Annotated in this window: 49 protein-coding genes and 2 pseudogenes (1 of these 51 only partly in view); 22 read left to right on the top strand and 29 right to left on the bottom strand. The window is 66.5% G+C overall.

The genetic code is table 11. The annotated features are described in order from the left end of the window. A protein-coding gene (locus tag ACH82I_RS09045) for a glutamate racemase (protein ID WP_413336728.1) crosses the window boundary here: on the bottom strand, window positions 1-586 show its 5' portion. It extends 212 nt beyond the left edge of the window; only the first 586 of its 798 coding nucleotides appear in the window; it begins with the start codon at window positions 584-586; its stop codon lies beyond the left edge, outside the window. Continuing rightward, window positions 583-1,155 carry an HAD domain-containing protein gene (locus tag ACH82I_RS09040; RefSeq protein WP_230748466.1) on the bottom strand — a complete coding sequence of 191 codons (573 nt, stop codon included), beginning with the start codon at window positions 1,153-1,155 and terminating at the stop codon, window positions 583-585. The genes ACH82I_RS09045 and ACH82I_RS09040 overlap by 4 nt, the downstream gene beginning before the upstream one ends. 146 nt (window positions 1,156-1,301) lie before the next feature. Here ACH82I_RS09040 and ACH82I_RS09035 point away from each other — a divergent pair. Together ACH82I_RS09035 and ACH82I_RS09030 are read left to right on the top strand one after the other, a co-directional pair. After that, window positions 1,302-1,640 (top strand): annotated as a pseudogene (locus tag ACH82I_RS09035) (DUF6597 domain-containing transcriptional factor); the annotation flags it as partial. Between the two features lie 216 nt (window positions 1,641-1,856). Next, window positions 1,857-2,216, top strand: coding sequence for a helix-turn-helix domain-containing protein (locus ACH82I_RS09030; protein WP_413336752.1), 360 nt, complete (start codon window positions 1,857-1,859; stop codon window positions 2,214-2,216). 52 nt (window positions 2,217-2,268) lie between these two features. On the opposite strand, the gene ACH82I_RS09025 is transcribed toward ACH82I_RS09030, so the two are convergent. Then, the gene (locus tag ACH82I_RS09025) at window positions 2,269-2,673 is read right to left on the bottom strand and encodes a VOC family protein (protein ID WP_413336727.1); all 405 of its coding nucleotides are present in this window, start codon (window positions 2,671-2,673) and stop codon (window positions 2,269-2,271) included. A gap of 297 nt (window positions 2,674-2,970) precedes the next feature. Further along, window positions 2,971-3,366: an acyl-CoA thioesterase gene (locus ACH82I_RS09020; RefSeq protein WP_230748463.1), complete on the bottom strand. Its 396-nt coding sequence runs from the start codon at window positions 3,364-3,366 to the stop codon at window positions 2,971-2,973. 277 nt (window positions 3,367-3,643) lie between these two features. On the opposite strand from ACH82I_RS09020, the gene ACH82I_RS09015 reads away from it, so the two are divergent. Further along, window positions 3,644-4,021 (top strand): response regulator transcription factor, encoded by a 378-nt coding sequence (locus ACH82I_RS09015; RefSeq protein WP_413336726.1) that lies wholly within the window; start codon window positions 3,644-3,646, stop codon window positions 4,019-4,021. Window positions 4,022-4,059: 38 nt separating this feature from the next. Here ACH82I_RS09015 and ACH82I_RS09010 read toward each other — a convergent pair whose 3' ends face one another. The 6 genes from ACH82I_RS09010 to ACH82I_RS08985 form a co-directional block, all read right to left on the bottom strand. Then, window positions 4,060-5,946, bottom strand: coding sequence for a glycosyltransferase (locus tag ACH82I_RS09010; RefSeq protein WP_413336725.1), 1,887 nt, complete (start codon window positions 5,944-5,946; stop codon window positions 4,060-4,062). Next, window positions 5,943-7,661 (bottom strand): sensor histidine kinase, encoded by a 1,719-nt coding sequence (locus ACH82I_RS09005; protein WP_413336724.1) that lies wholly within the window; start codon window positions 7,659-7,661, stop codon window positions 5,943-5,945. The genes ACH82I_RS09010 and ACH82I_RS09005 overlap by 4 nt, the downstream gene beginning before the upstream one ends. A 203-nt stretch (window positions 7,662-7,864) precedes the next feature. Then, window positions 7,865-8,917 carry an electron transfer flavoprotein subunit alpha/FixB family protein gene (locus tag ACH82I_RS09000; protein ID WP_413336723.1) on the bottom strand — a complete coding sequence of 351 codons (1,053 nt, stop codon included), beginning with the start codon at window positions 8,915-8,917 and terminating at the stop codon, window positions 7,865-7,867. Then, a complete protein-coding gene (locus ACH82I_RS08995; RefSeq protein ID WP_413336722.1) occupies window positions 8,914-9,738 on the bottom strand; it encodes an electron transfer flavoprotein subunit beta/FixA family protein in 825 nt (274 codons plus the stop codon). Before ACH82I_RS08995 ends, ACH82I_RS09000 begins: the two co-directional genes overlap by 4 nt. Before the next feature lie 2 nt (window positions 9,739-9,740). Then, window positions 9,741-12,254, bottom strand: a complete 2,514-nt coding sequence (locus ACH82I_RS08990) for a GcvT family protein (protein WP_413336721.1) — start codon at window positions 12,252-12,254, stop codon at window positions 9,741-9,743. Between the two features lie 206 nt (window positions 12,255-12,460). Further along, on the bottom strand, window positions 12,461-13,279 hold the full coding sequence (locus tag ACH82I_RS08985) for an IclR family transcriptional regulator (protein WP_413336720.1): 819 nt from the start codon (window positions 13,277-13,279) through the stop codon (window positions 12,461-12,463). Between the two features lie 119 nt (window positions 13,280-13,398). On the opposite strand from ACH82I_RS08985, the gene ACH82I_RS08980 reads away from it, so the two are divergent. Beyond that, window positions 13,399-14,148, top strand: coding sequence for an IclR family transcriptional regulator (locus ACH82I_RS08980; RefSeq protein ID WP_413336719.1), 750 nt, complete (start codon window positions 13,399-13,401; stop codon window positions 14,146-14,148). Beyond that, window positions 14,145-14,630 (top strand): nucleoside deaminase, encoded by a 486-nt coding sequence (locus ACH82I_RS08975; RefSeq protein ID WP_413336718.1) that lies wholly within the window; start codon window positions 14,145-14,147, stop codon window positions 14,628-14,630. The genes ACH82I_RS08980 and ACH82I_RS08975 overlap by 4 nt, the downstream gene beginning before the upstream one ends. Window positions 14,631-14,645: 15 nt before the next feature. Here the strand turns inward: ACH82I_RS08975 and ACH82I_RS08970 are convergent, their stop codons facing one another. The 3 genes from ACH82I_RS08970 to ACH82I_RS08960 form a co-directional block, all read right to left on the bottom strand. Then, window positions 14,646-15,422, bottom strand: a complete 777-nt coding sequence (locus ACH82I_RS08970) for a creatininase (RefSeq protein WP_413336717.1) — start codon at window positions 15,420-15,422, stop codon at window positions 14,646-14,648. Window positions 15,423-15,448: 26 nt separating this feature from the next. Next, the gene (locus ACH82I_RS08965) at window positions 15,449-15,856 is read right to left on the bottom strand and encodes a universal stress protein (protein WP_413336716.1); all 408 of its coding nucleotides are present in this window, start codon (window positions 15,854-15,856) and stop codon (window positions 15,449-15,451) included. Window positions 15,857-15,935: 79 nt separating this feature from the next. Beyond that, on the bottom strand, window positions 15,936-17,405 hold the full coding sequence (locus tag ACH82I_RS08960) for a purine-cytosine permease family protein (protein ID WP_413336715.1): 1,470 nt from the start codon (window positions 17,403-17,405) through the stop codon (window positions 15,936-15,938). A 108-nt stretch (window positions 17,406-17,513) separates the two neighbouring features. On the opposite strand from ACH82I_RS08960, the gene ACH82I_RS08955 reads away from it, so the two are divergent. The 3 genes from ACH82I_RS08955 (at window position 17,514) to ACH82I_RS08945 (ending at window position 21,584) form a co-directional block, all read left to right on the top strand. Next, entirely contained in the window at window positions 17,514-19,025 is a 1,512-nt protein-coding gene (locus ACH82I_RS08955) for a PucR family transcriptional regulator (protein ID WP_413336714.1), read from the top strand. Window positions 19,026-19,321: 296 nt separating this feature from the next. Then, a complete protein-coding gene (locus ACH82I_RS08950) occupies window positions 19,322-20,581 on the top strand; it encodes an aminopeptidase P family protein (RefSeq protein WP_413336713.1) in 1,260 nt (419 codons plus the stop codon). 223 nt (window positions 20,582-20,804) lie between these two features. Then, the gene (locus tag ACH82I_RS08945) at window positions 20,805-21,584 is read left to right on the top strand and encodes an IclR family transcriptional regulator (RefSeq protein ID WP_413336712.1); all 780 of its coding nucleotides are present in this window, start codon (window positions 20,805-20,807) and stop codon (window positions 21,582-21,584) included. Between the two features lie 102 nt (window positions 21,585-21,686). Here ACH82I_RS08945 and ACH82I_RS08940 read toward each other — a convergent pair whose 3' ends face one another. The 4 genes from ACH82I_RS08940 to ACH82I_RS08925 all read right to left on the bottom strand — a co-directional run bounded on the left by ACH82I_RS08940 (window position 21,687) and on the right by ACH82I_RS08925 (window position 24,780). Continuing rightward, complete coding sequence (locus tag ACH82I_RS08940) at window positions 21,687-22,370, bottom strand: hypothetical protein (RefSeq protein WP_413336711.1); 684 nt, start codon at window positions 22,368-22,370, stop codon at window positions 21,687-21,689. 24 nt (window positions 22,371-22,394) lie between these two features. Beyond that, window positions 22,395-23,300, bottom strand: coding sequence for a sigma-70 family RNA polymerase sigma factor (locus tag ACH82I_RS08935; RefSeq protein ID WP_413336710.1), 906 nt, complete (start codon window positions 23,298-23,300; stop codon window positions 22,395-22,397). A 14-nt stretch (window positions 23,301-23,314) separates the two neighbouring features. Next, window positions 23,315-23,755 (bottom strand): carboxymuconolactone decarboxylase family protein, encoded by a 441-nt coding sequence (locus tag ACH82I_RS08930; protein WP_413336709.1) that lies wholly within the window; start codon window positions 23,753-23,755, stop codon window positions 23,315-23,317. 158 nt (window positions 23,756-23,913) lie between these two features. Then, entirely contained in the window at window positions 23,914-24,780 is an 867-nt protein-coding gene (locus ACH82I_RS08925; protein WP_413336708.1) for a methylenetetrahydrofolate reductase, read from the bottom strand. A 159-nt stretch (window positions 24,781-24,939) separates the two neighbouring features. Here ACH82I_RS08925 and ACH82I_RS08920 point away from each other — a divergent pair, with 159 nt between their 5' ends. Continuing rightward, window positions 24,940-26,244 (top strand): glycine cleavage T C-terminal barrel domain-containing protein, encoded by a 1,305-nt coding sequence (locus ACH82I_RS08920; RefSeq protein ID WP_230748451.1) that lies wholly within the window; start codon window positions 24,940-24,942, stop codon window positions 26,242-26,244. Window positions 26,245-26,372: 128 nt separating this feature from the next. Here ACH82I_RS08920 and ACH82I_RS08915 read toward each other — a convergent pair whose 3' ends face one another. Next, a complete protein-coding gene (locus tag ACH82I_RS08915) occupies window positions 26,373-27,827 on the bottom strand; it encodes an APC family permease (RefSeq protein ID WP_413336707.1) in 1,455 nt (484 codons plus the stop codon). A 164-nt stretch (window positions 27,828-27,991) separates the two neighbouring features. Between ACH82I_RS08915 and ACH82I_RS08910 the strand changes: the two genes are divergently transcribed. Together ACH82I_RS08910 and ACH82I_RS08905 are read left to right on the top strand one after the other, a co-directional pair. Further along, entirely contained in the window at window positions 27,992-29,326 is a 1,335-nt protein-coding gene (locus tag ACH82I_RS08910) for a TrkH family potassium uptake protein (RefSeq protein ID WP_230748449.1), read from the top strand. 66 nt (window positions 29,327-29,392) lie between these two features. After that, window positions 29,393-30,127: a potassium channel family protein gene (locus tag ACH82I_RS08905; RefSeq protein WP_230748448.1), complete on the top strand. Its 735-nt coding sequence runs from the start codon at window positions 29,393-29,395 to the stop codon at window positions 30,125-30,127. 75 nt (window positions 30,128-30,202) lie between these two features. Here the strand turns inward: ACH82I_RS08905 and ACH82I_RS08900 are convergent, their stop codons facing one another. Next, window positions 30,203-30,499: an antibiotic biosynthesis monooxygenase family protein gene (locus ACH82I_RS08900; RefSeq protein WP_413336706.1), complete on the bottom strand. Its 297-nt coding sequence runs from the start codon at window positions 30,497-30,499 to the stop codon at window positions 30,203-30,205. Window positions 30,500-30,666: 167 nt separating this feature from the next. Continuing rightward, a complete protein-coding gene (locus ACH82I_RS08895; protein ID WP_413336705.1) occupies window positions 30,667-31,935 on the bottom strand; it encodes a site-specific DNA-methyltransferase in 1,269 nt (422 codons plus the stop codon). A 37-nt stretch (window positions 31,936-31,972) separates the two neighbouring features. Between ACH82I_RS08895 and ACH82I_RS08890 the strand changes: the two genes are divergently transcribed. Continuing rightward, entirely contained in the window at window positions 31,973-33,601 is a 1,629-nt protein-coding gene (locus ACH82I_RS08890) for an FAD-dependent oxidoreductase (RefSeq protein ID WP_413336704.1), read from the top strand. Between the two features lie 263 nt (window positions 33,602-33,864). Next, the gene (locus ACH82I_RS08885; RefSeq protein WP_413336703.1) at window positions 33,865-35,145 is read left to right on the top strand and encodes an alpha/beta hydrolase; all 1,281 of its coding nucleotides are present in this window, start codon (window positions 33,865-33,867) and stop codon (window positions 35,143-35,145) included. A gap of 22 nt (window positions 35,146-35,167) precedes the next feature. Here ACH82I_RS08885 and ACH82I_RS08880 read toward each other — a convergent pair whose 3' ends face one another. Next, window positions 35,168-36,616: a helix-turn-helix domain-containing protein gene (locus ACH82I_RS08880; RefSeq protein WP_413336751.1), complete on the bottom strand. Its 1,449-nt coding sequence runs from the start codon at window positions 36,614-36,616 to the stop codon at window positions 35,168-35,170. Window positions 36,617-36,795: 179 nt separating this feature from the next. Here ACH82I_RS08880 and aceA point away from each other — a divergent pair, with 179 nt between their 5' ends. Both aceA and aceB read left to right on the top strand, forming a co-directional pair. Beyond that, window positions 36,796-38,106: an isocitrate lyase gene (gene aceA / locus ACH82I_RS08875; protein WP_230748443.1), complete on the top strand. Its 1,311-nt coding sequence runs from the start codon at window positions 36,796-36,798 to the stop codon at window positions 38,104-38,106. Window positions 38,107-38,310: 204 nt separating this feature from the next. Then, window positions 38,311-39,921, top strand: a complete 1,611-nt coding sequence (gene aceB, locus ACH82I_RS08870) for a malate synthase A (RefSeq protein ID WP_413336702.1) — start codon at window positions 38,311-38,313, stop codon at window positions 39,919-39,921. A 144-nt stretch (window positions 39,922-40,065) separates the two neighbouring features. Here the strand turns inward: aceB and ACH82I_RS08865 are convergent, their stop codons facing one another. Beyond that, entirely contained in the window at window positions 40,066-40,674 is a 609-nt protein-coding gene (locus ACH82I_RS08865; RefSeq protein WP_413336701.1) for a DUF664 domain-containing protein, read from the bottom strand. A gap of 186 nt (window positions 40,675-40,860) precedes the next feature. Between ACH82I_RS08865 and ACH82I_RS08860 the strand changes: the two genes are divergently transcribed. Together ACH82I_RS08860 and ACH82I_RS08855 are read left to right on the top strand one after the other, a co-directional pair. Further along, window positions 40,861-41,871: a helix-turn-helix transcriptional regulator gene (locus tag ACH82I_RS08860; protein ID WP_413336700.1), complete on the top strand. Its 1,011-nt coding sequence runs from the start codon at window positions 40,861-40,863 to the stop codon at window positions 41,869-41,871. Between the two features lie 81 nt (window positions 41,872-41,952). After that, complete coding sequence (locus ACH82I_RS08855; RefSeq protein ID WP_230748286.1) at window positions 41,953-42,342, top strand: universal stress protein; 390 nt, start codon at window positions 41,953-41,955, stop codon at window positions 42,340-42,342. A gap of 62 nt (window positions 42,343-42,404) precedes the next feature. Here the strand turns inward: ACH82I_RS08855 and ACH82I_RS08850 are convergent, their stop codons facing one another. Next, a complete protein-coding gene (locus tag ACH82I_RS08850; RefSeq protein ID WP_413336699.1) occupies window positions 42,405-45,422 on the bottom strand; it encodes an FAD-binding and (Fe-S)-binding domain-containing protein in 3,018 nt (1,005 codons plus the stop codon). 294 nt (window positions 45,423-45,716) lie between these two features. Between ACH82I_RS08850 and ACH82I_RS08845 the strand changes: the two genes are divergently transcribed. Together ACH82I_RS08845 and ACH82I_RS08840 are read left to right on the top strand one after the other, a co-directional pair. Further along, window positions 45,717-45,869, top strand: a complete 153-nt coding sequence (locus tag ACH82I_RS08845; protein WP_230748290.1) for a hypothetical protein — start codon at window positions 45,717-45,719, stop codon at window positions 45,867-45,869. 462 nt (window positions 45,870-46,331) lie between these two features. Further along, complete coding sequence (locus ACH82I_RS08840) at window positions 46,332-47,321, top strand: inositol monophosphatase family protein (RefSeq protein ID WP_413336698.1); 990 nt, start codon at window positions 46,332-46,334, stop codon at window positions 47,319-47,321. Window positions 47,322-47,378: 57 nt separating this feature from the next. Here ACH82I_RS08840 and ACH82I_RS08835 read toward each other — a convergent pair. Next, window positions 47,379-47,609 (bottom strand): annotated as a pseudogene (locus ACH82I_RS08835) (hypothetical protein); the annotation flags it as partial. Window positions 47,610-47,722: 113 nt separating this feature from the next. On the opposite strand from ACH82I_RS08835, the gene ACH82I_RS08830 reads away from it, so the two are divergent. Then, the gene (locus tag ACH82I_RS08830; protein ID WP_413336697.1) at window positions 47,723-49,726 is read left to right on the top strand and encodes an amidohydrolase; all 2,004 of its coding nucleotides are present in this window, start codon (window positions 47,723-47,725) and stop codon (window positions 49,724-49,726) included. 97 nt (window positions 49,727-49,823) lie between these two features. Here ACH82I_RS08830 and fabG read toward each other — a convergent pair whose 3' ends face one another. The 3 genes from fabG to ACH82I_RS08815 all read right to left on the bottom strand — a co-directional run bounded on the left by fabG (window position 49,824) and on the right by ACH82I_RS08815 (window position 53,166). Beyond that, window positions 49,824-50,618, bottom strand: a complete 795-nt coding sequence (gene fabG, locus ACH82I_RS08825) for a 3-oxoacyl-ACP reductase FabG (protein WP_230748295.1) — start codon at window positions 50,616-50,618, stop codon at window positions 49,824-49,826. An 86-nt stretch (window positions 50,619-50,704) separates the two neighbouring features. Then, entirely contained in the window at window positions 50,705-51,868 is a 1,164-nt protein-coding gene (locus ACH82I_RS08820) for an acyl-CoA dehydrogenase family protein (protein WP_413336696.1), read from the bottom strand. A 95-nt stretch (window positions 51,869-51,963) separates the two neighbouring features. Continuing rightward, window positions 51,964-53,166, bottom strand: coding sequence for a CaiB/BaiF CoA transferase family protein (locus tag ACH82I_RS08815; protein WP_413336695.1), 1,203 nt, complete (start codon window positions 53,164-53,166; stop codon window positions 51,964-51,966). Between the two features lie 133 nt (window positions 53,167-53,299). Between ACH82I_RS08815 and ACH82I_RS08810 the strand changes: the two genes are divergently transcribed. Beyond that, window positions 53,300-54,196, top strand: a complete 897-nt coding sequence (locus ACH82I_RS08810) for a LysR substrate-binding domain-containing protein (protein WP_413336694.1) — start codon at window positions 53,300-53,302, stop codon at window positions 54,194-54,196. 59 nt (window positions 54,197-54,255) lie between these two features. Here ACH82I_RS08810 and ACH82I_RS08805 read toward each other — a convergent pair whose 3' ends face one another. Then, window positions 54,256-55,077, bottom strand: coding sequence for a phosphotransferase family protein (locus tag ACH82I_RS08805; RefSeq protein ID WP_230748304.1), 822 nt, complete (start codon window positions 55,075-55,077; stop codon window positions 54,256-54,258). Next, window positions 55,070-55,630 (bottom strand): DUF1990 family protein, encoded by a 561-nt coding sequence (locus tag ACH82I_RS08800; protein WP_413336693.1) that lies wholly within the window; start codon window positions 55,628-55,630, stop codon window positions 55,070-55,072. The genes ACH82I_RS08805 and ACH82I_RS08800 overlap by 8 nt, the downstream gene beginning before the upstream one ends. Window positions 55,631-55,724: 94 nt before the next feature. Between ACH82I_RS08800 and ACH82I_RS08795 the strand changes: the two genes are divergently transcribed. After that, window positions 55,725-56,525 carry an SDR family oxidoreductase gene (locus tag ACH82I_RS08795; RefSeq protein ID WP_413336692.1) on the top strand — a complete coding sequence of 267 codons (801 nt, stop codon included), beginning with the start codon at window positions 55,725-55,727 and terminating at the stop codon, window positions 56,523-56,525. Window positions 56,526-56,673: the final 148 nt, after the last annotated feature.

Here is a 56,673-nt window from a genome sequence, read left to right as displayed (position 1 = left end):
TCGCCCCGGCCCTGGCCGCCATGATCCGGTCGGCTATGAGGCCGTAATGGGTGCAGCCGAGGACCACGGTCTCCATGCCGGGATCCATCTGGTCGAGGGCGGCATCGATTGCGGCGTCGATGGTGGGGATGTCGGCGATGTTGATCGCCTCGGCGAGGCCCGGGCAGGCGATCTTGGACACGGTGAGATCGGCGGCGAAGGAGTCGATGAGGTTCTGCTGGTAGGCGCTGCCTGTCGTCGCCGGGGTCGCCCAGATCGCGAAGTCCTGGCCGGTGCCGGCGGCCATCTTCACTGCCGGGACGGTTCCGATGACGGGAATATGCGGCTCGTAACGGGCGCGCACCGCCTCGAGCGCCTGCACCGAGGCGGTATTGCAGGCGATGACGATGGCGTCGGGTTCCCAGTCGGCGAGCACGGCCGCCGAGTTCAGGGCCCGGGCTTCGAGCTCGGCGGGACTGAGGTTGCCGTAGGGAGTGAAGTCGGGATCCATGGCCAGCACGAGGTCGGCGCTCGGGGCCAGGTGGAAGAGTGCGTCGGCGGTGCCGAGGAGTCCGAGTCCGGAATCGAGCAGGCCGATGCGCGTCATGAATCCTCTTTCGGGTAGGCGAACTCCCGGATCTCCTTCAGATGTGCCCTGGTCAGGCCCTGGGAGAAGTCGGGGGCGATGAGTTTGAGTTTGTTCGGCGAATAGCGCGCCTCGAAGTAGTGCCGCGTCGTCGGGGCTGCGAGGTCGTCGTCGATCCAGATCGCCCGCCCGTGGTCGTGCGAGTCGAGCCAGTCCTCCATGGCCCGGGCTTTCCACCACAGGTGCGGATCGTCGGCGTAGCGGTTGTGGGTCTCATCGGGCATCTCGATGACGTCGAAGGAGTTCCGCAGACCGAACTTCGGTTCGAGTTCGGTCTTGCACCTCTGTGACCAGGTCGAGAGCCAGACGATGTCGACTTCGTGGGTCTCGACGAGGCGGTCGAAGAATTCGACGACGGCTGGCCGATAGTGCAGCTCATAGTTCCAGGCCTGCAGCTTCTTCCGGCCCTCGGCCACCCGTCGCAGCTGAGGCACCGGGTAGGAGTTGAGGACGCCGTCGACGTCGAGGAAGACGGTGACATGCCGAGCCTGCCGACGTGCCGAGACCGGCGACGGGGATGCAGCTGCCATCGTTCCTTCCTGCGAGCGTCGAGTTCCGGATAGTCTGAAGTCGGAACAGTCCGCAGTCGGAGTAGTCCGGCGGCGGACGGCGAGGTCTGCTGCCGTTCCGACCATCGCCAAGAATACCGCTCGAAACTGAAGAAGGCCGAGCACGCATGTATGAGGAGACGCGTATCCCCTGGCTGCGTGCCGCGCTGTGGGCATCGATGACCGATGCTGTTTCGGGGTCTGCTTCGGTGGTGCCCGGGGCCTCTCTCATTGTGCCCGATGGGTGCATGGATCTCATCGTCATCGGCGCCGGGTCTGAGCCTGCCTTCGAAGCTGGTGACCGGTTCGACCTCGGACCTTCGTTCGACCTCTTCTCGCAGGTCGTCATTGCCGGAGCGGACTCGACCGCTCGCGTCTTCCACGGATCCGGCGCATCTGCTGTCGGTCTGCGTTTCGATCCGGGTGTTCTTCCCCAGCTCCTGGCCACCTCGGCGGCCGAGCTCGCCGAGAGGGTGACCCCGCTCGACGCGGTGCTCTCACTTGGTCGCGTGGTCGGGTCGCTGGGCCCGACTGCTGGGCGAGCGGGTTCGGCAGCCTCGGCCAGATCATTGTCGAATCCGCGGTTCGATGCGAGAACCGTCGCCGGAGGCAGCTCGGCTGGCCCGGCCGAGCAGGCGTTGCTGGGCCCAGCCGCGCCGACGCGGCTGAGCCCAGCGGCACGGATGCTGCTGCGTATTGCCGAAACACTGACTGTCCGGGCGGATCTCGACGGCAGGCCGATGGCGATGGCCGACCGCCTCGGCGTCCGAGGTGGGACTCCGGCGATGACTGTCGCCGAGGTGGCCGCGGAGTTCGCGTACTCACCCCGTCAGCTGCGCAGACTCTCGGCCGAATGGTTCGGATACGGTCCCAAACACCTGGCGAAGGTCCTGCGGTGGCAGGCCGCTCGCAGCCTCATCGACGGAGGACGGACCCGCACCGAGGCGGCCGCTCGAGCAGGATATTCCGATGCTGCCCATCTGTGGCGCGATGAACGTTCGCTGCTCGGGAGCTCAATGCTCGGGAGCTCGCAGGGCGTCTGAGGTCGGGTCGGCGCCGTCTCTGGCTCGGCGCCGCCTCCGGACTGCTGTCCGGTCAGCCCAGGGCGGCAAAGAGGTCGACGGTGTTGCCGTCGGGATCGGAGACCACGGCATAGCGCTGTCCCCAGAAGGCATCCCACGGCTCGTTGACGACTCCGGCCACAGCCTGCGAACCCGGGGTGTCGGTCTGGGTCAGCTGGGCGAAGGTCGCATCGACCGCCTCGGCGGTGGAGCAGTCGAAGGCGAGGGACATTTTGTGTCCGCCGGTCGGCCGCGTCCAGTCGGGATCGATGCCGAGCACGACCTCCTCGGTGTCGAGGAGCACGCGGAGGCCGCCCGAGGAGAACTCGCTGTGCGGGGCTTCGGGGCCACCGTCGACGAGCTCGAGGCCGAGGGCGGAGTAGAAGGTGATGGCGGCGGGCATGTCTGCGGTGATGATCGAGATCGCGTCGAGTTTCATGGCTTCAGACTATGCGGAGACGTGCGTCCGCGGCATGAACGAATCGGCCATGATCGCCCTCCGAGGCGGCACCGAGTCGGCATCGAGGCGGCACCGAAGGGGCGCGGAAGAGGCGCGGAAGCGGCACCGAGGGGTCAGCGTGCTCGGAGTGGGACGTTGTTCGGCTACCTCCGAGCAGAATCGGGGCTGAATCTGCTCGGAGGTAGCCGAACAATCGTGGTGCAGCGGCGCCGTGGCGCTGGTGCGACCGAGCGCTGGGGCGCTGGTGCGCCGTAGCGCCCTACCAGCCGGGGCGGGTCAGGACTCCAAGTAGGCCTCGAAGCGGGCGCGGAGCTCGTCGCCGAGCGGGGTCGGCCGGCCGGATTCGCGGTCGATGTGAACGAGGACGACCTCGTTGTCGAATACCTTCTTCTCGCTCTGTTCGCCGACGGTGTGCACGGTGAACGACGAGGATCCGATGCGTGAGACGGTGACCGTCATCTTCAGCTCCGGGCCGTACATGACGGGCAGCAGATAGTCGATGGACTGGTGAGCGACGAGCAGACCTCCGCCGGTGATGTGACCGGCCTTGATCTCGTGCATCCAGCGGACCCGGCACTCCTCGATGAGGGTGATCATGCGGGCGTTGTTCACGTGTCCCAGCAGATCTTGGTCCGACCAGCGAACCTCGGGCGAAAACTCGAATGTCTCCAACGAATGCCTCCATGCCATCGGGGCAACGTGCCCCCGACGTAGAACTTAACGATCGTTCTACAGTAAATCAGGAGTGCCCAATGAAGGGAAATTGCTGGACTGCGCACTGGCACAGCGCCGAGGCGGTGCGGCGTGGCAGCGGTGCCGCGCGGTTGCGGTGTTGCGTGGCCGCGATGCGGTGCGGCCGCGTACGGCACCCTCACGCGGACGGTCTGGCCGCAGGCCGGCAGGCTGGTTAAGCTGAAGCCAGTTCTGACTATACGCATGGAGGTGGCGAATGTCGGCGAAGAGCGCCCTGGTGATCGAGGATGACGACGATATTCGGCGTCTGCTGGAAGTCGTTCTGGAACAGAGCGGATTCACCGTCGAATCCGTCTCCACCGGTGTGCTCGGACTCGAGCGGGCGCCGGCAGAATCGCACAGGTTGATCACGGTCGACCTCGGCCTGCCCGATATGAGCGGCATCGAGGTTGTCGAGCGGATCCGGTCTCAGACCTCGGCGACGATCGCGGTGATCAGTGCCCGTTCGGCGCAGGCGGATCGTGACTCCAGCCTGGCCGCCGGTGCGGATGCCTTTCTCACCAAACCGTTCCGCCCCCGCGAGCTCAGACAGTGGGTCAAGGAGCTCGACGAGGATTCCGAGCCGACCGGCTGACGCTCCGGGGCGCCTCGCCGAGCGGATCCCGGGTGGTCTCAGTGCCGCCCGCGGGTGGGCAGATCGAGGAACCGACCGCGGATCTCCGCCACGGTGTCGTCGCCGACGCGGGCCAATCGCGGCAGAGCCGAGCGTGCAGCTTCGAATTCGCGTCCCTCGAGGAGCGTGGTGAAGTCCTCGGCGGCCACTTGGAGGCGTCGAGCTCCGACCATCGTCGCCGAGACCCGAATGCTGGCGATCGCATCGCCGATCGCCACGGAGTCCTCGGCGGCGACGGCCTGCTGCAGATTGGCCAGGCGGCGCGGCCAGATGAGGGAGAAGCGGGCGACGAACTCCGCAGCGTACTCGTCTTTGCCCTCCAGCTCCACGGCGAGCTCCGCCAGGCTCTCCTGATCGAGCAGGGGAACCAGCTGCAGAGCGGCCGGAGTGAAGGTCGATGTGGCGCGGACACCGTCGGCGTTCCGTTTCGTCTTCGCCCAGGAATTTCGCCCGGTGACCATCCTTGCGATCGCCCGCGGATAGTAGAAGTACGTGAAGTAGACATAGACGAGATATCCGAGTCCGAGCAGCGCGGCACTGAGGCGGCCGATCGGCTCCGGCCCCCAACGCCGGTACAGCGGTCCCCACAGGGCGTAGGGGAGGACGACGAAGATGAGCCCGGCGAGGATCATCAGCCAGGTCGATGCATCGCCGAGGAAGCCGAAGATGCCCTCCGCCACCGCTACCCAGGTGACGATCGGGATGAGGACGAGGTTGAGCATCATCAGCCACGGTTGGCTCATGAAGTAGTGGATCTCAGTGAAGCCCGCGAAGCTCAGCGTGTGGCTTCTGCGCAGCGCGGGGAGGTTGGAGGCGCACTCCATGATGCCCTGGCCCCAGCGGGTCCGCTGCGTGAGCAGCCGACGGAAATAGGGCAGTGCCTCCTGCGACACGTGGGCCTGCGGGAAGTAGCCGTTGCGGTAGCCGGAGCTGAGGATGTTCAGGCCGAGTTCGTAGTCCTCGCTGAGTTTGTTTCCCCACGGTTCGCCATGCGCTGAGTCCAAGGCATCGAGCACTGTCAGCCTTGTGAACTGGCCGTTCCCGCCCATGCCGACGGTTCCGGTGGCCACCCGCAGCTGCTGCATCGCCGAGTTCGAGGTGCGGAATTCGATGTCCTGCATGCGCACGAGGAACCTGCCGAGGAGATTGATCAGCCGGTTCCCGCCGGGGCGGGGCCTGCGGTCCCCGCGGTTCTTCATCCACACCTCGAGCTGGGCAGCACCCAAGGTGACATCGCCGAAGGCAGCCGGACCGGAGAGCACGGCCAAGGCATTGTCGGAGAGGAATCCATCGGCGTCGAGGACTCCGATGACTGCGCGCTCCCGATCCTCGGCTCGCTCGCCCACGAAATCGGAGACGGTGCGATAGGCGGCGTTGAGGGCCTTGCCCTTGCCGGTCCGCGCTTCCGGCGGGACCCGGGAGATGAGATGGGTGCGAGTGTCGACGTCCATGATGTCGCGCACGATCAGGGCCGTCGTGTCCTCGCTGGCATCGTCGATGACCCAGATGTGGGCCTCGGGGAAGGAGGTGCGGGCCGCGGAGACCGTTTCTGCGACGACGCTCTCCTCGTCGCGGCACGGGATGAGGAAATGCCAGGTGAAGGCCGTGGGATCACCGGTCTCGACGTCCTTTCTGCGGGCGTAGGCGATGAGGAGCATGCTGACGTAGGCCAGTGACAGCGAGGCCGTGACGGTGATGGCGATGAGCGCGATGTCGTACCACCAGTACCGGCCCATCTGCCCGAACGCCCCCGAGAAGCAGAAGATGTAGGCCGCGAGAACTCCATAGAGGAGTGAGAGGATCACGGCGATCGGTCCGACGTCGGCCCTCTGCCCACTTTGTTCTCTGCTCTCGGGGCTCCGCTCGGCCGAGGTGCCGTCTCTCACTGTCGTTCTCCTTCGGCGCCAATGGGCAGACGGACGCTGAACACGCTGCCGTGCCCGAGTTCGGATGACACGGAGATCTCCCCGCCGTGTGCTTCGACGAGGGTCTTCGTCACGGTCAGTCCCAGTCCGGCTCCGCGCTGCGTCGAGCCCCGTGCGGAGGCGCTGCGGAAGTAGGGGGTGAACAGGCGCTCGACTTCCGCAGGTGACAGGCCGGGGCCGTCGTCGCGGACATCGAAGCCTCCGCCCGAGACGTCGGTCTTGGGAATGACGGTGACATGATGGCCGGCGCCCGAGTACTTGATGCCGTTGGAGACGAGATTGGTCAGGACCTGGGTCAGACGCCGCGGATCGGCCATCACGATGATCGAGGCAGGTTCCTCGATGCGCAGCTCGACTCCGTTGTCGGCTGCCGCCGGCTGGAGCGAACGGACGACCTCGTCGACGATCGACGCGACATCCACCGCCGAGATGTTCAGATGAAGGCGCGCCGATTCGGCCTGCTGCTCCAAGAGGATGTCCTCGACCAGGGCATATAGCTGCTCGGAGTTTCTGCGGATCACCTCGAGATGGCAGGCGATGGAGGATGAGGCCGTGCCCGGTTCCGCGGTCGCCGAGGTGGTCGCAGCCGTCTCCTCTTCGAGTTCGTCGATGGCCAACTCCGTATACCCGATGATCGATGTCAGCGGAGTGCGGAGTTCATGGGACACGGACGCCATGATCGTCTCCCGCGCACGGATGAGATGTTGGGTTCGCGTGACATCGTGTGTGGTCAGGATCGTGTGAGGCGCAATGCTCGGATGGCCCTGCCATTGCACCGCGCTCACCGCAAGAGCCCGCTGATCGCCGCCCGGCTCGCCGACCCAATAGAGCTCGTCGGAGAAGAACTCTCCGCGCCGGACTCGCGCGAGTGGAGTGTTTGCCGGTGACAGTCGGGTCGTGCCATCGGCGGCGAAGACGATCGACTGGAAACGGCCCTGCTCGTCGGGCTGGGCGGCAGCGGCGGCCGCTAGGTGGCTTTTGTAGGCCGGGTTCTCGAAGACGGACGATCCCTCATCGTCGAGCACGATGACGCCGACATCGACGCTGGCCCCGGTCCCTCTCAGCAGTGCACCCGTCTTCTTCAGATCCCTCGTCAGCCGTTCCTGGGATTGCAGAGCCGAGCTCAGTCGCTGATTGGCCGCATGCAGTCGCATGTCGAACCCGACGATCATCCCGGAGACGAGGATGACCGCGACCGGCAGAATCAGGGCGAGGACGACTCGTGCGGCATCGGTCGGTGCGTCTCCGACGAACAGACTCACGGGAGTGAGCGTGACGAGGACCCCGAGCAAGGCGATCGCCGCCCCGCGCATCTTGAAGGTCATCACCAACCACACCGTGGGGGTGAAAGCGAGGATGGACAGGCCCGCACCGTCCGGATAGGTCGCAAGTCGGCACAGCCCGAGGGCGGCGAAGTCGAGGAGCGGAATGACGAGGTTGGGGAGCGCCGTGTGCTTGAACCTGTGGGCGAAGAAGGCGCCGACCGTGGCCAGGACGAGGAGCAGCGATCCGGTGAGGAGCCAGATTTCCTTTACATCGTCGGCCGGTCGCAGGAAGCTGAGGAGAAATGCGCTCGTGCCGAGGAGGATCGCGAAAGTCGCCTGATGGATGCTGGTGAAGGTCTTGACGTCGCCGGCGATGAAGCCGAGCCGGATGAGCCTGGCGATGCTCGTCACGAGGTGACCGGTGCTTTCGCGGGGCCGGTGCGCGACACGGTGGAAGAGACCATGTGCGTCGCCTTCCGTCGTTTCGGGGTCATCGTGGGGTCACTGCTGATTCGGATTATATCCGGGTTCAACCTGAATCCGCGGTGTGATGCACGCTCAATCTCGTGGCCCTTTCGCCGAGGCGGTCCGTCGGTTCCGCGCTCGCGGCGACCTCATCCGCGGCGTCGGACGATCTCCTCGTTGACGGCGCCGACGACCTCGTGGAGATCGCCGATGATCGCATAGTCGGCGCGCTGGACCATGGTGGCCTCCTCGTCGGTGTTGATGGCGATGAGCGTCTTGGCCCCGTCGATGCCGGCCATGTGCTGGATCGCCCCGGAGATCCCGCAGGCGATATAGACATCGGGGGAGATGCGGCTTCCGGTCTGCCCGACCTGCTCGGAGTGCGGGCGCCAGCCCAACCCCGTGACGACTCGGGAGACTCCCAAGGCCCCGCCGAGGTGGTCGACGAGTTCGAGGACCTCGCCGAATCCGGTCTCCGATCCGACGCCCCGGCCGGCCCCGACCACGGCCCTGGCCTGGGTCAGGCCGGAGGTGTCGTCGGTGGTCTCGACCTCGGTGCCCACGAGTGCGGTACGCAGGTCCGCCTCGGCGATCTCGAGCTCGTAGTCGAGGACCTCCGGCGTCGTCGGCGTGACCTCTTCCGGGCTGCAAGCGTGACCGGCGACGGTGAGAACCTGCAGGTCACCGTCGAGGCGGAGCCGTTCGAAGGCGGTTCCGCCGTGTACCTGCCGGAGCAGACCCTCGTCATCGACGGCGACGACATTGGCGGCCATGCGCTCGCCCGCACGGACCGCAAGATGCGCCATGAGCTCCATCCCGCGCGGGGTCCCTGAGGCCGACACGGTGCCCGATTCCGGAGCGATGTCGAGGATCGCCTGCGCCCAGGCCGCGGCCGAATAGGACTGAAGATCGGGATGCTCGAGATGGTGGATGGTGCTCACGCCGAGGCGGCTGAGCTGTCCGACGGCGTCCTCGGTCAGCTCCCCGACGAGCGCAACCTCCACCCCATCATCCCTCCCCGAGCTACCTGACGGGGTCTCAGCAACGTGGCGCGAGGTGGCTGGGCCCCCGTCAGGTAGTTGTGGGAGGGAGGTGGCCAGCTGGGTGAGCACCTCGGCGTTCGTGCGGGCGAAGGTGAGAGCCTCGGCGGAGGTCAGCTGCACCTGGCCCGAAACATCGGTTTCGACGTAGACGAGAATCATGGCCTGATCACTCCGATCTCTTCGAGCACGTCGACGAGTGCGGGTGCGGCGTCCGGCCCGTCGCCGAGGATGGTCACCGAACTCGTCTTCTCCGGCGGCAGTTCGAGGCGGATGCGCGGGTTGCCGGCCCCCGGCTCGGGAGCGTCGTATTCGACGATCGGGGCCCGTTTGGCCTTCATCCGCCCCGTGATCGAGGGATAGCGGGGGTCGACCCCGCCCTCCTGGACGGCGACGACCGCCGGCAGGTCGAGGGCGAAGATCTCGGTGCCGCTCGGGCCGATTCCGCGGGCTTCGATCCTCGCGGCGGCGCTGCCGTCGTTCGAGCCGACCGATGCCCCCGGCCCGCCGGCCTCGCCTCCCGGGCTCAGCGTCTGGATGTTCGTCAGCACCGGATAGCCCAGGTCATAGGCCAGACGGATGCCGACCTGGAAGTCACCGGTGTCGGCGGCATCGCTGCCGGTGAGGACGAGGTCGAAGGACTGACCCTGCTCGGCGCGGTCGCGGACGACATCGCCGAGGATCTGTGCGATGCCCTCAGGTCCGAAGGCGCCGGGATCCGCGGACTCGACGAGGATCCCGTCGTTCGCGCCCACGGCCACGGCCGCCCGCAGCTGCTCGACCGCCTCGGCGGGGCCCAGCGTCAGCACCGTCACCGCACCGCCGGTGGCTGCCGCGGTCTGGATCGCGAGCTCCACCGCGCACTCCTCGTGGGAGGACACGGTGTGGCCGAGTCCGGACTCGTCGATGTCGGTGCCGGCCGCGTTCAGGGTGACGGCGCCGGCGATGTCGGGGACGCGTTTGATGCAGACGAGGATGTCCATCGCTACCTCCTGATGTTCGCGTTCTCGGGGTCGAACAGCGGGGTCGCGTCGACCGCGGCCACGGTCACGGGATACCGCTCCTCCATGTAGACGACGGCCAGGCGGTTGCCAAGCACCGCCTCGGCGGGTGGGAGGAAGGCCATGAGGACGTGCTTGCCCAGGCTCGGCGCCGACCCCGCCGAGGTGACATAGGCCGGATGCCCGTGCCCGTCGATGAGCGGTTCGCCGTCGGGGGAGACGATGGGTTCGCCGCCGAGCATGTACCGCTTCTCCCCGGACGCCGAAGTGTGATCGTCGACGGTGAGCGAGCACAGCACCGTCTTCGGGTCCTCGTCCCGGTGCCGCAGGTGGGCGGACCTGCCCTCGAAATCCTGGGCCTTGACCTTGGGCCTGCTCATCCCGACCTCGACGACGGTGCGTTCGGAGTCGAGCTCGGCGCCGAAGGCCCGGTAGCCCTTCTCGATCCGTCCCGTCGTGGAGTAGACGCCGAGGCCGACGGGGGCGAGTCCGTGCTCGGCACCCGCCTCGGTGAGCATGTCCCACAGCTTCGCTCCAGACTCGATCGGCACATAGAGCTCCCAGCCGAGGTCGCCGACGTAGGAGATGCGCGAGGCGAGAACCTCGAGTGAGCCGACCTGGATGGTCCGGCACGTGCCGAAGCCGAAGCCTTCGTGTGAGACGTCGGCGGTGGTGACCTGGGAGAGGATGTCGCGGGCCCGTGGCCCCCAGAGGCCGATCGTCGTATACGCCGAGGTGAGGTCCGCGATCTCGGCTCCGGAGTCGGGGAGTCGGTCGGCGAACCATTTGCGGTCGACCATGCCGTGGGCGGCACCCGTGACGACCCGGAACCGATCGTGGGCCAGGCGCATGATCGTGAGGTCCGAGCGGAATCCCCCGGCCTCGTCGAGGACCGGGGTGTAGACGACCCGGCCGATCGCCACATCCATCTGAGCCAGCGCCACTCGCTGCACCGCGTCGAGGGCGGCGGGACCGGAGATGTCGAGGATGACGAAGCTCGAGAGGTCGATGAGTCCGGCCCGTCTGCGCAGGGCGAGGTGTTCGGCGTTGATGATCGGTGACCACCAGCGGGAGTCCCATTCGTTGGTCCGGGCCATCACGGCCTCGCCGAATTCCACGAGCAGGGGCGCGTTCGATTCGTACCATTGGGGGCGCTCCCAGCCGCCGGCCTCGAAGAACACGGCACCGAGGTCCTCGTGCAGGGAGTGCATGGGCGAGAGGCGGACTTTGCGATCCGAAGCCCACTGCTCGCTCGGGTGGACGATGCCGTAGGTCGTGTTGAAGGCCTCCGAGGTGCGGGCGCGGACGTGTTCGCGGGTGCGCTGGTGCAAGTGGAAGCGGGCGATGTCTGCGCCCTGGACGTCGATGGCGGGCAGTCCGTTCGTCATCCACTCGGCCACCGCCCGGCCCACGCCGGGACCTTCCTTGACCCACACCGCCGCGGCCGACCACAGGCCTCTGACCTCGGGTGACTCTCCGAGGATCGGCGCTCCGTCGGGAGTCAGGGAAAGCAGTCCGTTGATCGCATAGCGGATTTCGACCTCCGGGTTCGACAGCACTTCGGGCATGAGCTCGAGGGCCTGTTCGAGCTGCGGATCGAAGTCCTCATCGGTGAAGGGCATCTCCGTGGGGGAGAGCTTCGCGGCCTCGATCGAGGGGATCTCGTCCGGGTCGTGGAGGATCGCACGGTGGGCGTAGGAGCCGATCTCCATGTCCGAACCGTGCTGGCGTTCGTAGCAGAAGGTGTCCATGTCGCGCACGATCGGAAACGAGATCTCGCCCGGTCGTTCGGCCAGCTGGGGGACCGGGCCGACGCTGATCATCTGGTGCACGGCCGGGGTCAGCGGGATCGCGGCACCGGCCATGGCCGCAATCCGCGGACTCCACACACCGCAGGCGACGAGGACCCTCTCCGTCGCGATCTCCCCCTTGGAGGTGTGCACGCGGGTGACCTGGCCGTTCTCGACATCGATGCCGGTCACCTCGGTGTTCGCCGCCACCGTCAGTGCGCCTTTGGACTGCGCGGATTCGCGCATCATCGTGCCGGCGCGCACGGAGTCGACGACGCCGACGCCGGGGGACCAGAAGGCGCCGAGGATGACGGAGGGATCGAGGAACGGAACCTTCTCGACCACCTCGGCGGGGGTGACCAGGTGCGATTCGATTCCCCAGGCGCGGGCCGAGGCCATCCGACGGCGCAGCTCCTCCATCCTCTCCTCGGTGCGGGCGACCTCGAAGCCGCCGGATTCGGTGAAGACCCCGAGGTCCTTGTACTGGCGGACGCTGTCGAGGGTGAGGTCGGTGATCTCGCGGGAATGGTCGACGGGGAAGATGAAGTTCGAGGCGTGCCCAGTCGAGCCGCCGGGATTGGGCAGCGGGCCTTTGTCGACCTGGACGATGTCGGTCCATCCGAGCTCGGCGAGGTGATGGACGAGGCTGTTGCCGACGATTCCGGCACCGATGACGACGACGCTGGCCTGGGCGGGAATGGAAGCCATCGACTGGCTCCTCTCCGGAGGCGCCATTGCCTCCAAAAGCATCGGTTGCGTACTGCGCAACGTGATGCGTGATGTGGAACTTGGTACGTCGATCGTCCTCCCGGCGCCGAGGTGTGTCAAGGGGTGTGGCGGGTTCGCTCAGTGGGGTGGGTCGGCCAGGTTCGGTGGGAGCCCGGGCCCGCCTCGGTGCTCGCTTCGGGCCCGCCTCAGTGTTCGCGCCAGCCGAGGCGGGCGGAGATGTCGGCGGCGGCCCGGATGAGCTGGTCCCGCGCAGATTCGACCTTCTCAGCGGTGAAGCGGAAGCTCGGCCCCGAGGCCGAGATCGAGGCGATGACGTCGCCGTGGGCGTTGCGGACGGGCGCCGAGACCGCGGTCAGCCCGACCTCGAGTTCGTCGACGACGAGTGAGGATCCGGTTCGGACCACCTCGGCGATCTGGGCCAGCAGCCGTGGGATCGAGGTCACGGTCTGTGGGGTGTAGGTCTTGAGCTTTCCGCCGAGGACCGAGCGGATTCCGCTCTCGCTCAGACCTGAGAGCAGGACCTTGCCGTTCGAGGTCGCGTGCAGCGGGATGCGCTGGCCGACCCAGTTGTGGCTCTGCACCGAGGCGGGGCCTGCGGCCTGGTCGAGGTAGAGGGCGGCGCCGTCGGAAAGGACGGCGATGTTGATCGTCTCCCCGGTCGCCTCGGCGAGCAGCTTCGTGATCGGGCGGGCCTCCTGGACGATGTCGAGGCGGGCGGTCGTGGCCCCGGCGAGGCGGAGGATACCCAGTCCCAGGCGATACTTGCCGCGGCGCTGGTCCTGTTCGACGAGGCCCCGTGACTCGAGGGTGGTGACGATGCGGGAGGCGGTGGATTTGTGGACGCCGAGTTCGGCGGCGATGTCGGTGACCCCGACGAGGCCGGTGCGGGCGATGATCTCGAGCACCGTGACCGCGCGGTCGACCGACTGGACTGTGCCGGGGTGCTTGGCGACCTCGGCGTGCTGGCGATCGAGACCGCTCTCAGCCTCGTTGCTGTTGCTCATTTCGAAACCGTATCTCAGATGACACAACCCGAACAGGCTGGTTTCGTGTGCGGTAGGGTGAATCCGGTCGGCGAACCGCGGGTTCGTCGGCGCATCTTTCCCCGACGGAGTTGAACACTATGACCAATGGGACCCAGTCGATCGACCGGGCGGCAGAGATATTGTCGCTGGTGGTGAGGGCGGATGACCCGATTTCCTACACCGAGGTGGTCGGGTCCACCGAGCTGGCTCGGTCGACGGTCTCTCGCCTGCTCTCGGCTCTCGAACGCAATGGGCTCGTCGAGCGCGACGGGGACGGGCTCTACCGCGGGGGCTCGCTGTTCGCCACCTATGCCTCCCGCTTCGACCGGGTGGAGACCCTCGTCTCCGCGGCCGACCCGACGCTGCAGCGACTGAGCGAAGAGACGGGGGAGACGGTCAACCTCGCCGTGCCGAGTGCGAACGGGGTGGTCCAGGTCGCACAGGTCGATTCGACCTTCGTCCTCGGCGCCACGAACTGGGTCGACGTCGAAGTCCCGCCGCACTGCTCGGCGCTGGGCAAGGTCATGTACGCCTTCGAAGTCATTCCCCTGCCCACCGGACGCCTCGAGCGCCGCACCCCGCACACCCTGGGATCGCGGAAAGAGCTGACCGACAACCTCGCTGAGGTGCGCGAACGCGGATATGCGCTCGTGCACGAGGAGTTCGAGGCCGGGCTCGACGCCCTCGCCGCACCCGTCTTCGGCATCGATGACCGGGTGGTCGCGGCCGTCGGCATCTCCGGTCCGACGATGCGCATCGCCGAACGTCACGAGGAGTTCGGCCGTCTGCTCGCCGACGAGGCGGGACTGCTCTCACGCAGCCTCAAGCGCAAGGTCACCCACCGGTGAGCGCCTCGCAGCCGCCTCGGCGATCAGTGACGCTGAGCCTGCAGGATCGCAGGTTCCTCGATCTCGCCGTCGAGCAGGCCGAGATCGGCTGGGAGGAGGGCGGGGTGCCGATCGGCGCCGTCCTGGCTCATGGCGATCGTCTTCTGGCAGCCGGACGCAATCGCCGGGTCCAGGAGGACAGTGCCATCCTGCACGGAGAGACCGATGCGATCGAGCGGGCCGGTCGGCTGCCGGCCTCGATCTACCGCGAATGCACGCTGTACACGACGCTGTCGCCGTGCATCATGTGCGCCGGCACCTCGCTGCTATACGGGATTCCGCGCATCGTCATCGGCGAGAATCGCAGCTTCGCCGGCGCCGAGGCTGTGCTGGCCGACCGTGGCGTCGACCTTGTCGTCGCCGACGATCCGAGGTGCCTCGCCCTCATGGCCCGGATGCTCGAGGAGCGACTCGATCTGTGGAACGAAGACATCGGCGAATAGTCGGGGCGGTCCTGGTCAGTGCCGCGTGCGTCCGAACTCGGTGAGGATCGCGTCGGCCATTCCCGCCGAGGCTCGATCGAGGAGGATGCGGCCCTTCTCCGCGGAGGCGTTCCGACCCGATGAGAGGCACCCCGATGCGGGAGTCAGCTCGGGGCGGACAGGGAGCACGTCGTAGTTCGGCAGCACCGCCGGCGGTGCATCATCGACCTTCGTCATGTCCACCTGGTCGGGGAAGAGATGGAGCATGAGCGAGGTCTCGAGGACACCTCCGTGTTCGAGATCCCAGCCGGTGAACCCTTCCGGATAGAGTTCGGCGATCGTCGCATCGTCGACGAAGTCCCAATAGGAGAGCAGCATGATCCGCAGGTCCGCCTGCCCTCCCCGAGAGAGCTCCCGCAGCGCGAGGTCGGCACCTTCGTAGAGGAACTGGCTGTTCTCGAAATGCCCGTTGACGAAGGCCACCTGATGAGTGCCGTGGCGAGCGAACTCGAGCACAAGAGTCTTCGCGATGGCGGTGAGCACGTCGCCGTCGAGGCTCGTCGTGCCCGGCAGGTGGTTGCCTCCGCCGGAGCGCTGCTGTGATTTGTAGCCGTAGACGATGGGCGCAGAGACGATGCCCCCGACGCGGGCAGCCGTCTCGCCTGCGATCGTCCGCGACAGCAGAGTGTCGACCTGCAGGGGCATGTGCCGACCGTGCTGCTCGATGGACCCGGCGGGAATGAGCACCGGCGCCCCGCCGGCGATCGCCTCGGCGAACGAGAACGAATCCATCTCCTCCATGTAGACCGTCATGGGCGTCTCCTCGCCTGCTCGGGGCTTCACCGCTCGGTCATCGCTTTGACCGAGAGGACGGGACAGCTCGCATTCATCAGCACTCCCTGCGCGGTGCTGCCGAAGATCATCTTTCCCACCGATGAGCGTTTGCGCAGACCGATGACGATGAGCGAGGCGCCGAACGCCTCGGCGGTGTCGACGATCTCGTCGGCGGGGTCCTGTCCCCTCAGGGGCTGCCTGAGCTCGTACTCGGCGACCGACGACCGGAGTCGACTCTCGATCTGGCCGATCCGCCGGCGATCGGCGATCGCCCTGTCTCCTTCGAGGGGGTCGCTCTTCGACGCATTGACGACCACGAGCTTCTGCCCGCCGTCGCGTCCGGCTTCGATGATGGCCCGATCGAGGGCGGCTTCGCCCTGAGGGGTGGGAACGTATCCGACGACGATCGTCATGAGGTTCTCCTTCGTCTGCTGGTGTGGTGTGAGTGGTGCGGGATGGCGGAGTGCCCGCAGGAGCGGAACTCTCGTGAGCTCAGTCCCCGGCTCCCGCCTCGGCGAGTCGATCCGCATAGCGGAAATGGATCCGTGGCCCGAAGATTCCGTACACCGTCGCGCTGACGAGGAGTCCGGCCAGCCAGGACAGGTCCAATCCTCCGAGGGCGGTGACCACGGGGCTCTGCAGCGCCTCGAGCGACTGCGCCATGAACAGCCAGGTCGTGAAGATGCCGGAGATCAGGGCGCAGACGCCCGCCCAGTTGATGTTCGGCAGGCGCGCGGTGCCCACCGGGTCGAAGAGACGGTCGCTGGGCAGGGGCCGGACGCGATTGAGCCAGTAGTAGTGGACCAGCATGAGTCCACCCCACGAGGCGACCCACGCGACGAGCGAGCTGAGGAAGCTGTCGAGCACCGCGGCGAGATCTTCCTGGAAGATGAAGAAGATGACGGCGATGAACGAGAGGACTCCGACGAACAGATTGAGGCCGTTGCGCCTGACCTTGATGTCGAGAGCCTGGGTGGCCACGGAAAACGTGTAGATGTTGAGGATGTTCGTTGCGATCGGGCCGTGGATGACGAGCAGGAGCACGGGAATGGCGAGGGCTCCGAAGTTGTCGACGACGAGCTGGCCGGGGTCGACCGACTGCGATTTCGTCGCCAGGCTCGCTCCGAGAACACCGAGCCAGACCACGGGAAGGAACTGACCCATCGTGGAGACGAGGTAGAGCTTGCGGCGTGGCACCGAGCGACTGACGAAGCGGGAGTAGTCGGCGGCGTAGGTGAACCAGGTGATTCCCCAGCCGATGCCGATGACGGTCATCACCGAGCTCATCACGGCGATGCGGTCCCAGCCTTCGAGGACGGCGCCGGGCGGTCCGGCATAGCTCCAGTCGATGTCGAGCCCGAACCAGGCGAACAGGGACATGGCGATGAGGATGACGATCGTCGGCGGCACGGTCCAGCGCTCGAACGCGGCGATCGCCCGATAGCCGAACCAGGCGATGATGACCTGCGCGGCCATGAGGAAGGCGGCGGTGCCGATCTTCCACGCGTAGTTGTGGTCGGCGGTGTCGAGCCATCCGAGCTTGCCGAAGAGCGCGAGCACGAGATCGAGGATGACGTAGGTGTTGATGGCGCACCAGCCGATCGTCACCGACGCCTGGATAGCTGCGGGAAGATAGTTTCCGCGTCGGCCGAATGCTGCTCGGGCGAGCACCATTCCCGTCGCCCCGGTCTTCTGCCCGAGGAGGACGAAGAAGCCGAAGAGTGACATCCCGACGAGGTTGCCGATGACGATCACGGTGATGGTGTCACGGACGCCGAGTCCGAGGTTGATCCCGAGGGCACCGAGGACCCAGTTGATCGGAGCGAGATTGGCCCCTGCCCAGATCCAGAATTGGCCGCCGACTCGAGTGGTTCTCGATCGTTCGGGAATGGCTTGGAGCTGGTCCTCGACATCTGATTGGCCGAGGTGCACTGCGGGCGGTTTGGATTTCTCCACGGTCATTCGAACCTCCATTGGTCGATGACTGCCAGCCTAGGTGTGCGCCGGGAGCGCGACAACGAGTATTCTGTCAATCAAAACTAGGCGATGGCATGACGGAGTGTCGATATTGTGAATCTGCGAGACCTGCTGGCCCATGACTGGATGAAGGCCGCCGACCCTGTTGTGCGCACGGGTGGTCATCGACTGGACGATCTGACCGTGCGCTGGGTCCATTCGAGCGAGGTGCTCGACATCGGTCCGCTGCTGCTCGGCGGCGAGTTCCTCCTCTCCGGTGGAACGGCCCTGTCGAGGGTCTCGGGCGTGAGGCAGGATCGCTACGTCCGCGAACTCGCCGCACATCACGTCGCGGCTCTGGCGCTCGAGACAGGCGGTGAGCTGCGTGAGATTCCCAGTCGGGTGATCCAGGCGGCGGCAGAGATCGGCCTTCCGCTCATCGAACTGCGCCGAGTGGTGCCCTTCGTGGAGATCGCCGAGTCGATCAACAGCTCGCTCGTCAGCGATTCGGTGGCGACCCTGCAGAGAGCCGACGAGATCTCCCACTCCGTGTCGGTCGAGCTGGCCAACGGCGCCGGCATCCGGCAGCTGCTCGAGGTGATCGCCGCGGAGACGGCCGTGACCGTGTCCCTCCTGGTGCCCGGCACCCTCTCTGACGAACTGCTCGGGGTGACCGGCACGCACGGGGCCCCGGAGTCGGCGGCGGAGACCGTCGACATCGAGATCTCGCTGCGGGGGATCGTGGCGGCCACGCTGAGGATGGATCTGCCCTCGCCGGAACAGGAGCCGCTTGCGCAGATCGTCGGCGAACGCGTCGCCGACGTCCTTGCCCTGGCGCTTCTCCAGCAGCGCCGACCATCACTGGGCGACATCGCAGGGATCGAACTGATCCGCGCGGTCGCAGCCGATTCCCGCGAGACGGCGCTGACCGATCTGTGCGAGTCCGCCGGAGTGGATCCGGAACAGCCGCTGGTGATGATCGCCGCGCGGACCACGGACTCGAACCGGCTGCGCGGCAGGCTCGACACCGTGCTGGCCGGCCATGTCGAGCAGGCGATCGTGTATGCGAACCCCGGTGAGACGATCGGCCTCGCACTCCTCGGATCACGTGACCGCCGGGGTCGCCGATCCACACTGCTCGCGGAGCTGAATCGGGCCATCGACGACCTCGAGTCGGCGATCTGCGTCGGGCCGGTCGTCGACGGGATTCGCGGCGGGGCCTACTCCCTCGACCAGGCGCGGCTGACCCTGGAGCTGGCGGCAGCGCGGCCGAGTCGTGCGGAGGTCTTCGACTCCGAAGCCTCCATCATCGACCGCCTGCTCACGGCCAATCTGGGATCGGCGGTGAAGATCCGCCTCGTCGATGAGCTGCTCGGCGAGATCATCGACCATGACGCACGGCGGGGGACCTCCCTCGTCGACACTCTCGAAGCCTGGCTGAGGACCGGATGCAACACCGCCGAGACCGCCCGGTCGCTCTTCCTCGAGCGGCAGTCGATGCACAACCGGCTGCAGCGGATCTTCTCGCTGATCGGCGGCGATCCACGCGGCACCGGCCGGATCACGGGGCTGGCGGTGGCCTTGCGTGCCCTGCGGCAGATTCCGAGCAAGTACCACTCGGCATGAGCGCCGGCGGCATCCCTGGATCGGCGGCGCGCACTCCTGCGACCGGCCGTCGACCGGTCTCGCGATCCTTCGGCGTTCAGTCTCGCTGTCCGCCGGTGAGTTCGCGGTGCGACGAATGGCGCCGTGGTGCGGCAGCGTCCCCGTGGCGCGGTGGTGGAAATTCGAAGCTCAGTGATTGAACGCTTGACTCGGTCGACGAGCGGCTCTAACGTTTATGCAACAAGGTTGTACTGAATGCAACACTTGATTTCGCTTGCGTCGTGTCGCTGATGACCGACCGGTTCGAAGGAGAAACAATGACTGCCACCACTTCGCCACAGGCCACCGATGTCGCCGATCTCGAACGCCTCAAGGTCCTCCACAACGGATCCAAGACTCCGCTGACCTTCTCCGACGCCGAGATGGAACGGCGTCTCACGGGACTGCGGGCGATCATCGCGGAGAAGGGACTCGACGCCGTCATCCTGACCTCGTATCACAACATCAAGTACTACTCGGACTTCCTCTTCACCTACTTCGGACGCTCCTACGCGATGGTCGTCACCGCCGATGACTCGGTGACGATCACGGCCAACATCGACGCGGGCATGCCCTGGCGGACCAGCTACGGCGAGAACATCGTCTACACGGACTGGCGCCGTGACAACTACCTCTATGCGATCCAGGAGGGCCTGCGCCAGCGCGGGGTCCCGGCTCCCAAGCGCCTCGGCGTCGAGGATGACAATCTGCCGTTGGACAATCGGAACAAGATCCAGTCGGCATTCCCCGACGCGGAGCTCGTCGACATCGCGCAGGCGGCGATGCGGCAGCGGATGATCAAGTCACCCGAGGAGATCGAGGTGATCAAGCACAGCGCCCGCATCGGCGATCTGGGCGGCGAGGCGATCAGGGCCGCAATCACCGAGGGCATCAGCGAGTACGAGGTCGCCCTCATCGGCACCGAGGCGATGGTCCACGAGATCGCGAAGACCTTCCCCGATCAGGAGATCAGGGACACCTGGGTGTGGTTCCAGTCCGGGATCAACACCGATGGCGCCCACAACTGGGCGACGACACGGACAGTGCGCAAGGGCGATATCCTCAGCCTTAACTGCTTCGCGATGCCGTCGGGCTACTACACCGCGCTCGAGCGCACCCTCTTCTACGGCCAGCCCGACGAACGCTCGCTCGAGCTGTGGAACATCAACGTCGAGGTGCACAAGCGCGGTATCGAGCTCATCAAGCCCGGTGCGGTCTGCAGGGACATCGCCGCGGAACTCAACGAGATCTACATCGAACACGGACTCTTCGCGAACCGGACGTTCGGCTATGGGCACTCGTTCGGAGTGCTCAGCCACTACTACGGTCGCGAGGCCGGACTCGAGCTGCGCGAGGACATCGACACCGTCATCGAGCCCGGCATGGTGATCTCGATGGAGCCGATGATCACGCTCCCGGAGGGTGAGCCCGGTGCCGGCGGCTACCGCGAACATGACATCGTCGTGGTCGGTGAGAACGGATCCGAGGACATCACCAAGTTCCCGTTCGGCCCTGAGCACAACATCATTCCCGCCTGACATCGCGTCGGCCCGAACCCGGTCGCCCGGCGGACGGTGGTGCAGCCGCACCCCGTGCGCCGGGCGACTGCTGTGCGCGATTCGCTCGGTCATGACATTCGCCGGGCGACTGCTGTGCGCGATTCGCTCGGTCATGACATTCGCCGGGCGACTGCTGTGCGCGGGAGGCCTGCCGTGCGCTGGGCCGCGCTGAACCGCCTCGGCGGATAATAGGATGAGGACTATGCCACAGCAGACTTCGACCTCGGAACCCAGCGGGCGGGGCGCATCGGTCATCGAGAACACCGTCGCGATTCTGCGCTGCTTCAGCCCCGACCGGCAGGAGCTGGGAGTCACCGAGATCGCGCCCCGGGTAGGGCTGCACAAGAGCACCGTGTCGCGGATCCTCGCTTCGCTCGAACGCGAGGGAATCGTCGAGCAGGGTTCGTCCCGGAGGTACCGCCTGGGACTGGGCATCATCGCCATCGCCGGGCCGCTGCTGGCCGATCTCGACGTGCGGCGTGCAAGCTATCCGATCCTGCAGAACCTCACGGCGGAGACCGGCGAGACCAGTGCACTGATGGTGTGGAACGGGGCGGAGTCGATCACCGTCGAACAGATTCCCAGCGCTCACGAGGTCAAGCACACCGCCAGCCTCGGCTCGCGGTACGGCACCGCGCACAGTGCGTCGGTCCAGGTCTTCCTCGCCGCCGGGGACGCCGAGCGCGCGCGGGAGCTCATCGCGGCCGGCACGATCACGGAACTCGGCGACGAGGCTGCGATCGGCGGCTATCTCGACAAGCTCGCCGAGGTTGCCGAGCGCGGCTACGCGATCAACTACGGCGAGACCTCGTCCGAGGCGGTGGGCATCGCCGCGCCGGTCAGGGACCACCGCGGTGAGACGGTGGCCGCGATCCTCATCCCCGCGCCGATGTTCAGGGTCGACGCTCCGACCCTGGAGCGCCTGAGTCGCAGCTGCGTCACCGCGGCACTCAAGGTCACCCGCAGCCTCGGCGGACACTGAGGACTGCGCGTCGGCCGTGTCACTGATGATAGTGAGCCGGTGGTCCGGTCGGCCAGCTGCGCCAGCGGGTCAACCCGGTGGCGACCGCGTGGCACGTATCGGTCACCGGTTGTTTGAGAGGTCGATCGGTTCGGGAGTGATCAGTCGGTTTCGCGGCTGCAGCCCTGCCGGCCTCTGCACAATCGGGCGGACGTGGATGAGACCCGGTGAGAGCAGGAGCCAGTCCCGCATCTCATCCGTGACGATGTCGACGTCGAGGTGATTGGTGAAGCCTTTTCCGGGTACGTGACCTGCACCGATGGAGGTCAGATCGTTCCACAGAGTTGAATTGACGATCGTGTTGCTCGTCGCCTCGGCGATGTCGATGTCGGCGGTCTCGAACGAGAAGTTGCCGCTGACGAGTCTGCTCGGGCCGAGGCGGATGAAGTCGGGAGTGCCTTCGACGACGAGGTGGCTGCCGCTGACGGGCGTCAGTTCGTCCCAGCCGTCCCGATTCTCGCTCGGATAGTCCACGACCTCGTCAACGCAGATCATCGGCGAATCCCTGCCCGCGAGAGCCTCGTCGGTGACCGTGCCGAAGACACCCGACCAGCTGGGAACGGTCGGCAGCGCGTGCCTCGGATCGACGATTCTCACGAAGCAAGAGTCCCCGCGGACACGATGAGTCAGCGGCTCCACCTCGGCGACCGATTCGACGTCCTCATCAGGGAGCTCGCGCTGGCGCAGAAACAGATCGCCACGGGAATCGGAATCGATGAGCCCCGCGGCGAAGACGCGTTCACTCATGGTCTTCAGGGTACTCGGCCCGCCTCAGATCCGGTCGAGCTTGTCTGGATTGTTCACCATCCGCAGGCCGCGGATGAGGCCTGCCGCATCGAGTTCGAGATCGAGGATCCGGTCGCGACCGTCTCGGCTGAGTGCGATTGCCAGGCCGCCGTTGACCTCGACGATGCCGCGGACGTCCTGACCGTCCGGATCACCGGGAGTGAGCACCGAAGTGAAGAAGCGAACGATCTTCTCGGCCCCGAAGACGGGGTTGAGCGCCGAGGCGATCTTTCCGCCCCCATCGGTCCAGAGCACGGCATCGTCGGAGAGCAGCAGGCGCACCGAGGTGGCCATATCGCCGCTCCGGATCGCATCGACGAGGCGATCGAGCGCCCTGCGATTCGCCGGTCGAGTCGTCTCCCGGCCGGCATCCAACCGGCGGGCGGCGCGGGAGATCATCTGGCGAACGGCGGCGGGCTGCTTCTCGAGGATCTCGGCGACCTCCTCGGTGCTCATGCCGAAGGCTCGAGTGAGGACGAAGGCGGCGCGAGCTTCGGGGGAGAGCTGCTCGGCCAGGTGGAGCAGCGACAGAGATAGCAGCTCCCTGTTCGCAACCGCCTCCTCGGGCAGCTGATCGGTCGCGATGGGTTCGGGAAGCCAAGGCCCCGGGTAGTCCTCCTTGACGGTGGCAAGGTGGCGGGAGTGATCGATGGCCCGTCGCACGCACACCGTCGTCAGCCACGCGGACCAGGAGTCGATCGGCTCGGTGGCTTCGCGTTCATGGACGAGCGCGGCGATGCCGACCTCCGAGACAACATCCTCGGCGTGGCCGGCATCGCCGAGGATCCGATAGGCGATGCCGAACAGGCGCCCTCGCTCGGCGGCCCAGGTGCGGGTCGCCGGGGTGAGGGTGTCTGTGTCGTTCACGATGCCTGGCTCGGTCTCGTCCACGCGTCCACTCTAGATCAGGCCTCCGGCGGCGTGGTCTCGGTGGCGATGGCCAGGCGGTTCCAGGTGTTGATCGTCGAGATCGCCAGCAGCAGGTCACCGAGTTCCGTGGGTGAGAAGTGCTCGGCCGCAGCGTCACAGATCTCGTCGGTGACGGTCTCGGGACCGAGCGTGGTCACGGCATCGGTGAGGGCGAAGACGCTGCGCTCCCTGTCGTCGAAGAGCGATCCGGCATGCTGCCAGGCGGAGACGGCGTAGAGCTTGCGCGAGGGAACTCCGAGCTTCTCGAGGTCGCTCGAATGCATATCGACGCAGAACCCGCAGCCGTTGACGATCGAGGCGCGGAGTTTGACGAGGTCGTAGAGTTCGGCCCCGAGCGCTTGCCTGCAGTAGGTGTCCAGGTGGAGGACGGCGGAGTAGCCCTTCTTGTTGATCTGATCGATGCTGATGCGTGCCATGGGTGTCCCTTTCGGTCGAAGTCGGCTCGATGTGTATCGCGCCGAGGAGTCTCGTCGCGCGCAGGGGAGCGCCCGACATCATGGTTGTCGGGCGGCGAGCGGAAATTGTGACAGGGGTGGCGGGATCGCTGATCACTCTGCGGGCAGGGGCCCCACCGCTACGAGCTCGTGGTCACCCCGTCGAGGTCGGCCTCCCCGAGGGCGGCGAGCTGCTTGCGCCGCCACACCTCGGTGTCCTTGATCTGGTTGAAGGTGTAGATGTGCAGCCCGGCCACACCCAACGCCGGATCGTCGAGGGTCGGGCCGAGCTTGTCGAGGAACTTCCGCGGGTTGTAGCCGCCGGGCTTGGCCATGCGGGTGAAGGTCGCGGTGTTCTTCCGCAGGAACCTCGTCGACTCGCCCACGCCGATCTTCGAAGCCACCCGCGCCAGCTTCGCGAGTTCGACCTTCCCGGCGATGCCGAGGATCAGCGGCAGCTCGACCCCGCGCCCCCGGACCCGGGCCAGCCACGCGGCGACGGCGGCGGGATCGAAGCACAGGTTCGACACGAGGTGGGTCGCGTAGTCGCGTTTGTCCCACATCGCCTGGATGGTCACGTCATCGGGGATGATCGGATGCGTCTCCGGGTAGGCGGAGACGCCGAGGTGCTGGATCGGCGGGGCCATGCTCGCAAGATCGACGAGCAGGTCGAGGGCGCCGGCGTACCCGCCCGCGGGCGGGGTGGCGTCACCGGCGGGAACGAAGATCCGGTCGATTCCCGCCTTGGTGATCCGAGCGACGATCTCCTCGAGCTCGGTCCGGCCCTGCACCATGCGGGCGGCGATATGCGGGACGGCGTGGAAGCCGAGCGCCTGCAGCTGCTCGGCCGTCGACAGGGTCGCCTCAAGCGTCAGGCCGGTCGACGCGGTCACCGTGATCACTCGGCCGGGGGCGACATATTCGTGGACGCGTTCGACGACGCCCGCGGTGGGCAGGATCTCGTAGCGGGCGGATCGGAGCAGCGAACTCAGCGTTGCGGCAGACAACCTCGTCTCCTTTCGGCCGGCGGTCGCGGTGATCGCAACACGCCTAAGTTACCGGTCAGAAGTCCTTGCATCTCCTGTGGCCCCGATTCTACACTCAAAGCACCCATAATATGGGAATTCAGTTCCATAATATAAAACTCTGCAAGCAGGGGGAACACCATGGACAACAACGTCCCGTCAGTGGATCAGAGCGACAGAGCCGTCCCGATCAACCTTCGCCAATCAGGCCCGACCCCGGTCGAAATGCTCATCGACACCCGAGTGCGCAAGTCGCCGTACTGGGAGCTGTCCGTCGAGCAGGGATGCTGGAGGGCATCGATCTACAACCGCATGTACCACCCGCGCGGCTATGTGCCGCGGGAAGACGGAGGGATGATGGTCGAGTACCAGTCCCTCGTCAACGACGTCACCTTGTGGAACGTCGCCGTGGAACGCCAGATTCAGGTCAAAGGGCCCGACGCCGAGGCGTTCGTCAACTACGTCATCACCCGTGACGCAACCAAGATCCCCGTCATGCGCGCCCGCTACGTGATCCTGTGCAACGAAGCTGGCGGCATCCTCAACGATCCGATCCTGCTGCGAGTGGCGATCGACGAATTCTGGTTCAGCCTCTCCGACACCGATCTCATGCTCTGGCTGCAGGGGGTCAACGTCGGCGCGAAGTACGACGTCACGATCCAGGAGATCGACGTCGCACCGGTGCAGGTCCAGGGCCCGAAGTCCGTCGATGTCATCTCCGATCTCGTCGGTGAGGAGGGCCGGACCCTGCCGAGCTATGGACTCATGGAAGCCCAGGTCGGCGGGCACGACGTCATCATCTCCCAGACCGGGTTCACCGGCGAGAAGGGCTACGAGATCTACCTCAAAGATGCGACGAAGTACGCCGAGGACATGTGGAACGCGGTGCTCGCCGCCGGTGAGCCCTACAACCTCAAGGTCGTCGCCCCCAGCCACCACCGGAGGATCGCCGCGGGCATCCTCTCCTGGGGTCAGGACATGGACTTCGAGACCTACCCCTTCCAAGTCAACCTCTCCTACCAGGTGCCGCGGAAGAAGGAGGCCGATTACATCGGCAAGGCCAAGCTCGAGGAGGTACGCGCCCAGATCGAGGCGGGGACGCCGCCGTACTCCACCCAGCTCGTCGGTCTGTTGGTCGGAGGCAAACCCATCACCGACTACGCGCCGGACTTCTGGCTGGTCAGCGCGTCCGCCGACGGTGAGGCCGTGGGCTATGTGACCTCACCGTGGTATTCGCCGGAGCTCGAGGCCAATATCGCCATGGCTCATGTTCCGGCGACGGCGACCGCGCTGGGCACCGAGTACTGGGTGCATCTGCCTGAGCCGTTCGCCGACACCCCAGGTGAGCCGGTCCGCGCCGAGGTGGTCGAGATGCCGTTCCGTCCGAGCGTCAACCCCAACCAGCGCGAACGTCTGAAGACGAAGGGACTCGACGCCGCCGTGTGAACCTCCGTCGCGGCGTCGCATGACGCTGCGACGTGACGACAGTGCGGAAGTCGGGGGCCGCCCCTGAACCGAGCGCGGTCAGCCTGGCATTGAGCCGCTGGCCGCGCTCGTCTGTGCTGTCCGCCGACTCACTTCTTCCGCAGGGACTTCACCTTCGCGAGCAGCTCGTTCTCCGCATTCGGGCCTGCCTTGACGCCCGTCGGCAGACGGAACATGAAGATGACGCCGACGAGGAGCCAGACGGCGAAGCCGACCCACGACTGCCAAGCCAGCTGTGCGGAGACCGGGGTGATCGGGATGTAGAGGATGAACAGGATGAAGGTGAGGACCGAGGAGATCACGCCGATGACGAAGCCGCCGCCCCGGGCTCCTCCGATCCGCAGGGGGCGTTCCATGTTCGGTTCGCGCTTGCGCAGAACGAGGAATCCGACGCTGACGAGGAAGTAGGCGATGACGATCGCGGGGGACCCGGCGTCGACGATCCACCCGAGCGCCGCGGTGCCGAAGAACGGGGCGATCGCGGAGAGGGTGCCGATGAAGATGATCGCGTTCGACGGTGTGCGGTACTTCGGGTGGAGCTTGCCGAACCACTTCGGCATCATGCCGGCCGTGGCCATCGCCCACATCAGGCGCGAGGAGCCCATGAGGAAGGCGTTCCACGAGGTGATGATGCCGGCCAGCCCGCCGGCGATGACGATCTTGCCCCAGATGGCCGAGCTGAACATGATCGACAGAGCATCGGCGGTGACGAGATCGTGGGTGCCCATCTGATCGGCCGGCAACGCCAGCGAGGTGGTGCCGATGATGATCACGTAGAAGGCGATGGCCATGACCACGGAGACGACGACGAGCTTGCCGATCTTGGCCGGTGGAAGTTTGACCTCCTCGGCGGACTGGGGAATGACGTCGAAGCCGACGAACAGGAACGGCACCACGGCCATGACCCCGATGAAGCCGGCCCCGCCGCCGGTGAACAGCGGTTCGGTGTTCTCGATCTCTCCGCCGATGAAGCCGCCGGTCAGCAGCATGAGGCCGACGATGATGAGGAACCAGACGACGAAGGTCTGAACGAGTGAGGCCACCTTGACGCCGCGGATGTTGACCCAGGCGATGACGATCGCGCAGATCGTGCCGACGAGGGCCCAGGTGAGGTAGACGTCGAAGCCGGCGACGTTCCACAGCTTGATCTGCTCGAGGTTCGGGAACAGGTAGACCGCGGTCTTCGGCACCGAGACGGCCTCGAACATGACCACGCTGATATAGCCGCCGGTGATCGCCCATGACCCGAACAGGGAGACCCGTGGGCCCATCGCCCGAATGAGGTAGTTGTGCTCACCTCCGGCATGGGGCATCGCCGCGACCATCTCGGAGTACACGGTGCCGACGAAGCACATGATGATGCCGCCGACGACGAAGGCGAGGATCGCGCCCAGCGTGCCGGCGCCGCTCAGCCAGTCGCCGGTGAGCACCACCCAGCCGAAGCCGATCATCGCGCCGAAGCCGATGAACAGGGCATCGACCGTGCCCAATGCTCTGACGAATCCGTGGCCGCGGTCGTGCAGCTCTGTCTCGGCCTGGCTCATGATCAACCTCGTCATTTCGGTCGGGGCCGTGCCCGCGGTGCGATCGCCGGTGACCGGTTCGCTGCTCGAGCCCGTTGAGTGTTCACTGATTGGCAGAGTAGCAGGATTCTGAGAGATACCGGAGAGTCAGCGCTCTGTGACTCCGGTGGTGCTAGATTTCCTCTGTGCACAGCTCACATCGCAGCGCGATCGATCGTGTCATCGCGGGCTACCTGGCGGCACTCGTCATCGGAACGAGTCTGCTCATGACCCCGGCGGCCACCGTCGCACCCGGCGGAATCTCCCTCCTCTCGGCTCTCTTCACCGCCACCTCGTCGCTGAGCGTGACGGGCTTGGTCGTCCTCGACACCGGGCAGGACTTCACCTTCTTCGGACAGTTCGTCATCCTCGCCCTCATCCAGGTCGGAGGTCTCGGAGTCCTGCTGCTCACCGCCCTGCTGGCACTGCTCATCGCCCGCAAAGCGGGTCTGAAGCTGCGCCGCTCGGTGGCATCGGAGACGAAGAGCGAGGTCATCGGCGGCATCAAGCCGATGGTGCTGCGGATCGCGGGGCTGACCTTCGGTACGGAACTCGCGGTCGCCTCGGCGCTGTTCCTGCGGTTCTCGATCCACTACGACGAACCGCCGCGCCAGGCGGCATGGAACGCCGTGTTCCACGCGATCTCGGCCTTCAACAACGCCGGCTTCGGGCTCAAGTCGGACAACCTCATGGCCTACGTGGCCGATCCATTCGTCTGCGGGCCGATCGCCATTGCGGTCATCCTCGGCGGGCTCGGCTATCCCGTGCTCATCGAACTGGTCCGCCGCTACCGCTCACCGTTCACCTGGGGGCTGACGACGCGGGTGATGGTGGTGATGACTCCGCTGCTGCTGATCGGCGGCACCGCCTTCATCGCCGTGCTCGAATGGAACAATCCCGGCACCATGGGCCACCTCGACGCCTGGGGCAAGCTGCAGGCCTCGGCATTCCAGTCCACGATCACGCGCACGGCCGGATTCAACTCCGTCGACATCAGCCAGATGCACTCGCTGACCTGGTTCGGAATGGACATCCTCATGTTCATCGGCGGCGGTCCCGCCGGAACCGCGGGCGGGGTGAAGATCACGACCGTGATGGTGCTGGCCGCGACGACATGGACGGAGATCAGCGGAGGCCGCGCCGTCAATCTCTTCGGACGGCGCATCTCGCGGTCGGTGCATCGTCAGGCCACGACCGTCATCGTCCTCGCCCTCGGACTCATCGTCTGCGCGACGATGCTCATCCTCTTCGACGCACCGCAGCTCGGTCTCGACCGGATCCTCTTCGAGGTCATCTCCGCATTCGGCACCGTCGGACTCTCCACCGGGATCACCGCGGATCTGCCGCCGCTGAGCCAGATCGTCCTCATCCTCACGATGATCCTCGGCCGCCTGGGCCCGGTCACCGTGGCCACGGGGCTGGCCCTTCGCTCGCGACCGCTGCGCTTCGAACTGCCGAAGGAGCGGCCGCTCATCGGATGACCGGATACAAGGCCCGCCCAATGACGGCGACACCACAGACAATGCAGACACGAAAGGTCCACAGAGATGATTGAGAAGAACTGGATGGCGCGCTCCGCGTCGTTCTTCACCGGAGATCCCACCCGCTTGGCCAAGGACGGTGCCGTGGCCGTGATCGGTCTGGGGCGGTTCGGCGGATCCCTGGCCAAGGAGCTCGCGAGCCATGGGGTCGACGTCATCGGGATCGACATCGCCGAGGCGGTCGTGGCCGAATTCGCCGACAGGCTCGCTCATGTGTCCCGCGGTGACGCCACCGACGAGGTGGTCCTCCGTCAGCTCGGCATCGACGAGGTCTCCCGCGTCGTCATCGCCATCGGCAGCGATCTCGAGGCGAGCATCCTCGTGGCCTCACGGATCCTCAAGCTCGGCAATCGCCATATCTGGGCGAAGGCGATCAGCGAGCCCCACGCCGAGATCCTGCACCAGCTGGGCATCCCCAATGTGATCAGCCCGGAGAACGACATGGGCCGCCGTCTGGCGCACCTGATCCGCGGGCACATCTCGGACTTTCTGCCGATCGACGAGGATTTCGTGCTCGCTCGCACCACCCCGCCCGTGCGGATCGCCGATGTGCCGTTGGCCTCGACGGGGCTGCGCGGAAAATACGATGTCACGGTCGTCGCGTTCAAACGTCGGGGCGGCTCCCGCTGGGACATCGCCGACCGCGACGTCACGCTCTACGCCGATGACGAGATCCTCATCGCCGGCAGCCCCCACCATGTCGAGGTCTTCAGCGAGCTCGACAAGGACACCGAGGGGTGAAGGCCGAGGGCTGAGGGGCGGTCAGCCGCCGAAGGACCGTCAGTCGAGGTCGACGGATCACTCGCCGAGGTCGACTCAGTCGCCGAGGTCGACGACCTCGAATTCGAGGAGTTCGGCTGCGCTGGAGACGGGCTCCTTGCCGGTCGACTCGTGGGAGGATTTCCGGTTCTGCTTCCAGTTCTCGAAGTCCTCACGGGTGGCCCACTGGGTGTAGACGAAGTACTTGTCTCCGCCGGAGACGGGGCGCAGCAGCTGGAAGCCTTCGAAGCCGGGAGCTCCGTCGACGGAGTGCTTGCGCGCGGCGAAGCGCTTCTCGAGTTCGGCGCGGGCGGGTTCGGGGACGGTGAGGGTGTTGATGGCAACGACGGACATGTTGACTCCTTCTCCGGTGCTGATCGAGTGCAGATGACGACGCCGAGGTGGCGAGTCATTCTCGAGCCTATGACGCGGAACTGAGTCCTGCCTCAGCTGTCCACCATGGTGCCGTTCTGGTCTCAGCTGCTTCCTCGGAGTCGGCGCCGCCCCATCGCTTCCGAGGGTCAGCCCACGACGTCGAGTTCGGTGAACCTGAGTTCGGGGGCGTGCTTCTGCGCGGCGCGACGGATGCGTTCGGCGGTGAGTTGGCTGATCGTCGGGAACGCCTCCCCGCCCGCGTCGCCGCCCGCATCTGCGCCCCCGCCCGCATCCGGGCCGGCACCGCCTTTGCCGCCCCCGCTGACCGCGGCGCGGGCGTTCTTCGAACGCAGCTCCTCCGGCGTCTGCACGAGCACGAACGAGCGTGCCCCCGCATCGCGCGCATTCGCCTCCATCACTGCCTGCGCCGTCGTGCCGGAGCCGGCGAAGAAGTCGAGCACGATCGCCTCGGGATCGAAGAAGGTCTGCGAGGCGACCAGCGCCTTGACCAGCTCCACCGGCTTCGGATAGCTGAAGATCCCGCCCAGACCCAGGGCCTCGAGGTCGTTCTGCCCGCCGAGTGCCTTGATGATCGAGTACATCTTCGAGCTCGCCTTCTCGGCCGGGGTCACGCGCACCACCGCGTGCTTGCCCTCACCCCAGGGCCGCAGGATGTACTCGCCCGTGGCCAGCTTCGCGTCCACCTCGGCGAGTTTCCTCTCACCCTTGACCGCGAGGATGTCCTCGTACATCAGCCGCCGCTCGGACCCGCGCGCATAGCGGCCGAACCCGGCCCGGAGCACATCGGTCTCGACGAGCATGGCCCGGCCGTCGATGACCTCGAGCTTCGCGGGGGATTTCTTCTCGGTGAGGAACGGCCCGACCTGCGCGGCATCGCGGCCCCAGACATGGACGTAGTCGTGTCCGCGGACGAAGGAACGCGCATTGCCCCCGCCCTTCGCCCGCTGATGGATGAAGGTGCCCAGGGAATTGTCCTCACCGAAGATCTCGTGCCCGAGCAGCTGTGCCCAGGCGCTCTCGCCGTCGTCGAGGTGAAGGAAGAGCACCCCGTCGGGGCGCATGAGTTCGCGTGCGAGGAGCAGCCTCGGCGCCATGAAGGACAGCCAACTCGCATGATCGTGGCCGTGATCCTTGTAGTCGTGCGCATTGCCCGTGTTGTACGGCGGATCGATGTAGACCACCTTCACCTGCCCCCGATGCGTGCGCAGCAGCGCGGTGAGGGCCGGCAGATTGTCGCCGATGAGGAGGAGGCTCTCGTGCGGGTCCGGACTATAGGGGGCCGCATCATCGCCGGCGCCGAGGTGGGGGAGCGGTCCGTGCGGATCTACGGAGACGAGCCGGCGACCGAGGGCGAACGCGGCATCCTTGCCGGGCCAATTCAGCGCGGTCGTCATCCTTCTCCTTCACGGTGATCGGTGCAAAGATTGCTGTATGAGTATTTCACGAGTGGCCGTGGTCGGTGCCGGCATCCTCGGCGTCGCCATCGCCCGGGAGCTGACCGACCGCCTCCCCGATGCCGAGGTCACCGTGTTCGACAAGGCCGACCGCGTCGCCGCGCATCAGAGCGGGCACACCTCCGGGATCGTCGATTCCGGACTCGCTGAGGCGGCCGGATCGAAGGAGGCCAAGCTCGCCCGCCGTGGCGTGGAGCTCCTGGTTCCGTTCGTCAGCGGACGCGGCATTCCCTACCGAGAGTGCGGGCAGCTCCTCGTCGCGCAGACCACCGATGAGGCGGACCGTCTTGAGGAGCTCTTCACCGCCGCCGAGAAGAACGAGATCCCCGGGGTCAGGCTGCTTGAGCGCGGCGAGCTGCGCGAGATCGAACCGAATGCCAGGGGAGTGCTCGGCCTCTACTCCCCGCACACCGCGGTGACCGACTTCGCTGCGCTGACCGAGGCGCTCGCCTCCGATGTGATCGCGGCCGGGGGCGCCTTCGTCTTCGACACCGAAGTCACCGGTTTCGACGTGATGAGCAACGAAGTGCGGCTGCGCGGACGGAGTATTTCGGAGGTCGGCGGCGGTCAGGATCACTGTGCGGAAACAGGCGACGGCGACGGGGTCAGCGGGGTCAGCAGCGGCAAAGATGAAGGCACCCGCGAGGACCGGGACGACGACATCGACGAGCAGGTCCATGAGGTGCCGCGCACTTACCGGGGCGATGACGCCTCCGGCCCGGTCGTCGACTTCGGCGATGAGCTGCGCAGCCGCTTCGGCGGCCAGGACTGGTTCAAGCAGGTCGAGGATACCGTCGAGAACCTCACCGAGAAGCTATCGAACACCTGGTCAGGCAGAGGAGGCACTTCGGCACCCACGGATTCGCCGAATCGCGCCGAGGATTCCGGCCGTACCGTGAATGGGGATCGCACCGAGGATTCTGAGCACACCGAGAGGGCTGGCCGCGCCGAGAACTCGGACCACCAGGAGCGCACCCTGGGCACCTTCGACCTCGTCATCACCTGCGCCGGACTCCAGGCCGACCGTCTGGCCGAGGCTGCTGGGCTCAGCGCCGAACCCCGGATCGTCCCGTTCACCAGCGACGTCTACATCGTCGATGAGGCCGACACCGAGGTGGTCCGAGGAATCGTCGGCTCCGTGCCCGATCCCTCCGCCCCGTTTGCAGACGCCGCGCTGGTCCGAGGTGTGAACGGTTCGCTCATGCTCGGTCCTAACACCTTTGTCGCCTTCGGGCGTGAGAAGTACGAGAAGCGCGGATTCGACCTCGGCGACGTGGGCTCGACCGTGAAGTTCAAGGGCTTCTGGAAGTTCGCGGCCCAGACCGCGAAGACCGCAGCCCGGGGCGCCCGGCCGGTCGTCAGCAGATCCGCCTTCGTCGAGAGACTGCAGAAGTTCGTGCCGGCCCTCGACGCAGACAGCGTCGCCGCCGGACCGCGCGGAGTCAGAGCCCAAGCGATGAGCGCCGAAGGAGAGCTGATCAATGAGCTGCGCGAAGACAAGCGCGGGAGGCTGACCATGGTCAGGAGCATCCCTCGGTGGGGTGCCACCTCGGCGCTGGCCATCGCTGAGGACGTCGTCGATTGTGCCCTCGAGCCCCGGCGCTGATAACTGCGTCCTCGAATCCCGCTGGCACTGATAGCCGCGCCCTCGAATCTCGCGGCGCTGACAGCCGCGCCCTCGAATCCCACTGGCACCGTCACCCAGGCCGACCGAACAGAGACATGTTAGATTAGCTGAGGCTAACCAAACCATTTCCCTGGAGTGAAAGTGTCTCTACCCCAACTGTCCGCAGCTCGAGTCCGCTCCGCTCCCTCCCTTGCGACCGAGCCTCCGATCGCCTGGAAGCTCGACACGGCGGTGAATGGCTGATGAGCGGGCTGTGCACCTGGACCGACGACGGCGAAGCGTGGACTCTGCATCTGACCTTGCCGGCCGATCTGGTCCCGCCGGAACTCGGGATCACCGCGGTGGGAGTTTCCGCGATAGGGGACTCCGCGGTGGGGGGTTCCGGGATGGGGGACTCCGACGCCGAGGCGGGTGATGCGTCCGAGCCTGCACGCCGGAAGCTGTTCGCCGACCTCAACGGCGTCACCGATCGTCGGGATGTTCCTGGCGGAATCATGACTCTCACGGAGTCCGCGCAGGGATCGTCCTTCGTCGCCGAACTCCGGGTTCCTCGTGGCTTCCGCGGCAGTCTGGACTTCATGCCCGTGCCTGCCGGCATCGACTCCGCCGACCGGGAGACCTGGTTGGCCGCCCTCGACGAGGCCTTCATCCCGCGGGACACTGGGCTGCGCATCGTCAACGACATGTTCGGTCGACCCGTCTTCGAGATCGCGGCCCCCGATGCCAGGCCGCTGATCTGGACCGCCGATACAGGCGCGTCCGAGGAGGAGGCCGCAACGCCCGATGGGGTGGTCTCGACTGAGAAACGAGCGGACGATGCTGAGTCGGCCGGTTCGGTCGAACGGATCGAGGCCCTCGATTCCACACCACGGCGAGTCTGGACGTATCGACCCGAGCGCGCCCCCGCCTCGGCGCCGGTGCTCGTCGTCTTCGACGGACGCGCCTTCATCGACGGCGGACTGCTCACCGCGGTCGACGAACTCGTCAGCCCGCCCTCGTTAGTGCTCGCCGTCGACCATGCGCCACTCGAGCCCGCCTCGGATTCCTCCGCCTTCGAGGTGCGGGCCTCTGACCTGGTGATGAACCCGAGATTCTGCGACGAGGTCCTCGCGCTCGTCGACCGGCTCGCCCCGGAGTCCCGGAGCCGAAGCATCATCGCCGGAGCCTCCTACGGGGGTCTGGCCGCCGCCTACTTCGCGCTGCGCCGCGCGCAGGAATGCCGCGGAATCTGCCTGTCGCCATCGTTCTGGGAATCCGACGCACAGGGCAGGAGGATCTGGGACCACGTCCCCGGCGCCGGAGCCGCCGCGGACCCTCGTCCCGAATTCCTCATCGACCACGGAACCCTGGAAACGGCGATTGCGGATTCCGTCGCCGAGGCGGTCCCGGAGTTCTCGAACCGCGGCCTGAGCGTCGGGACCAGCACCTTCTCCGGCGGCCACGAATACCTGTGGTGGCGTGAACTCCTGCTCGTCCACCTCGCCGAGGTGCTCGCCGACACCCCAGTCTTGTCGAAGGCGTGAGGCAGGCTCAGCCGGAGCCCACTCAGCCGGAGTGACGCTCGAGGAACTGGTAGACCTCGGTGTCGTCGACTCCGGGGACCGCTCCCGGCGGAACCGCGGCCAGGAGTGAGGCGTGCATCCGCGCCGAGGGCAGGGACTTCTCCTCCCACTTCTCGGCCAGATCCTCCGGCGCCTGCCGGCAGCACGAAGGATCGGGGCATTCCGACTTCGAGCGAATCGGTGATTCCCGGCCTTCGAACCACTTCACGTGGGCGAAGGGCACGCCGACGCTGATGGCGTAGTCGCCGCCGGGCAGAACCCTGGCGGTGCACCAGTATGAGCCTTCCGGGGTGTCGGTGTACTGGTAGTAGGGGCTGAACCTGTCGGCGACTCGGAACACCGTCCGCGAGGTGAAGCGCTTGCACGCGAACTGGCCCTCGACGGCGCCGAGCGGGTCGGTCGGGAACGGCAGGCCGTCGTTCGAATACGCCTTGTGGATGGTCCCGGAATTGTGGACCTTCATGAAGTGGACCGGCAGGCCGAGGTGCTCGGTGGCGAGGTTCGTGAAGCGGTGGGCGGCGGTCTCGTAGCCGACGCCGAACATATCGCGCAGATGCTCCACGGAGAGTTCGCGCTTCTTCTTTGCCTCGGTGAGCATCGGCACCGCCGTGCGCTCGGGCAGCAGGATCGCCGCGGTCAGGTAGTTCGCGCCCACACGCTGCTTGAGGAAGTCCTCGAAGTCCGTAGGCGAATCGTAGCCGAGGACGTGCGGGGCGATGCTCGTGAGCAGGTGCGACCGGGGGTCGAAGGCCGCATCGGCATTCGGCAGGTAGATCCGTCTGTTCGCGGTGTCCGAGATCGACCGTGTCGACTCCGGCAGATCGGAGACGTAGTGGAGGCTGAACCCGAGCTTCTCGGCGATCAGCGCGGTCTGCCGCTGGGACACGGTGCCCGACTCGTACCCGACCAGGTCGAGCAGCTCCGCGGCCTGGGCCTCGAGGTCGGCGAAGTAGTTGTTCTTCTCGCGCATCCTCTCCCGCAGCTCCCGGTTCGCCCGCCTGGCCTCCTCGGGGGTGGCGGCCCTCCGCTCGAGGACCTCGGAGAGCTGACGCTGCAGGCCGACGATCGCCTCGAGCGCATCGGAGGGCAGGGACTTGATCCGCACCTGCGGCAGCCCCAGAGATGAGTACATGGGGGAAGCCTGATTGCGTTCGGCCTCGAGTTCGAGGGCCTGCCGATCGTCGACGGGGGAGGGGTCGATGAGCTCGGCCACGTCGGTCTTCAGGGCCTTGGCGATCGCGGTCAGGAGGGTGACAGAAGTTTCTCGCTTACCGTTCTCGATCGTCGAGATCTGGGAGGCTGCACGCCCCACTCCCTTGCCCAGCTCACTCAGGGTCAGCCCCTGCTGTTTGCGAAAAAACCGAATTCTTCTGCCGATACTCAATGGATCGGTCTGCTGATCGTTCTCGCTGAGATCGGCGTCAATGCTCATCAGGGCGGCTCCCGTCGACGATGTGGTCTGGTTCACTTTCGTGGAAACCAGTATGACAGAACCTGGAAATTTCTGAAACCGGAAAATCAGAGATTATTCATCCGGAAAACCTCTGTTACACCCCTTGCAGCGCCGACAGAATGAACTCATCAACCCCGAACGAGGAAGAGAGAAGGACAATGACTGAGAACACCACGCAGAACAGCTTGCACGATGCTGAAGCCATCCGCCGCGACTGGGCCACCAATGCCCGCTGGTCGGGAGTCGCTCGTGACTACGAGCCCGAGGATGTCGTCAAACTGCGCGGTTCGCTGATCGAAGAGCACACACTGGCCCGCCACGGCGCCGAGCGCCTGTGGAAGCAGGTCAGCTCCAGCGACATCAAATCGGGCGAGTACGTCAACGCACTCGGCGCGCTGACCGGCAACCAGGCAGTCGAGCAGGTCAAAGCCGGCCTCAACGCCATCTACCTCTCGGGCTGGCAGGTCGCCGCCGATGCGAACGCCGCCGGACAGACCTACCCCGATCAGTCGATCTACCCGGCCAACTCGGTGCCGCAGGTCGTGCGTCGGATCAACAACGCGCTGATGCGCGCCGACCAGATCGAGTCCTCGGAAGGCAACAAGAAGGTCGACGACTGGTTCGCTCCGATCGTCGCCGACGCCGAGGCGGGCTTCGGCGGTTCGATCAACGTCTACGAACTCATGCGCTCGATGATCGCTGCCGGCGCCGCCGGTGTGCACTTCGAGGATCAGCTCGGTTCCGAGAAGAAGTGCGGCCACCTCGGCGGCAAGGTTCTCGTTCCGACCTCGCAGCACATCCGCACTCTCAACGCGGCTCGCCTGGCGGCCGACGTGGAGAACGTGCCCAGCCTCGTGATCGCTCGCACCGACGCCGAGGCGGCCACGCTCATGACCTCGGACATCGACGAGCGCGATCAGCGCTTCGTCACCGGTGAGCGCACGGCTGAGGGCTTCTACAAGATCACGAACGGCATCGAAGCAGGCATCGCCCGCGGACTGTCGTTTGCGCCCTACGCCGACATGCTGTGGATGGAGACCTCCACACCGGATCTCGAGGCGGCCAAGCAGTTCGCCGATGCGATCCATGCCGAGTACCCGGATCAGATGCTCGCCTACAACTGCTCGCCGTCGTTCAACTGGCGGGGTCACCTCGACGATGCCACCATCGCGAAGTTCCAGCGCGAGCTGGGAGCCATGGGCTACAAGTTCCAGTTCATCACCCTGGCCGGCTTCCACGCGCTCAACTACTCGATGTTCGATCTGGCTCACGGTTACGCCCGCGAACAGATGAAGGCCTACGTCGACCTGCAGGAGCGCGAGTTCGCTGCCGAGGAACGCGGCTACACGGCCACCAGGCACCAGCGCGAGGTGGGCACCGGTTACTTCGACCTGGTTTCGACCGCGCTCAACCCGGAGTCCTCGACGACCGCGCTCGCCGGCTCCACCGAGACCGCTCAGTTCCACTGAGTTCCGCACCGGCCTGAGGGCCACCACGAATTCGGCGCGGATCGGCAGAGTTTTCACGGGGTTTACTCCGCCGGTCCGCGCCGTCACATTCGCACCACGACTTCCCAGAAACTCCCGCACCACCGGCACCACCTGCACCATCACAGCCACTGCACCACCACACCAGGCAGCAATCACAGCGCCACGACGGGTGAGGAGAAGCCCATGTCTTACATCAAGATCAACGCACCGCTCGAACCCGGCTTCGACACTGTCCTCTCGGAGCCCGCACTGAACTTCATCGCCGGACTCCATGACGAGTTCGCCGGCCACCTCGGCACACTGCTCACCGCACGCCGCAACCGGGCAACCGAGATGAACGGCGGCACCCTCCCGAGGTTCCGACCCGATACCGCTCGCATCCGCGCCGACCGCAGCTGGAAGGTCGCCGGTTCGACCGGTGCTCCCGGCCTCGAAGATCGTCGCGTTGAGCTGACCGGTCCGGTCACCGAACGCGAGGTGGTTGCGGCGCTGAACTCGCAGGCCAAGGTGTGGCTCGCCGATCTCGAAGACGCCACGAGCCCGACCTGGGCCAACGTCATCGGCGGACAGCTCAACCTCCACCGCGCCATCCGAGGACAGCTGCCCGGTGTGAACAACCGCAACCAGCCGACCATCGGACTGCGTCCCCGCGGCTGGCACCTGCCGGAGAAGCACCTGCTCTACGTCGATGATGCCGGCAAGGAGTTCTCCACCTCGGGACCGCTCGTCGACTTCGGTCTGTACTTCTTCCACAACGCCCGTCACCTCATCGACAGCGGCTCGGGCCCCTACTTCTACCTGCCCAAGCTCGAGTCCTCCGTCGAGGCTCGCCTGTGGAACAAGATCTTCGTCTACTCGCAGGACCGTCTGGGCATCGAGCAGGGCACCATCCGCGCCACCGCCCACATCGAGACGATCACGGCCGTGTTCCAGATGGAGGAGATCCTCTTCGAGCTGCGCGAGCACTGCGCCGGACTCGAAGCCGCCGGTTGGGACTACCTGTTCTCGGTGGTCAAGAACCTGCGCCACTCCACCGAGTTCGTTCTGCCCGACCGTGAGCGACTGAGGATGGACCTGCCGCTGATGAAGGCCTTCACCGACCGCCTCGTCGCCACCTGCCACCGTCGCGGTGCCCACGCGATCGGCACCATGAGCAACCTCATGGCCGAACACCCCGATGAGGCCTTCGTGGCCGCGGAGTTCGAGCGGATGCGCGAGGACAAGGCCCGTGAAGCCTGGCAGGGCTTCGACGGCACCTGGGTCGCCGATCCGGCGCTCGTGCCGGCTGCGCTGAGCGTCTTCGATGCCGCTCTCGGCTCGAAGCCGCACCAGCTGGAGAACAAGCGCCCCGATGTGCAGGTGACCAGCGACCACATCCTCGACATCACCGGCCTGGAGCCGATCGTCACCGAGGAAGGCGTGCGGATCAACATCCGCGTGGCCATCGGCTACATCAACGAATGGCTTGGCGGCAACGGCCATGTGGCCCTGGAGAACCAGCTCGAGGACATGTCGACCGCGGAGATCTCGCGCTCGCAGATCTGGCAGTGGATCCGTCACGGGGTGACCCTCGACAATGGCGGGCAGCTGACCCACCAGATGGTGGAGCGGTTCCTGGGCGAGGAGCTCGCACTGCTCGAGCGTCAGCCGGCCGATCACTTCACCGAGGCGATCGAGATCTTCCGGGCCAGCGCGCTCGGCGAGACCTTCCCCGACTTCCTCACGATGCCGGCCTACACCGACCACCTCGTCGACCGGGTGTCGAAGGCCAGCACCGAGGTCCACGCGGCCTGAGTCTCTCCCCCCACTGCTACCTGACGGCGGCCCAGCACCCTCGCGCGAGGGTGCTGGGCCGCCGTCAGGTAGCAGTGGGGTGTTGTGAGAGGGGGTGGGGGTGAGGGTGTGGTTCTGGGAGTGCTCGGGGTGCCTGCCGGGTGGTCAGCTGGCCTGTTCGGCCCAGCCTTCGGGCGGCCAGGGCTCACCGTCGGCCTGGGCATTGAGCTGGTAGGCGATCGCACCGTCGATGGATTCGCGGATGATGTCGGCGTGGCCGACATGACGGGCGATCTCCGTGTTCAGGTGAGCGAGGATCCACCGCACCGTCATCGCGAAGTCGGTGGGCATCCACGGGTTGTGCGGCATCGGCACCTGAGTGCCGAGGTCGATGTCTTTCTCGGCGACCGCCTGCCGTGCCGCTTCGATCTGGTCCATCGCACGATCGAAGATGACCACCACCTCGGCGATGTCGAAATCGGGGAGTGTGGAGCCGTCGAACATTCCCTCGAGACCGATCTCCCGGTTCATCGCCGCATGATCCGAGAACTCGATCGGCCGGGCGGGGTCCTTGACCTGCTGGATCCAGCCGTTGACGACCTGCGCGGAGTGGGTGATGAGCCCGGAGATGCTCAGGCCGCTGACCGTCGGCGTGCTGCGCGCCTGCTCATCGGTGAGTCCGAGGGCGGTGATCTTGAGCTGAGTGCACTGTTGGGTGAGGAAGCTGAAGGCGGCGTCGGCCTCGGTGGTAACCGAAGGGGCGAAGAAGGGCATGATCTCTCCTGTGTTTCTCGTGCGATGCGCTTGTCCCGCAGCACGGTGAGCTGCTGATCCGGTGTTCCGGTTGGCTGTTCCCAGCATCCACTCACTTGAGGACATACGATGTCCGCATTGGATGATCGAATGAAGACTCCCGAATATGGGATTGAAATAGGTGGAGAAGCCGGTCGAAGAGGAGGAATGACCATGCACTCGGAGACCCGGCTTCTGTCCCTCCTCGGCATGTTCGCCTCGGGCCGCATCTTTTCGGCCGCTGAGCTGGCCGAACGCTTCGATGTGACACCGCGGACCATTCGCCGCGACATCGCCTCCCTGCGTGAAATCGGCTATGTCATCGGTTCGGTTCCCGGCACCGAGGGCGGCTACCGTGCCGAGTCCCGAACGGTGCTGCCGCCGCTGCAGCTCGAGTCCGGGGAGGCATTGTCGACCGCGGTCGGCCTCGCCCTCCTGCGCGGGGCTGGGCTGAGCACCGCGAACGCGGATTCGGCCACCGAGAAGCTGCGCGGGATGCTGCCTGCCGACATGCAGGCGACGGTGCGCGACATCGGCACCGCTGTCAGCGTCCTGCCTGGTCATGCCCCGGGAATCGACCTCGGGGCGGTCATCGAGCTCGCCTCGGCGATCGCGTCCCGTGCAGTCGTGACCTTCGACCATCGGAAGGGCAGAGTACCCCGCGCCGAGGCGGCCGGAGCCGTGGACGCCCCGACGGACAAGGCGGCGCCTGACCGGCAGGAGACAGAGGGCAGGCGCGTCGAACCGGTCCGCCTCGTCGTCCTCGGCGCCCATTGGTATCTCTACGCCTGGGATCTCGACCGGGCCGACTGGCGGTCGTTCCGACTCGATCGGATGAGCGCCGTCCACGCCACGACGTTCACCTTCGCCCACCGGCCCCATCCCGACGCCGAGGCGGCCGTGAGTTCCGCGGTGACCACCTCGGCGTATCGGCACACCGTCGTCCTCCGGGCCCAGGTCACGGTCGAGGAGGCGAAGGACTGGTTCCCGACGAGATCGGCGACGATCACCGAGGCGGCCGATGGCGTGCGTATCGAGTTCGGCGTCGATGATCTGCGGTGGGCGGCCGTGATGGCCACGGCCACTCCCGGAGACGTGGAAGTCATCGAGCCGGCCGAACTGCGCGAAGAGCTGAGGACGCTCGGCGAACGGGCGCGGCGAGTCGCTGAGAAGGGTTGAGACCTGCCGGGAATCGCCGCGATCACACACGGAGTGAACCCCGAATGAATGTTTCGCCTGCTTGTCAATATACTGGGAGCCATGACGATTCTCATTGGCTACCTTCCTGCTCCCGAGGGCGAGGCGGCTCTGCGGGCTGGATTCGCGGAAGCCAAGCTGCGCTCAAGCAACGCCGTTGTGATCAACTCACAGCGACGAGGTGCCAGCGGATCCCCCACGGAGATCGGCGAGGATGAGATCGAGCGGATCGTCGCTCTGGGCAAGGAGTCCGACGTCGAGGTGGAGGTGCTCCAGCCCGATCACGAGGATGACCTACCCGGCACCCTCAACGACCTCGCCATCGAGTACTCGGCGCAGCTCATCGTCATCGGACTGCGCAAGCGCTCGGCCATCGGCAAGTTCATCCTCGGTTCGCAGGCGCAGCGAATCCTGCTCGAGGCCGAAGTCCCGGTCCTCACCGCCAAGGCCTGAGCCTCAGCTCCGGCGAGAGACTCTCAGACGAGAGACCGCCCGGCAAGAGACTGCCCGGCGACTCATCTCACCGGCTCAAGTCCCCAGCCCCAGGCGAGCAGCTCGGCCAAAGACACTCCCTGAGAGTCACTGAGGTCGGCGATCTGCGTCCGACACGAATACCCGTCGGCAAGCACGACCTGGAGCGCAGAATCGCGGCCGTCTGCACCACCGCCCCCGTCCGCAGAATCGCCTCTGTCAGCAGAGCCTCCGCCGCCCTCCGCAACACGGGCCCTGGTCACGCTCTCACGTTCGCGCAGCGCCGGCAGCAGGGCCACCTCGGCGACGGCGACCGAGGTCTCATAGTGCCCTGCTTCGACCCCGAAGTTCCCGGCCAGGCCGCAGCAGCCGCCGAGGAACCGGGTGTCCGCACCGGCCCTGGCCAGCAGCTCCTTGTCCGCTGCAACCCCGAAGATCGCCGACTGGTGACAGTGCGGCTGCACGAGCGCCTCGACCCCGTCCAGCGACGGCAGCTCGGCACCGATGCTCAGCAGATACTGCGCCAAGGTCTGCACCCGATCCGCCACCCGCGCCGAGGCGGCATCCGCGAGAAGCTTGCGCGAATCGTCCTTGAGCGTGGCCAGACACGAGGGTTCGACCCCGAGGATCGGCACATCCCCGGTGGCATCGAGGGCTGAGATCGTCGCCCCCAGATTCGCCCGAGCCGCGTCGAGCTGGCCGGTCGAGATCAACGGCAGACCACAGCAGACGGTCTGCTCGACGACGCGCACCCTCACCCCGGCACGCTCGAGCACGGCCACCGCGGCCGCGAGGATCCGCGGGGCGAAATGATTCGACCAGGAATCCGCGAACAGGATCACCTCACGAACCGGGCTCGGTCGACTTCCGCCGAGGCGGGCCTCGTCCGACCGCCCGACCGCAGCTCCACGCCCGGTGCCCGAAGACCCCGCACCCGCCTCGGTGGCGGTGTTCCACCACTTCCGGAAGGTCGTCGACGCGAACTGCGGAATCGACCGGCGAACGTCGATGCCGGCGATCCGCTTCGCCACGGTCGTCAGCCCCGGCAGCCCCGAAAGCCGGTTGACCAGGGGCGCGACCGGGGTCGTCAGCCGTGCGAGCTGAGGCAGGAACCCGAGGGCATAGTGCTTGAGCGGACGCAGCCTGCCCTTGTACGACTGGTGGAGGACCTCGGCCTTGTAGGTGGCCATGTCCGTGCCGGTCGGACACTCGGTCCCGCAGGCCTTGCACGACAGGCAGAGGTCGAGCGCCTCGGCGACCTCGGGGGAGTCCCACCGCGGCTCGAGCAGATCGCCCGAGACCATCTCCTGGAGCACCCGCGCCCTTCCCCGAGTCGAATGCCGCTCATCCCGAGTGGCCTGAAAGGACGGACACATGGTGCCGCCGCTGCCGGCCGAATCCGCGCGGCATTTGCCGACCCCGGTACAGCGATGCACCGCGGAGGCGAAGCCGTCGGCCTCACCCTGATAGGCCATGGCGAGCTCGCCCGGCAGCAGCTGCCGCAGGGGCAGCTGAGTGAGGCGAAGCGATTCGTCGAGGCCGTCGGGGTCGACGATGACCCCTGGGTTGAGCAGATGCTGCGGATCGAAGAGGTCCTTGACCTGGGAAAACAGTTCGAGCACCGCGGGCGGGTACATCAGCCGCAGCAGCTCGGAACGCGCCCTCCCGTCCCCGTGCTCACCGGAGACCGACCCGCCGTAGCGGGCGACGAGCTTCGTGGCTGCGACCATGAAATCGCGCATCAGCTGCCGCCCGTTCGGGTCCTCGAGCGGAAAGTCGACGCGCATGTGCAGGCACCCGTCCCCGAAGTGCCCGTAGGGAATCCCCCACAGCCCGTGCGCGTCCAGCAGCTCCATGAGGTCACGGAGATAGTCGCCGAGGCGTTCGACCGGAACCGCCGAATCCTCCCACCCGGCGTGGGCGTCGCGCCCGTCCGGGGTGCGTGAGACCAGGCCGGCCCCGTCGGCGCGGATCGCCCACACCTCCGCGGCCGCTGCCCGGTCGAGGACCGCGGAGTCGAGCGATTTCGACTCCGTGATCAGCCGGTTCGTCTCTGCGATCAGGTGGACCTCGTCCTCCCCGGTGAGTTCGACGACGAGCCACCCGGCGCCCTCGGGCAGGCCCGGGGCCGCCTCGGCGCCCTTGGTCTCGATGACCCGATTGAGCATGCGGGCGTCGAGTCCCTCGCAGGCGGCGACGGGGAAGTCCCCCAGCAGCGGGGCATCGTGGGCGGCTGCCACCATGTCCTCATAGCCGAGCACCACCGCTGAGGTGAAGGCGGGGTTCTGGACCAGGCGCATCTTCGCGGCGAGGACGATTCCCCAGGTGCCCTCGGTCCCGGCGAAGGCGCGGCGGAGGTCGAAGCCGTTCTCCGGCAGGAGGGACTCGAGACCGTATCCGGAGACCTGACGGGAGAAGGTGCCGAAGTTCGTGCGGATCGTGCCGAGGTGCTCGGCGACGAGTTCGTGCAGACGCGGGAAGGTCTCGGTGCAGTCGCCCTCATCGAGAGTGACCACGGTGCCGTCGATGAGCATGACGGTGAGCGCCAGGATGTTGTCGCCGGTGCGTCCGTAGCCGAGCGCGCGAGGACCGCAGGCATTGTTGCCGATCATGCCGCCGATGGTGCACCGGGTGTGGGTCGAAGGATCCGGACCGAACCGCAGGCCATGGGGTGCGGCCTGCGCCTGCAGGTGCGCATGGACGCACCCGGGCTGGACCCAGGCGGAGCCTTCGACCGGGTCGAGGTCGAGGACGCGATTCATATGGCGGGAGAAGTCGAGGATGATGCCGGTGCCGATCGCATTGCCGGCGATCGAGGTCCCGGCACCGCGGCCGGTGACGGGAATGCCGTGGCGACGAGCGACGGCCAGAGTGCGGGCGACATCGGCCTCGTCATGGGGGAAGACGATGGCCTCGGGGACGAGCCGGAACAGCGATGCGTCTGAGGAGTAGGCAGCCCTGTCGGTATCGGCGAGGCTGAAGTCGCTGATCCCGACGGCCGAGAACTCCTCGTCGAGTCGAACCTCGGAACGTGCTGCTGTTGCAGGCTGCAGTGCGGTCATACTCGCATTCTGCCACCCGCGCACCCGCCGCGGTACGTTATCGTTTCGTTATAAATAGACGCTGAATCTCCCAGGATGAAGCCACTGGTTCCATGATCCGAGAATTCTTGGCGGATTGTCATATTCGTGGTATTTAATTGGACTACATCATTTTGTGGCGTCCGGCCACATGCGAATGCAGGGGAAGAAACCATGTCGCGTCGTGCTCGTGAATTGACAGTTGATCAGACGGCATTAGTCGGTGCCGTTCGAAAGGTTTCCCGACAGCGGGCCAAAATCAACACCGACTACGTGATGGCGATTCTGCGCGCCCGCGAGGAGGGGGCGACCTTCGGTGCGATCGCTGAGGCTGCCGGCACCTCTTCGCAGGCCGTGCAGGAGATCGTGCGCAGGCACGGTCCCGTCCGCCGACCGGAGAAGGCGCAGGCGGCCGCAGAGTCCGCATAATCCCGAGAGCTCAGGGGATCCCTCGGTCACGGGCGACCGGTCGGGGATCCTCCGAGAGGTGCGATTCGGGTCGGTGGTCCGCAGACGATGCGGACCGCCGATTCCTGCTTCCCCGCGCCTTCGGGCCGGCTACCGACCGGTAGCCGGGTTGCCGGGCTTCGTCACCGTTGCATAACAAGATCGCTTTATTGTGGAATCTGCCGCCGAGGCGTGCATACTCGGTCGGAATATTGACGCCGAATCTGTTTTATCCGCAGCTTGGACCACTGGTATAGCAATTCTGAGCTGCTTGTCCCATTCTCGCCGTACGGCAATTGCGGAAATGATGAAACGAACCTGTCGTGTTCGGGCTCCGATCGGCCACAGATCCGCGCCGGGAGGGGATTAGATGCAAGAAGCACATACTCGGCCCTGTATTGCAGTGTTGTTACACGGGCGACGGCGCCGTTTAGAGTGGTCGGTATGAGCGCACAGCCCGAACAACTTCCGCCTGAGATCGCCGACCACCCCCTGATCCTCATCGCCTCCGATCTCTCGGCCATGGCCTGGGAGCAGATGCTTGCGTGGCGGGGGCGGCTTGGGTCGAGACTGGACGCCTCGGTCGTCGACACCAAGACCTCGCCGAACGATCTCGTGACACTCGCGGATGCTGAGATCGAATCCCTCGTTCGCGGATATCTCGCCGCGGTCCGACCCGATGACCTCATGGTCGGCGAGGAGGGCGCCCCGGCCATCGACCCGGTGGAGTTCTTCCCGCTCGAGTTCCTACGGGGCCTCAACTGCTTCGACGCTGCTGCCGGGTGGCTGCGGGATCCGGCAGCAGGCTCGGCGGACCGCGGCGGTGCGTCCTCGCGTTTCGAGTGGCACGTCGACCCGATCGACGGGACCGTCAACTATGTCCGCAACATCGAGCACTACGCGTTCTCGGTCGGAGTCTGCGAGGCCGGAGCCGCATCCGTGGGGGAGGGGCCCTGGTGCATCGGCCTCGTCGCCTCTCCTGGGCTCAACGTCACATGGTCGGCAGTGGCCGGACTCGGCGCCTATCGGATTTCGGGACGAATGGCCGCCCGGACCGCAGACGACAGCCGTCCAACATCTGAGATTCCCGCAAGGCGGCTGCGTGGCACACCGTCAGGTCTGTCCGGTCGCCTGCTCGCCACCGGCTTCGCCTACACCGGCGACAACCGGGACCCGCAGCTGGCCAAACTCAACTCCCTGATGACCGGCTACGACGACATCCGTCGCTGCGGTTCGGCCGCCATTGATCTGTGCATGATCGCCGAAGGTAAGGTCAACAGCTACGCCGAACGCGGGCTCGGAATCTACGACTATGCAGGTGGGGCGCTCATTGCCGAGGAATCCGGTGCTCAAGTTCGCCGTGGCGGCGCAGGCGGGCCGACGGCGGCCGCGACCGATTCCGCTGAGGTCGAGCGCCTGATCGCCACCATCTGACCGCCCACCGCGGGATGCGCGAGGCCGCTTCCGCGTCGCCGCACCGACGCCGTCCTTGAGCACCGACCACAGCAGGATCACGGCGATGACGATCTCGACCCAGTTCATGGCGGTGAAGACGAGCCGACCGATGCCCAACCCCAAGGGGATCGTGATCCCCGGGGCCTGGAACTTCAAGGGTGCCTCGATGAGCGAGATGCCGATGATCAACCCGAGCCACACGGCAGGGAGGACAACTCGTGCACCGGCGACGAGCCGGGTGTCTTGGGTGCTGATGACATTGGCCATACCTCGGATTCCACTCCCGGTAGAAAGCGGGCAGACAGCGGGCAGACAGTGGGTGGTGAAACACCCCTGACCCGGGCCCCGCGCTCGCGAATCCGCGCCCTAGACTGGTGATCATGCGTCTGTTCTCCAACGCCATCGTGCGCACGTTCGCCCCCGCGGCGCCGACTTCCACATCGCACCCCTCCGACCCGGAGTCGACCCTCCCAGAGCACGCCGATGATCCGGCGGCCTCTGACACCCCGCCCGAGGCCATCCTCGTCGACGGCGAGACGATCGTGGCCATCGGCACGCGCGCCGAACTGCTCGACATCGCGGCCGCGGAGTCTTCCACGACGGCGGCGCTCGCCTCGGCGGGTGGGGTCGGGGCCACCACCGTCATCCCCGGGCCCACGCTCGAGGAGATCGACTGCCAGGGGCAGGTCATCCTGCCGGGATTCGTCGATGCGCACATGCATTCGATCGCCTACGCGAACTCGCTCGAAGAGCTCGACCTCTCCGGAACCCGATCCCTCGCCGAGGCGGTCGAAGCGATCCGTGAACGTGCCCAGACGCTGCCGTTGGGGGAGTGGGTCGTCGGCTCCGGCTGGGACCTCAACAAATGGGACGACCCCCGCTACCCGGACCGGGAGCTGCTCGATGAGCTCGTACCCGACCACCCGGTGGCCATGTGGTCACTCGACCTGCACACCCTGTGGGCCAACGCCCACGCGCTCGAGATCGCCGGCATCGACGCGCTCACCGCGGACCCCTGGGGCGGAGAATTCGTCCGCGACCACGACGGAGAGCTGACCGGACTCGTCCGCGAGGACGCCACCGACCTCGTCGCCAGATTCATCCCCGAACCCTCCCGCGAGCCGCAGATCGAACGCCTCGACCGGACACAGCGGCTGTTCCTGTCCCAGGGCCTGACCGGCATCCACGACTTCGACGGAATCCCCTCGACGCTGGGGTGGAACGACCTGCGCGAAGCCGACCGGCAGCACATTCGGGTGACGAAGTACCTGCGCGGCAACGAGGTTCCGTGGGCGATCGAAACCGGTTGGCACACCGGTGACGGCGATGACTGGCTGCGCCGAGGTGGCCTCAAGCTGTTCTCGGACGGGGCCCTCGGTTCACACACCTCTCATATGTCCTCACCGTTCCCCGCCCCGGAGGTGGAAACGGAGGTGGAGGCGGAGCCGACACCCGAACCGGCGGCTAAGTCGGCCACGGACCCGGCGGACACCGGCGACACCACCGCTGCCGCCGTGTCCTACTCCTACCCGGGTTCTGTCCCCGAATCCGTGCTCAGCGATGAGGCGGCCGAAGCCAACTACGGCATCGCTCAGATGTCCGAAGACGACCTGTTCGAGAATGCGCGCTGGGCCACCGAAGCCGGCATCTCAGTGGCCATCCACGCCATCGGCGACCAGGCCAACCATCATGTGCTCAACGTCTTCGAACGCCTTCGGGAGACCACCCGGGCCGCCGAGGCCCGCTACGAGCGACCGCTGCGTCATCGGGTCGAACACGCCCAGTTCATCCAGCCCGAGGATGTCGCACGGTTCCGGGACCTCGACGTCATCGCCTCGATGCAGCCGCGCCACTGCATCTCCGATCTGCATCTTCTCCACCTCATCGACGAATCCGCGCAGCTCGCCGCCTATGCCTGGCCGGACCTGCTGGCGGCGGGTGCCCATGTGGCCTTCGGCTCCGACGGCCCGGTCGAGCACGCGAACCCCTTTGCCGCGATCTATGCGGCGATGACCAGGGCGAACATCTCTGGTGATGCGAGCACGAGCTTCCAACCGGAACGTCGCATGACCGCCGCCGAGGCGATCCGTCAGCACACCCAAGGCGCGGCCTATGCGGCCGGTCTTGAACAGCGCTCCGGGTATCTGGCGCCCGGGATGGATGCCGACTTCATCGTCGTCAACACCGACCCGTGTGCGGCCGAAGGCCTCGATCCCGAGTGGACACGGTCGGGTGCCGACTCGGATCCCGCCGGCCCGGGCCACACGCGCGACGGTCTCCTCGGCTACGAGTCCGAACAGGCCCTCTTCGCCCATGCCGAGGCGATCCGGGACACCCGTGTCGCCCTGACTGTCGTCGGCGGCGAGGTGAAATACCGGGCGTGATGGTCCACACTCACTTCGACGGGTGGCAGAGGTGCGCCCCGGAGCGCCGATGACCCGACGTCCCCGCGGGGACGCCGGTCCGGCAACCTGAAACGGCTCAGATGTGGCGGCCGCCGGAGATCTCGGTGACCGTGCCCGTCAGGTAGCTCGAGAGCCCGGAGGCGAGGAACAGCACCACCGAGGCGACCTCCTCGGGTTCGCCTGGGCGGCCGAGCGGGATGTCGGCGAGCTTCGAATCGATCGCGTGCTGCGGCATCGCCTGCGTCATCGCGGTGTTGATGAAGCCGGGCTGGATCGCGTTGATGCGGATGTTCTTGAACGCGACTTCCTTGGCCACGGCCTTGGTCATGCCGACGATGCCGGCCTTGGCTGCGGAGTAGTTCGACTGGCCGGGGTTGCCGACCTTGCCGCTGATCGAGGACACATTGACGATCGAGCCGCCGCGGTCCTGCTCGCGCATGAGTGCCGTGGCGACCTTGAGGCCGTTCCAGGTGCCGCGCAGGTGCACGGAGATGACGTCGTCGAACTCCTGTTCGCTCATCTTCCGGATCGTCGCATCGCGGGTGATGCCGGCGTTGTTGACCCAGATGTCGACGCCGCCGAAGGCCCGCGTGGCCGCCTCGGCGAGCTCCTGCACATTCTCCAGCGAAGACACATTGCACACGACGCCGACGGCCGCATCCGCACCGCCGAGCGATTCGACGGCGGCAGCGAGGCTCTCCTCATTCATATCCCCGAGGACGACCTTCGCCCCGGAATCGACGAGGGATCGGGCCATCGCAAGGCCGAGGCCCTGCCCGCCGCCGGTGACGACGGCGACCTTGCCGGCCAGCAGGCCGGGGACGGCGGAGACACCATGGGCGTCGGGAGTGGGTGCTGGTGAGTCGGTCATGGGTTCCTTCTTTCCGTGGAAATGTCCGTGGATTGTTTGGTCGAGGCGATAACCGGGCGATCCGGTGATGGGGCTGGTGGAGCGATCTACAGGTTGAACTGTTGTTTGTGGGCGCCTCCCAGCAGCTGCCGGGCGACGACGACGCGCTGGACTTCGGAGGTGCCTTCGTAGATGCGGAACAGGCGGGCGTGACGGTAGAAGCGCTCGACGGCCGACTCGCGCATGTAGCCCATACCGCCCTGGATCTGCACGCCTTTGTCGGCGATGCGGGCCAAGGCCTCGGAGGCGAAGAGCTTCGCCGAGGAGGGGCCGAGCTTGCGATCGGTCTCGGCGTCCCAGCGCTGCGCGGCGGCGAGGACGATCGCCTTGGCGGCGGCCACCTCGGTGTAGATGTCGGCGAGCATGCCCTGGACCAGCTGGAACCGGGCGATGGGCTCCCCGCCCTGTTTCGCCTCGGCGGCGAACTTCACGGATTCGTCGAGGATCCGGATGCCCTGGCCCACGCAGATCGCGGCGATGTGCAGCCGCCCCTTGTTCAGGGAGGCCATGGCCGCGTAGAAGCCCTTCTCCTCCTCACCGCCGATGAGGTTGGCGGCGGGGACGCGGACGTCGTCGAAGAAGATCTCCGAGGTCCAGGCCCCGGCCTGGCCCATCTTGTGATCGTGGGGGCCGACGGTCACACCCTCGGCGGTGGTCGGGACGAGGAATACCGAGATGCCCTTCGAACCCTTGGCGCTCGGATCGGTGCGGGCGAAGACCATGAGGACGTCGGAGGACTCGGCGTTCGTGATGAAGCGTTTGCTGCCGGTGATGACGTAGTCCTCGCCGTCGCGGACAGCACGGGTGCGCATGCCCGAGGGATCAGATCCCGCCTCGGACTCGGTCAGCGCGAAGGAAGCGACGACCTCGCCGGAGCTCAGCTTCGGCAGCCATTCGCTCTTCTGCTCATCGGTGCCGTAGTTGACGAGCACCTGCCCGGCGATGCCGTTGTTCGTGCCGAACACGGACCGGAAGGCCGGCGTCGTGTAGCCGAGTTCCATGGCCAGCTGCGCATCCTGTTCGGCGTTCATGCCCAGCCCGCCGTACTCCTCCGGCAGGGCCCAACCGAAGAGTCCCATCTGCGCGGATTCGTCGATGATGGACTGCGGGATGGCGTCCTCGGCCTCGATGTCGGTCTCGAGGGGGACGACCTTCTCGCGGACGAATTCGCGGACGATCGAGAGGATGTCGTCGAGTTCCGAGTTGTCCATGCTGCCTTCTCCTTGTGATTGGTGGGACGTCGGTGTCGCCGAGGTGGTTGTGCGCCGGGGCGCTCAGGTGACGATTGTGCGCCCGCCGAGGTGGGTCAGAGGGTGTCGATCCAGGCGCGTACCCGCTCGTCGTCGGCACCGAGTTCGGGCGGCGCGAGATCGTAGGCGACCTCGGACTTCGACAGGCGGATCGGATTGCGGATGGTCGGGATGACGCGCTCACCCTGTCCGGTTTCGACGATCGGGTCGAGGCCGAGGTCCTTGGCGCGTTCGACGCCCTCGGCGATGGTGTTGATGGGGGCGCAGGGCAGGCCGGTGGCGGTGAGCTTCTCGAACCATTCCTGCGCGGTGTGCTGAGCCAAGGCCTCGAGGAGTTCGGGTTCGAGCTCCGCGCGATGGGCGTTGCGGGCCTTGGCCTCGGCGAAACGGTCGTCCGAGAGCCAGTCGGGTCGGCCGAGGACCTTTGCCAGGGTGGCGAACTGGCCATCGTTGGCTGCGGCGACGATGAGCTCCCCGGACTTCGTGGACATCGGCTGGTAGGGATAGAGGCTGGGGTGGGCGTTGCCCATCCGAGTCGGGGTCACCCCGGCGGCGGCATAGGCGCCGGACTGGTTGGCCAGGCCGGACATCGCCGAGGACATGAGGTTCGTTTCGACGAGCTGACCTTCTCCGGTGGTGTTTTTGTGCTGGAGGGCCGCGAGGACGCCGATCGCCGTGTGCAGGCCGGTGATGACGTCGAAGACTGCGATGCCGGCGCGATACGGGGAGCCCTCGGGGCTGCCGGTGATCGACATGAACCCGGACATCGCCTGGACCAGCAGGTCGTAGCCGGGCAGTGCGTTGTGTGCGCCGAAGCCCGTGACCGAGGCGTAGATGACCTTGGGGTTGGGCACTGGGCTGGTCTGTGTGACGGACTCGTAGTCGAGGCCGTACTTCGCCAGTCCGCCCGGCTTGAAGTTCTCGACGATGATGTCCGCGCGGGCCGCGAGCTTCCGGGCGACCTCGAGATCCTCGGGATCGGAGAAGTCGAGGACGATGTCGTACTTGTTGCGATTGATCGACAGGAAGTAGGTGGCGTCGTCCTCGCGCACCGGTGGGCTCCAGTGCCGGGTGTCATCGCCCCTGGGGCCTTCGACCTTGATGACCGTGGCGCCGAGGTCGGCGAGCATCATCGTCGAATACGGTCCGGCGAGAACCCGCGAAAAATCGACGACGACCTGGCCGGAAAGCGGGCCGGTGCCGGCGCGGGGGAGGAGGTCGTCAATCCTGTCGCCCGCAGTGGTGTCGCCATTCGTCAATGAAAGCTCCTGTCGTCGGCCCGAAGTCTGATCCGCGTGTTCCACCCCACAATATAGCATTGTGGATAATAATGATTAAAGACTAATATCGGATTCGATATGTAAATCGAGTCATGCGGCGGAGTGATCAGCGATGGAGATACAGCAGGCCCGAGCCTTCCTCGTGGTCGCCGAAGAGCTGCACTTCGGTCGCGCCGCCGAACGTCTGGGTGTGCTCCAGCCGCCGCTGAGCCGCACCATCAGATCGCTCGAGGACAGCCTCGGCGTCTCGCTGTTCCACCGCACCACCCGCAGCGTTCGGCTCACCCCGGCCGGTGAGGCGCTGGTCGAGCCGGCGCGGAAGATGCTCGAGATCCAACACCTCGCCGTCGATTCCGTGCAGCGCGCGGCGACGGGGGAGACCGGGAGGCTGAGCTTCGGTTTCGCCCGTTCGTCCTCGCGCGCCTTGGCCGCGACCCTGGTCGCCGCCTCCCGTGGGGCCCATCCCGGGATCACGTTCGGACTCGAGTCGAATGTCTTCGCCGAGGAGGGGCTGGAGCGCCTCGTCGACGGTTCGCTCGATCTGGCGCTGGTCCGGTGGGCGCAGCAGCCGCCGGGTGTGACCGGAAGGGCCGTGATGATCGAGCGACTCTGCGCGGCTCTGCCCGAGGGGCACCGGCTGGCAAGGCGGTCCTCGATCCGCGTCGAGGAGCTGGCCGAGGAGGACTTCATCACCCTGCCCGCCCACCCCAGCTCGACGCTGCGTGAGAACACGATGCGGCTGTGCCGGGAGGCCGGATTCAGTCCGCGGGTGGCACAGATCGCTCCCGATTCGCAGACCATCGGCGCGCTCATCGCGGCCGGCTTGGGCATCTCGATCACCTTCGACTCGGTGTCGGCGAATGCGCGCGAGGCCGGCACGGTGGCCGTGCCTCTCGACATCGCCGATGAGCCCTCAATCCTCTACCTCGCCCATTTAAGCGATCACGGCATGGCCTCCTTGGGCGCCGTCCTCACCCTCGCCGAGGCGGTCCTGCCGACGGTCGGGTGAGGCGGATTCCAGTCGACGGGGTGGTCATCATCCTCGCCGAGGAGGTGCTGCCGTCGATCTCACAGCCGCGCATTCCACTCATCCAGTCGTTCGCGGAGGACGTCGGCGGTGATCTCGGTCCGCCCGATGCCCAGGTAGTTCGGCAACCAGGTTTCGACGCGGTCGTGTGCTCGGGCCGCGGCCTGCACGTCCCAAGCGGCGATGTCGTTGATCGGGCGGCCGAGAATCCGTTCGTACTCGCGTAGGAAGACGTCGGCGGCCTCGGGAGAACCGAGGAGCGCCAGATCCTGCCGGCACCAGGCGAGGTCGACTCCGCGCGGACCGCACCCGGCACCGGACCAGTCGACGACTCCGGTGAGGCGCTCGCCCTCCCAGAGGGCGTTCCCACACCAGAAGTCCGTGTGGAGGAGCACCGGATCGTCTCTGTCGAGATCGCCCCATTCTTGTTGGGCCCGCCGGGCGATCGCGGAGTCGCCGGTGGGCGGGGTAGCTGGAATCGGTCGCAGTCCGTCGCCGTCGAGTTCGTGAATGCGGGCGAGAGCGGCGGCCATCTCTGTGGCCATCATCGAGGGCGAGAGTTCGGTGCCGGGCACCCTGCCCGGCACGCGCGAGGTGATGATGACCGGCTCGACCGTCGTAGTGCCGGCGGCCACCAGGTGAGGAACCCAGGTGCCCAGCCGGGTCAGTCGCGCGAGGACTTCGGCTTCCCTGAGGGCAGCATCGTCGTGGGCGGGGAAGGCGCGGACGACGAGTTCGTCCTCACCATCAGTGGCCAGAAGCGTGGTCGCATGCTGTCCGGCGGTGAATTCGTCGAGCAGCGTCAGCTCTCGCCCGAGCAGTCTAGAGGCCGAGCTCAGCGCCTGCCGTCGGGTGTCAAGCACGAACGTCGTCCTGTCGGCGGTCGAGCATGCGGCGCAGCCCTTCGACATAACGACGAGCCATCATCCTCTGCGCCGCGACCGAGAACGGGGCGAACGCACGCAGCAGGGGATGTCCCGGCACCGAATCCGAGACGATCGAGACGATGAGGCGGTCATCGGATGCGGAGAGATCGCCGAGGCGGTCATCCGCGCCGATGGAGACGAGGAACGTCTGTTCCCCGGACTCGAGATGCCCTGGCAGGGTGCGGTAGACGAAACCGGCCGCCCGCGGTTCGTCGATGACCTCGAGGACTTCGCACGAGCCCACGCGAACGTTCAGGTCATGACCGCGAAGTCGCCTCGGCGAGGTTGGCCAAACCGGGTTGAGCCTCAGGTTCACAATCATCCCGGCCCGGACACGACGCCTGGGTCGGGCGATGACGCCGGCACCTTCCTGCAGGTGCCAGGTCAGGATCGCCTCGCGGGCCAGCGGAAACAGCGATGCCGGACCGGCATCCCGGTGGTGTTCCAGGTGGTTCATCGGCGCTGGGCCTCCCTGCCGCTTCCTTGTCATCGGAGAGTCCTTGTCATCAGGGACTTCTCCTGCCTACGATACAAACACCCTACTGAGCGAACGCTCGGTTTCTAACTCGGACGATGGAGTTCCCATGAGCGAGCAGACCACCACGGACACGACGAACCACCTCGGGCAGCGCTTCACCGGGCAGGTCGCCCTCATCACCGGCGCCAGCCGCGGCATCGGGCTCGGCATCGCCCAGCGGCTGCAGGCCGAGGGGGCGACCGTGGTCCTCACCGCTCGCAAACCCGAAGCTCTCGCCGAGGCGGTCGCGCAGTTCCCGGAAGGCACCGCGCTCGGAATCGCCGGCAAATCCGACGATCCGACCCACCGTGCCGAGGTCTTTGACACGATCTCCGAGAAGTTCGGCCGCCTCGACGTGCTCGTCACCAACGTCGGCATCAACCCGGTCTACGGACCGCTCATCGACATCGACCTCGACGCAGCCCGGAAGATCCTCGACGTCAACGTCCTCGGCACCCTCGCCTGGGTGCAGGGTGCGGTCCACCACGAGAACCTGCAGTTCAAGGAGAACAAAGGCCGAGTCGTGTCCATCTCCTCGGTCGCCGGGGAACGGCCGAGCCCGGGAATCTCCTTCTACGGCATCTCGAAGGCCGCCGTGTCCCACCTGACCCGATCGCTGGCCGTCGAACTCGGCCCCGACATTCGCGTCAATGCGGTGGCTCCTGCTGTGGTCAAGACGAACTTCGCCACCGCCCTCTACGAAGGCCGCGAGGAGGAAGTCGCCGCGTCGTACCCGGTCGGGCGCCTCGGCACCCCCGAGGACATCGCCGGAGCTGTGGCCTACCTCGCCTCGTCCGACGCCGACTGGATCACCGCCCAGGTGCTCACTGCCGACGGCGGCGTCATCACGGCCGGCGGCTCGGCCTGAGAGTCTTCCTCGTCGGACGAGTCTGCCCAGTCGGGAGACTCGCCCGCGACCCACTCGCGGCTCCGTCTCGACCCCGTCCGCACCCCGTCCGCACCCCGCGATCTCGGCGTTTGGCCCGCCGTGATCCCAGCCACTAGACTTGGCCCCA

It is taken from the genome of Brevibacterium sp. GP-SGM9 (assembly GCF_047300845.1).
In the GTDB taxonomy this organism is placed as follows: domain Bacteria; phylum Actinomycetota; class Actinomycetes; order Actinomycetales; family Brevibacteriaceae; genus Brevibacterium.
The sequence above is the reverse complement of the archived record's forward strand: the minus strand, read 5'-3'. Positions and strand labels throughout refer to the sequence as shown.

What these genes read in the sequence shown, in the direction of transcription:
- ACH82I_RS09040 (WP_230748466.1), bottom strand. Translation starts at nt 1,155, where the DNA reads ATGGCAGCTGCATCCCCGTCGCCGGTCTCGGCACGTCGGCAGGCTCGG.
- ACH82I_RS09030 (WP_413336752.1), top strand. Translation starts at nt 1,857, where the DNA reads ATGCTGCTGCGTATTGCCGAAACACTGACTGTCCGGGCGGATCTCGAC.
- ACH82I_RS09025 (WP_413336727.1), bottom strand. Translation starts at nt 2,673, where the DNA reads ATGAAACTCGACGCGATCTCGATCATCACCGCAGACATGCCCGCCGCC.
- ACH82I_RS09015 (WP_413336726.1), top strand. Translation starts at nt 3,644, where the DNA reads ATGTCGGCGAAGAGCGCCCTGGTGATCGAGGATGACGACGATATTCGG.
- ACH82I_RS09000 (WP_413336723.1), bottom strand. Translation starts at nt 8,917, where the DNA reads ATGATTCTCGTCTACGTCGAAACCGATGTTTCGGGCCAGGTGCAGCTG.
- ACH82I_RS08995 (WP_413336722.1), bottom strand. Translation starts at nt 9,738, where the DNA reads ATGGACATCCTCGTCTGCATCAAACGCGTCCCCGACATCGCCGGCGCC.
- ACH82I_RS08990 (WP_413336721.1), bottom strand. Translation starts at nt 12,254, where the DNA reads ATGGCTTCCATTCCCGCCCAGGCCAGCGTCGTCGTCATCGGTGCCGGA.
- ACH82I_RS08985 (WP_413336720.1), bottom strand. Translation starts at nt 13,279, where the DNA reads ATGAGCAACAGCAACGAGGCTGAGAGCGGTCTCGATCGCCAGCACGCC.
- ACH82I_RS08980 (WP_413336719.1), top strand. Translation starts at nt 13,399, where the DNA reads ATGACCAATGGGACCCAGTCGATCGACCGGGCGGCAGAGATATTGTCG.
- ACH82I_RS08970 (WP_413336717.1), bottom strand. Translation starts at nt 15,422, where the DNA reads ATGACGGTCTACATGGAGGAGATGGATTCGTTCTCGTTCGCCGAGGCG.
- ACH82I_RS08965 (WP_413336716.1), bottom strand. Translation starts at nt 15,856, where the DNA reads ATGACGATCGTCGTCGGATACGTTCCCACCCCTCAGGGCGAAGCCGCC.
- ACH82I_RS08960 (WP_413336715.1), bottom strand. Translation starts at nt 17,405, where the DNA reads ATGACCGTGGAGAAATCCAAACCGCCCGCAGTGCACCTCGGCCAATCA.
- ACH82I_RS08950 (WP_413336713.1), top strand. Translation starts at nt 19,322, where the DNA reads ATGACTGCCACCACTTCGCCACAGGCCACCGATGTCGCCGATCTCGAA.
- ACH82I_RS08945 (WP_413336712.1), top strand. Translation starts at nt 20,805, where the DNA reads ATGCCACAGCAGACTTCGACCTCGGAACCCAGCGGGCGGGGCGCATCG.
- ACH82I_RS08940 (WP_413336711.1), bottom strand. Translation starts at nt 22,370, where the DNA reads ATGAGTGAACGCGTCTTCGCCGCGGGGCTCATCGATTCCGATTCCCGT.
- ACH82I_RS08930 (WP_413336709.1), bottom strand. Translation starts at nt 23,755, where the DNA reads ATGGCACGCATCAGCATCGATCAGATCAACAAGAAGGGCTACTCCGCC.
- ACH82I_RS08920 (WP_230748451.1), top strand. Translation starts at nt 24,940, where the DNA reads ATGGACAACAACGTCCCGTCAGTGGATCAGAGCGACAGAGCCGTCCCG.
- ACH82I_RS08915 (WP_413336707.1), bottom strand. Translation starts at nt 27,827, where the DNA reads ATGAGCCAGGCCGAGACAGAGCTGCACGACCGCGGCCACGGATTCGTC.
- ACH82I_RS08905 (WP_230748448.1), top strand. Translation starts at nt 29,393, where the DNA reads ATGATTGAGAAGAACTGGATGGCGCGCTCCGCGTCGTTCTTCACCGGA.
- ACH82I_RS08900 (WP_413336706.1), bottom strand. Translation starts at nt 30,499, where the DNA reads ATGTCCGTCGTTGCCATCAACACCCTCACCGTCCCCGAACCCGCCCGC.
- ACH82I_RS08895 (WP_413336705.1), bottom strand. Translation starts at nt 31,935, where the DNA reads ATGACGACCGCGCTGAATTGGCCCGGCAAGGATGCCGCGTTCGCCCTC.
- ACH82I_RS08890 (WP_413336704.1), top strand. Translation starts at nt 31,973, where the DNA reads ATGAGTATTTCACGAGTGGCCGTGGTCGGTGCCGGCATCCTCGGCGTC.
- ACH82I_RS08885 (WP_413336703.1), top strand. Translation starts at nt 33,865, where the DNA reads ATGAGCGGGCTGTGCACCTGGACCGACGACGGCGAAGCGTGGACTCTG.
- ACH82I_RS08880 (WP_413336751.1), bottom strand. Translation starts at nt 36,616, where the DNA reads ATGAGCATTGACGCCGATCTCAGCGAGAACGATCAGCAGACCGATCCA.
- aceA (WP_230748443.1), top strand. Translation starts at nt 36,796, where the DNA reads ATGACTGAGAACACCACGCAGAACAGCTTGCACGATGCTGAAGCCATC.
- aceB (WP_413336702.1), top strand. Translation starts at nt 38,311, where the DNA reads ATGTCTTACATCAAGATCAACGCACCGCTCGAACCCGGCTTCGACACT.
- ACH82I_RS08865 (WP_413336701.1), bottom strand. Translation starts at nt 40,674, where the DNA reads ATGCCCTTCTTCGCCCCTTCGGTTACCACCGAGGCCGACGCCGCCTTC.
- ACH82I_RS08860 (WP_413336700.1), top strand. Translation starts at nt 40,861, where the DNA reads ATGACCATGCACTCGGAGACCCGGCTTCTGTCCCTCCTCGGCATGTTC.
- ACH82I_RS08855 (WP_230748286.1), top strand. Translation starts at nt 41,953, where the DNA reads ATGACGATTCTCATTGGCTACCTTCCTGCTCCCGAGGGCGAGGCGGCT.
- ACH82I_RS08850 (WP_413336699.1), bottom strand. Translation starts at nt 45,422, where the DNA reads ATGACCGCACTGCAGCCTGCAACAGCAGCACGTTCCGAGGTTCGACTC.
- ACH82I_RS08845 (WP_230748290.1), top strand. Translation starts at nt 45,717, where the DNA reads ATGGCGATTCTGCGCGCCCGCGAGGAGGGGGCGACCTTCGGTGCGATC.
- ACH82I_RS08840 (WP_413336698.1), top strand. Translation starts at nt 46,332, where the DNA reads ATGAGCGCACAGCCCGAACAACTTCCGCCTGAGATCGCCGACCACCCC.
- ACH82I_RS08830 (WP_413336697.1), top strand. Translation starts at nt 47,723, where the DNA reads ATGCGTCTGTTCTCCAACGCCATCGTGCGCACGTTCGCCCCCGCGGCG.
- fabG (WP_230748295.1), bottom strand. Translation starts at nt 50,618, where the DNA reads ATGACCGACTCACCAGCACCCACTCCCGACGCCCATGGTGTCTCCGCC.
- ACH82I_RS08820 (WP_413336696.1), bottom strand. Translation starts at nt 51,868, where the DNA reads ATGGACAACTCGGAACTCGACGACATCCTCTCGATCGTCCGCGAATTC.
- ACH82I_RS08810 (WP_413336694.1), top strand. Translation starts at nt 53,300, where the DNA reads ATGGAGATACAGCAGGCCCGAGCCTTCCTCGTGGTCGCCGAAGAGCTG.
- ACH82I_RS08800 (WP_413336693.1), bottom strand. Translation starts at nt 55,630, where the DNA reads ATGACAAGGAAGCGGCAGGGAGGCCCAGCGCCGATGAACCACCTGGAA.
- ACH82I_RS08795 (WP_413336692.1), top strand. Translation starts at nt 55,725, where the DNA reads ATGAGCGAGCAGACCACCACGGACACGACGAACCACCTCGGGCAGCGC.